Source organism: Streptomyces sp. NPDC001493 (genome assembly GCF_053597235.1).
Map to the genome: position 1 here is coordinate 113,716 of NZ_JBSFHV010000013.1, position 57,671 is coordinate 171,386.

44 protein-coding genes and 1 riboswitch (2 of these 45 only partly in view) are annotated in these 57,671 nt (G+C 71.9%); of the genes, 34 read left to right on the forward strand and 10 right to left on the reverse strand.

What is annotated here, in order from left to right:
• The 4 genes from ACWCWD_RS19920 to ACWCWD_RS19935 all read left to right on the forward strand — a co-directional run.
• Nucleotides 1-349, forward strand: partial view of an aldehyde dehydrogenase family protein gene (locus tag ACWCWD_RS19920; RefSeq protein WP_450774101.1) — the 3' portion only. Its footprint begins 1,109 nt before the window's first position; only the last 349 of its 1,458 coding nucleotides appear in the window; the start codon falls outside the window, past its left edge; the stop codon is at nucleotides 347-349.
• A gap of 116 nt (nucleotides 350-465) precedes the next feature.
• Nucleotides 466-924: an Lrp/AsnC family transcriptional regulator gene (locus ACWCWD_RS19925; protein ID WP_450774102.1), complete on the forward strand. Its 459-nt coding sequence runs from the start codon at nucleotides 466-468 to the stop codon at nucleotides 922-924.
• Between the two features lie 229 nt (nucleotides 925-1,153).
• Entirely contained in the window at nucleotides 1,154-1,960 is an 807-nt protein-coding gene (locus ACWCWD_RS19930) for a carbon-nitrogen hydrolase family protein (RefSeq protein WP_450774103.1), read from the forward strand.
• Nucleotides 1,961-2,015: 55 nt separating this feature from the next.
• Nucleotides 2,016-3,707: a flavin monoamine oxidase family protein gene (locus ACWCWD_RS19935; RefSeq protein ID WP_450774104.1), complete on the forward strand. Its 1,692-nt coding sequence runs from the start codon at nucleotides 2,016-2,018 to the stop codon at nucleotides 3,705-3,707.
• Nucleotides 3,708-3,762: 55 nt separating this feature from the next.
• On the opposite strand, the gene ACWCWD_RS19940 is transcribed toward ACWCWD_RS19935, so the two are convergent.
• Nucleotides 3,763-4,491 carry a DUF5995 family protein gene (locus tag ACWCWD_RS19940; protein WP_450774105.1) on the reverse strand — a complete coding sequence of 243 codons (729 nt, stop codon included), beginning with the start codon at nucleotides 4,489-4,491 and terminating at the stop codon, nucleotides 3,763-3,765.
• Between the two features lie 201 nt (nucleotides 4,492-4,692).
• On the opposite strand from ACWCWD_RS19940, the gene ACWCWD_RS19945 reads away from it, so the two are divergent.
• From ACWCWD_RS19945 to ACWCWD_RS19955, 3 genes are all read left to right on the forward strand, one after another.
• Complete coding sequence (locus ACWCWD_RS19945) at nucleotides 4,693-5,850, forward strand: glycoside hydrolase family 6 protein (RefSeq protein ID WP_450774189.1); 1,158 nt, start codon at nucleotides 4,693-4,695, stop codon at nucleotides 5,848-5,850.
• Nucleotides 5,851-6,092: 242 nt separating this feature from the next.
• Nucleotides 6,093-7,463, forward strand: a complete 1,371-nt coding sequence (locus ACWCWD_RS19950) for a uracil-xanthine permease family protein (RefSeq protein WP_450774106.1) — start codon at nucleotides 6,093-6,095, stop codon at nucleotides 7,461-7,463.
• 178 nt (nucleotides 7,464-7,641) lie between these two features.
• Nucleotides 7,642-8,784: a DNA glycosylase AlkZ-like family protein gene (locus tag ACWCWD_RS19955; protein WP_450774107.1), complete on the forward strand. Its 1,143-nt coding sequence runs from the start codon at nucleotides 7,642-7,644 to the stop codon at nucleotides 8,782-8,784.
• A 79-nt stretch (nucleotides 8,785-8,863) separates the two neighbouring features.
• On the opposite strand, the gene ACWCWD_RS19960 is transcribed toward ACWCWD_RS19955, so the two are convergent.
• A complete protein-coding gene (locus ACWCWD_RS19960) occupies nucleotides 8,864-10,099 on the reverse strand; it encodes an MFS transporter (protein ID WP_450774108.1) in 1,236 nt (411 codons plus the stop codon).
• Nucleotides 10,100-10,237: 138 nt separating this feature from the next.
• Here ACWCWD_RS19960 and ACWCWD_RS19965 point away from each other — a divergent pair, with 138 nt between their 5' ends.
• The 11 genes from ACWCWD_RS19965 to ACWCWD_RS20015 all read left to right on the forward strand — a co-directional run bounded on the left by ACWCWD_RS19965 (nucleotide 10,238) and on the right by ACWCWD_RS20015 (nucleotide 20,780).
• Entirely contained in the window at nucleotides 10,238-11,494 is a 1,257-nt protein-coding gene (locus tag ACWCWD_RS19965; protein ID WP_450774109.1) for an ROK family transcriptional regulator, read from the forward strand.
• 135 nt (nucleotides 11,495-11,629) lie between these two features.
• Nucleotides 11,630-11,760, forward strand: a riboswitch (FMN riboswitch).
• Between the two features lie 163 nt (nucleotides 11,761-11,923).
• On the forward strand, nucleotides 11,924-13,042 hold the full coding sequence (gene ribD / locus ACWCWD_RS19970) for a bifunctional diaminohydroxyphosphoribosylaminopyrimidine deaminase/5-amino-6-(5-phosphoribosylamino)uracil reductase RibD (protein WP_450774110.1): 1,119 nt from the start codon (nucleotides 11,924-11,926) through the stop codon (nucleotides 13,040-13,042).
• Nucleotides 13,042-13,719, forward strand: a complete 678-nt coding sequence (locus ACWCWD_RS19975; RefSeq protein ID WP_450774111.1) for a riboflavin synthase — start codon at nucleotides 13,042-13,044, stop codon at nucleotides 13,717-13,719. The genes ribD and ACWCWD_RS19975 overlap by 1 nt, the downstream gene beginning before the upstream one ends.
• Complete coding sequence (gene pnuC / locus ACWCWD_RS19980) at nucleotides 13,716-14,360, forward strand: nicotinamide riboside transporter PnuC (RefSeq protein WP_450774112.1); 645 nt, start codon at nucleotides 13,716-13,718, stop codon at nucleotides 14,358-14,360. Before ACWCWD_RS19975 ends, pnuC begins: the two co-directional genes overlap by 4 nt.
• A complete protein-coding gene (locus ACWCWD_RS19985) occupies nucleotides 14,357-15,643 on the forward strand; it encodes a bifunctional 3,4-dihydroxy-2-butanone-4-phosphate synthase/GTP cyclohydrolase II (RefSeq protein WP_450774113.1) in 1,287 nt (428 codons plus the stop codon). Before pnuC ends, ACWCWD_RS19985 begins: the two co-directional genes overlap by 4 nt.
• A 76-nt stretch (nucleotides 15,644-15,719) precedes the next feature.
• A complete protein-coding gene (ribH, locus tag ACWCWD_RS19990) occupies nucleotides 15,720-16,205 on the forward strand; it encodes a 6,7-dimethyl-8-ribityllumazine synthase (protein ID WP_450774114.1) in 486 nt (161 codons plus the stop codon).
• 34 nt (nucleotides 16,206-16,239) lie between these two features.
• Nucleotides 16,240-16,512, forward strand: a complete 273-nt coding sequence (locus ACWCWD_RS19995) for a phosphoribosyl-ATP diphosphatase (protein ID WP_266702246.1) — start codon at nucleotides 16,240-16,242, stop codon at nucleotides 16,510-16,512.
• 97 nt (nucleotides 16,513-16,609) lie between these two features.
• Entirely contained in the window at nucleotides 16,610-17,458 is an 849-nt protein-coding gene (gene hisG / locus ACWCWD_RS20000; RefSeq protein ID WP_450774115.1) for an ATP phosphoribosyltransferase, read from the forward strand.
• A 49-nt stretch (nucleotides 17,459-17,507) separates the two neighbouring features.
• Nucleotides 17,508-17,969, forward strand: a complete 462-nt coding sequence (locus tag ACWCWD_RS20005) for a PH domain-containing protein (protein ID WP_450774116.1) — start codon at nucleotides 17,508-17,510, stop codon at nucleotides 17,967-17,969.
• A gap of 292 nt (nucleotides 17,970-18,261) precedes the next feature.
• Nucleotides 18,262-19,671 (forward strand): hemolysin family protein, encoded by a 1,410-nt coding sequence (locus tag ACWCWD_RS20010; protein WP_450774117.1) that lies wholly within the window; start codon nucleotides 18,262-18,264, stop codon nucleotides 19,669-19,671.
• Nucleotides 19,668-20,780, forward strand: a complete 1,113-nt coding sequence (locus ACWCWD_RS20015; protein WP_450774118.1) for a hemolysin family protein — start codon at nucleotides 19,668-19,670, stop codon at nucleotides 20,778-20,780. Before ACWCWD_RS20010 ends, ACWCWD_RS20015 begins: the two co-directional genes overlap by 4 nt.
• 84 nt (nucleotides 20,781-20,864) lie before the next feature.
• On the opposite strand, the gene ACWCWD_RS20020 is transcribed toward ACWCWD_RS20015, so the two are convergent.
• Entirely contained in the window at nucleotides 20,865-22,772 is a 1,908-nt protein-coding gene (locus ACWCWD_RS20020; RefSeq protein WP_450774119.1) for an AAA family ATPase, read from the reverse strand.
• A gap of 348 nt (nucleotides 22,773-23,120) precedes the next feature.
• Nucleotides 23,121-23,750, reverse strand: a complete 630-nt coding sequence (locus ACWCWD_RS20025; protein WP_450774120.1) for a uridine kinase family protein — start codon at nucleotides 23,748-23,750, stop codon at nucleotides 23,121-23,123.
• Nucleotides 23,751-24,059: 309 nt separating this feature from the next.
• On the opposite strand from ACWCWD_RS20025, the gene ACWCWD_RS20030 reads away from it, so the two are divergent.
• Nucleotides 24,060-25,442 (forward strand): peptidase C39 family protein, encoded by a 1,383-nt coding sequence (locus ACWCWD_RS20030; protein WP_450774121.1) that lies wholly within the window; start codon nucleotides 24,060-24,062, stop codon nucleotides 25,440-25,442.
• A 662-nt stretch (nucleotides 25,443-26,104) separates the two neighbouring features.
• On the opposite strand, the gene ACWCWD_RS20035 is transcribed toward ACWCWD_RS20030, so the two are convergent.
• The 3 genes from ACWCWD_RS20035 to ACWCWD_RS20045 all read right to left on the reverse strand — a co-directional run bounded on the left by ACWCWD_RS20035 (nucleotide 26,105) and on the right by ACWCWD_RS20045 (nucleotide 33,295).
• A complete protein-coding gene (locus ACWCWD_RS20035; RefSeq protein ID WP_450774122.1) occupies nucleotides 26,105-28,522 on the reverse strand; it encodes a glycoside hydrolase family 6 protein in 2,418 nt (805 codons plus the stop codon).
• A 256-nt stretch (nucleotides 28,523-28,778) separates the two neighbouring features.
• The gene (locus ACWCWD_RS20040) at nucleotides 28,779-31,547 is read right to left on the reverse strand and encodes a glycoside hydrolase family 48 protein (RefSeq protein WP_450774190.1); all 2,769 of its coding nucleotides are present in this window, start codon (nucleotides 31,545-31,547) and stop codon (nucleotides 28,779-28,781) included.
• 203 nt (nucleotides 31,548-31,750) lie between these two features.
• Complete coding sequence (locus ACWCWD_RS20045; protein WP_450774123.1) at nucleotides 31,751-33,295, reverse strand: endo-1,4-beta-xylanase; 1,545 nt, start codon at nucleotides 33,293-33,295, stop codon at nucleotides 31,751-31,753.
• A gap of 971 nt (nucleotides 33,296-34,266) precedes the next feature.
• Here ACWCWD_RS20045 and ACWCWD_RS20050 point away from each other — a divergent pair.
• A complete protein-coding gene (locus ACWCWD_RS20050) occupies nucleotides 34,267-35,502 on the forward strand; it encodes a damage-control phosphatase ARMT1 family protein (protein ID WP_450774191.1) in 1,236 nt (411 codons plus the stop codon).
• 157 nt (nucleotides 35,503-35,659) lie between these two features.
• Here the strand turns inward: ACWCWD_RS20050 and ACWCWD_RS20055 are convergent, their stop codons facing one another.
• Together ACWCWD_RS20055 and ACWCWD_RS20060 are read right to left on the reverse strand one after the other, a co-directional pair.
• Nucleotides 35,660-36,451: a hypothetical protein gene (locus ACWCWD_RS20055; RefSeq protein WP_450774124.1), complete on the reverse strand. Its 792-nt coding sequence runs from the start codon at nucleotides 36,449-36,451 to the stop codon at nucleotides 35,660-35,662.
• 256 nt (nucleotides 36,452-36,707) lie between these two features.
• Nucleotides 36,708-38,615 (reverse strand): glycoside hydrolase family 35 protein, encoded by a 1,908-nt coding sequence (locus tag ACWCWD_RS20060; RefSeq protein ID WP_450774125.1) that lies wholly within the window; start codon nucleotides 38,613-38,615, stop codon nucleotides 36,708-36,710.
• A gap of 68 nt (nucleotides 38,616-38,683) precedes the next feature.
• On the opposite strand from ACWCWD_RS20060, the gene ACWCWD_RS20065 reads away from it, so the two are divergent.
• From ACWCWD_RS20065 to ACWCWD_RS20105, 9 genes are all read left to right on the forward strand, one after another.
• Complete coding sequence (locus tag ACWCWD_RS20065; RefSeq protein ID WP_450774126.1) at nucleotides 38,684-39,700, forward strand: LacI family DNA-binding transcriptional regulator; 1,017 nt, start codon at nucleotides 38,684-38,686, stop codon at nucleotides 39,698-39,700.
• A 650-nt stretch (nucleotides 39,701-40,350) separates the two neighbouring features.
• Nucleotides 40,351-41,676: a carbohydrate ABC transporter substrate-binding protein gene (locus ACWCWD_RS20070; protein ID WP_450774127.1), complete on the forward strand. Its 1,326-nt coding sequence runs from the start codon at nucleotides 40,351-40,353 to the stop codon at nucleotides 41,674-41,676.
• A 283-nt stretch (nucleotides 41,677-41,959) separates the two neighbouring features.
• Nucleotides 41,960-42,820, forward strand: a complete 861-nt coding sequence (locus tag ACWCWD_RS20075) for a carbohydrate ABC transporter permease (protein WP_327174643.1) — start codon at nucleotides 41,960-41,962, stop codon at nucleotides 42,818-42,820.
• Nucleotides 42,821-42,831: 11 nt separating this feature from the next.
• On the forward strand, nucleotides 42,832-43,725 hold the full coding sequence (locus ACWCWD_RS20080) for a carbohydrate ABC transporter permease (protein WP_327174642.1): 894 nt from the start codon (nucleotides 42,832-42,834) through the stop codon (nucleotides 43,723-43,725).
• 50 nt (nucleotides 43,726-43,775) lie between these two features.
• Complete coding sequence (locus ACWCWD_RS20085) at nucleotides 43,776-43,955, forward strand: DUF6903 family protein (RefSeq protein ID WP_327174641.1); 180 nt, start codon at nucleotides 43,776-43,778, stop codon at nucleotides 43,953-43,955.
• The gene (locus tag ACWCWD_RS20090) at nucleotides 43,952-45,379 is read left to right on the forward strand and encodes an alpha-L-fucosidase (RefSeq protein WP_450774128.1); all 1,428 of its coding nucleotides are present in this window, start codon (nucleotides 43,952-43,954) and stop codon (nucleotides 45,377-45,379) included. The genes ACWCWD_RS20085 and ACWCWD_RS20090 overlap by 4 nt, the downstream gene beginning before the upstream one ends.
• Before the next feature lie 179 nt (nucleotides 45,380-45,558).
• Nucleotides 45,559-46,578, forward strand: a complete 1,020-nt coding sequence (locus ACWCWD_RS20095) for a peptidyl-prolyl cis-trans isomerase (protein WP_450774129.1) — start codon at nucleotides 45,559-45,561, stop codon at nucleotides 46,576-46,578.
• Entirely contained in the window at nucleotides 46,575-48,941 is a 2,367-nt protein-coding gene (locus tag ACWCWD_RS20100) for a discoidin domain-containing protein (RefSeq protein ID WP_450774130.1), read from the forward strand. The genes ACWCWD_RS20095 and ACWCWD_RS20100 overlap by 4 nt, the downstream gene beginning before the upstream one ends.
• A gap of 443 nt (nucleotides 48,942-49,384) precedes the next feature.
• On the forward strand, nucleotides 49,385-50,458 hold the full coding sequence (locus ACWCWD_RS20105) for an LLM class flavin-dependent oxidoreductase (RefSeq protein WP_450774131.1): 1,074 nt from the start codon (nucleotides 49,385-49,387) through the stop codon (nucleotides 50,456-50,458).
• Nucleotides 50,459-50,570: 112 nt separating this feature from the next.
• Here ACWCWD_RS20105 and ACWCWD_RS20110 read toward each other — a convergent pair whose 3' ends face one another.
• The gene (locus ACWCWD_RS20110) at nucleotides 50,571-51,740 is read right to left on the reverse strand and encodes a prephenate dehydrogenase (RefSeq protein ID WP_450774132.1); all 1,170 of its coding nucleotides are present in this window, start codon (nucleotides 51,738-51,740) and stop codon (nucleotides 50,571-50,573) included.
• A 505-nt stretch (nucleotides 51,741-52,245) separates the two neighbouring features.
• Between ACWCWD_RS20110 and ACWCWD_RS20115 the strand changes: the two genes are divergently transcribed.
• The 5 genes from ACWCWD_RS20115 to ACWCWD_RS20135 all read left to right on the forward strand — a co-directional run.
• A complete protein-coding gene (locus tag ACWCWD_RS20115; protein ID WP_450774133.1) occupies nucleotides 52,246-52,749 on the forward strand; it encodes a flavin reductase family protein in 504 nt (167 codons plus the stop codon).
• 222 nt (nucleotides 52,750-52,971) lie between these two features.
• The gene (locus ACWCWD_RS20120; protein WP_450774134.1) at nucleotides 52,972-54,537 is read left to right on the forward strand and encodes an FAD-binding oxidoreductase; all 1,566 of its coding nucleotides are present in this window, start codon (nucleotides 52,972-52,974) and stop codon (nucleotides 54,535-54,537) included.
• A 40-nt stretch (nucleotides 54,538-54,577) separates the two neighbouring features.
• On the forward strand, nucleotides 54,578-55,795 hold the full coding sequence (locus tag ACWCWD_RS20125) for an acyl-CoA dehydrogenase family protein (protein WP_450774135.1): 1,218 nt from the start codon (nucleotides 54,578-54,580) through the stop codon (nucleotides 55,793-55,795).
• Nucleotides 55,792-57,381 (forward strand): AMP-binding protein, encoded by a 1,590-nt coding sequence (locus tag ACWCWD_RS20130; protein ID WP_450774136.1) that lies wholly within the window; start codon nucleotides 55,792-55,794, stop codon nucleotides 57,379-57,381. The genes ACWCWD_RS20125 and ACWCWD_RS20130 overlap by 4 nt, the downstream gene beginning before the upstream one ends.
• Before the next feature lie 62 nt (nucleotides 57,382-57,443).
• Nucleotides 57,444-57,671: the 5' end (the start) of a flavin reductase family protein gene (locus ACWCWD_RS20135; RefSeq protein WP_450774137.1), read on the forward strand. Its footprint extends 264 nt past the window's final position; the window shows 228 of its 492 coding nt (coding positions 1-228); it begins with the start codon at nucleotides 57,444-57,446; its stop codon lies beyond the right edge, outside the window.

Consider the following 57,671-nt stretch of genomic DNA (forward strand, 5'->3'; position numbering starts at 1 on the left):
CCTCTCCGCCGACTCGCCGGTGCTCCAGCAGGAGATCTTCGGCCCGGTCGCGCTGATCGTGCCCTTCGACGGCGAGGACGAGGCCGTCCGGATCGCCAACGACACCCCGTACGGCCTGAGCGGCGCCGTGCACACCGGGGACATCGAGCGCGGCGTACGCGTCGGGCAGCGCATCCACACCGGCATGATCCACATCAACGACGGCACCGTGAACGACGAGCCCATCGTCCCGTTCGGCGGCGTGAAGAACTCGGGCCTCGGCCGCCTCAACGGCGAGTCGACGATCGACTCCTTCACCACCCAGAAGTGGATCTCGATCCAGCGGGGCCGCACGCAGTTCCCCTTCTGACCGATCTTCCCCTTCTGACCGATCCGGACGAGAGACTCCAGGGGCGCCCGTGGTCTACTGCGGGGGCGGCGTCGCCGCCCCCGCAGCAGCCCTCGCAGAGAAGTGAACCGCCCGACGTGCGCCTGAACGACCTCGACGAACGCATCGTCCACGCCCTCGCCGAAGACGCCCGACGCTCCTACGCCGACATCGGCGCCCTCGTCGGCCTGTCCGCACCCGCCGTGAAGCGCCGTGTCGACCGGCTCCGCGACCAGGGGGCGATCACGGCGTTCACCGTGCGGGTCGACCCCTCCGCGCTGGGCTGGGAGACCGAGGGGTTCATCGAGATCTTCTGCAGCCGCAACACCTCTCCCGAGGCGATCAGGAGCGGGCTCTCGCGCTACCCCGAGATCGCCTCCGCCTCCACCGTCACCGGCGAGGCGGACGCCGTCGTCCAGGTCTTCGCGGCGGACATGCGCCACTTCGAGCAGGTACTCGAACGCATCGCGAGCGAGCCCTACGTGGAGCGCACGAAATCGGTCCTGGTGCTCTCCCCGCTGGTCCGCCGGTACGTGTCCGGACCGCCCGCCGGGTGAGCCCCGGCCCGGCCCGGTCCGGACGGCGGGCCCCCGGTCCGTACCGGCTCTGCGCTGAGACCTGGATCACCTTCCTGACCTGCGACGACGCCCTGCGCAACGAATCGCCGCACAAGGGCTCGCGGACGCAACGGATCGACGGTCGGTGCGCAACGCTCGTGCCTTGTCGGGGGTGTGGCGCGAAACGTACCTTCGGATACGTCCCCCGCCGCCCCGCCCGAGGTCAGCCATGCCGTCGTTGCGTACCGCCCTGTTCCAGAGCTCCGGCACACCCGGAGACGTGACGGCGAATCTCGAAGCCCTCGACGCCGCCGCCGCGCGCGCCGCCGCCGGAGGGGCCGGGCTGCTGGTGACCTCCGAGCTGTACCTCACCGGCTACGCCCTCGGCGACGCCGTGCCCCGCCTGGCCGAACCCTTCGACGGCCCCGGCGCCCGGGCCGTCGCCGCCCTCGCCGCCCGGCACCGGATCGCCGTCCTGTACGGCTACCCGGAGCGCGCGGGCGAGCTGATCCACAACGCCACCCAGCTCATCGGCCCCGACGGCACGCCGCTGGCCCACTACCGCAAGACCCACCTCTTCGGCGAGTTCGAGCACACCTGGTTCACTCCCGGGGAGCGGGCCGTCGTCCAGGCCGAACTCGGCGGCGTCCGCGTCGGGTTGCTGGTCTGCTACGACGTCGAGTTCCCGGAGAACGTACGGGCGCACGCCCTCGCCGGCACCGACCTGCTGCTCGTGCCCACCGCGCAGATGCACCCCTTCCAGTTCGTCGCGGAGGCCGTCGTGCCGGTGCGCGCCTTCGAGAGCCAGATGTACATCGCCTACGTCAACAGGACCGGCGAGGAGGGCGAGTTCGAGTTCGTCGGGCTGAGCTGCCTGGCCGGCCCCGACGGCGCGGTGCGCGCCCGGGCCGGACGCGGCGAGGAGCTCGTGACCGGCGACGTGGACCCCGTCCTCCTCGCCGCCTCGCGCGCCGCCAACCCGTACCTCGCCGACCGGCGCCCGGAGCTGTACGGCCCGCTCGCCCGCCGGGCCTGAAGGCCCTCCCGCCTCTTCGTCTCTCCCGCTCGCCCCCGCTAGGAGTCCGTACCCCATGACGTCCACGGTGCCCAACGCCGTCCCGCACGCCGACACCACCCCGCCGATCACCATGTTCGGCCCGGACTTCCCGTACGCGTACGACGACTTCCTCGCGCACCCCGCGGGCCTCGGCCAGATCCCCGCCACCGAGCACGGGCAGGAGGTCGCGGTCATCGGCGGCGGCCTCTCCGGCATCATCACCGCCTACGAGCTGATGAAGATGGGCCTGCGCCCCGTCGTCTACGAGGCCGACCGGATCGGCGGCCGGCTGCGCACCGTGGGCTTCGACGGCTGCGACCCGTCGCTCACCGCCGAGATGGGCGCGATGCGCTTCCCGCCCTCCTCCACCGCGCTCCAGCACTACATCGACCTGGTCGGCCTGGAGACCCGGCCGTTCCCCAACCCGCTCTCCCCGACGACCCCTTCGACCGTCGTGGACCTCAAGGGCGAGTCGCACTACGCGCGCACCGTCGACGACCTGCCCCAGGTCTACCGCGACGTGATGGACGCCTGGAACACCTGTCTGGAGGAGGGCGCCGACTTCTCCGACATGAACCGGGCCCTGCGCGAACGGGACGTCCCGCGCATCCGCGAGATCTGGGCCCGGCTGGTCGAACAGCTCGACAACCAGACCTTCTACGGCTTCCTGTGCGCCTCGGACGCCTTCAAGTCCTTCCGCCACCGCGAGATCTTCGGCCAGGTCGGCTTCGGTACCGGTGGCTGGGACACCGACTTCCCCAACTCCATCCTGGAGATCCTGCGGGTCGTCTACACCGAGGCCGACGACCACCACCGGGGGATCGTCGGAGGCAGCCAGCAGCTGCCGCTGCGCCTGTGGGACCGCGAACCGGTGAAGATGGTCCACTGGCCGCCCGGCACCTCGCTCTCCTCCCTGCACGGCGGCGACCCCCGGCCCGCCGTCACCCGGCTCGACCGCACCGCGGGCAACCGCGTCACGGTCACCGACGCGGACGGCGACATCCGCACCTACCGCGCCGTCGTCTTCACCGGGCAGTCCTGGCTGCTGCTCTCCAAGATCGCCTGCGACGACGAGCTCTTCCCGATCGACCACTGGACGGCGATGGAGCGCACCCACTACATGGAGTCGTCCAAGCTGTTCGTCCCGGTCGACCGCCCGTTCTGGCTGGACAAGGACGAGACCACCGGCCGCGACACCATGTCGATGACGCTGACCGACCGGATGACCCGGGGCACGTACCTGCTGGACGACGGGCCCGACAGGCCGGCCGTCATCTGTCTCTCGTACACCTGGTGCGACGACAGCCTGAAGTGGCTGCCGCTCTCCCCGAACGAGCGCATGGACGTCATGCTGAAGTCGCTCGGCGAGATCTACCCGAACGTCGACATCCGCAAGCACGTCATCGGCAACCCGGTGACCGTCTCCTGGGAGAACGAGCCCTATTTCATGGGCGCGTTCAAGGCGAACCTGCCGGGCCACTACCGCTACCAGCGGCGGCTGTTCACCCACTTCATGCAGGACCGGCTGCCCGCCGGGAAGCGGGGGATCTTCCTGGCCGGCGACGACATCTCCTGGACGGCCGGCTGGGCGGAGGGCGCGGTGCAGACCGCCCTGAACGCCGTCTGGGGCGTGATGACCCAGTTCGGCGGCTCCACCGACCCGGCCAACCCGGGCCCCGGCGACCTCTTCGACGAGATCGCCCCGGTGGAACTGCCGGAGGACTGACCCCGTACCCGCCTCCTGGAGCGGACCGGACCGGGAGGCGGGTACGGGCCGCGGCTCAGCCGCAGGGCGTCAGCAGGAAGCGGCCCACCAGGCCGACCGTCGCGTCCGTACGCCGGCGGAACTCCTCGGCGAGCGGCGGGACCGCCCGCAGCCGCCAGAGCACCTTCGCCGACGACCAGGCGCCGTCCCGGGCCCGCTGGAGGCTCCAGGACGTCAGCAGATGCGTCAGCGGGTCGGCGATCTCCAGCAGATCCGGTCCGGGCATCAGATCCTCACGGATGCGCTCCTCCAGAGTTACGAGGAGGTCGCCCACGCGCTCGAACTCATCCTCCAGGTCCGGCGGAGCGCAGCCGAGCGTACGGCAACTGTCCACCACCGCCAGCGCGAGGTCGTGGCCGATGTGCGCGTTGATGCCCGCCAGGGCGAACTGAATCGGGCGTACGCCCGGATGACGCCGGAACTGGAGGAGCGGACGCCAGCACTCCGGTGCGAGGCCGCCCCGGTCGGCGGTGCCGATCGCGGTCAGATAGTGCTCGGCGAACCGGACGTCCAGCACCGAGGTGGCGGTGCGGTCGGGGAAGCCGCCCGTGCCGAGCTCCCCGCCGATGGCCTCGGTGACCGCCAGGTACACCTCGTTGAAGACCCCTACGCCGTCCCCCTCGGGGCACAGCGCCCCCAGGGCGCGCATGCGTTCGATCACGTCCGCGATGCTGGTGGGTGCCGTCTCCACGGCCGGGGCCGGGCCGGGTGGGGCCGTGTCCGCGATCTGTTCCAACTGCGCCATGGCAGCAGCGTCCCAGCCGTACTCTCGACGCGGCGCCGACCGGGCCGGAGTTCATCGGATCGGACGAACCCCGGTGCCCCGGAAGGATGGTGTGGAGTGCCGGACCGTGTCCGCGAAGTCCCGGAGCCCGCAGGGAGGTTCGCCGGGCGCGGCAGGGGCGCCGCGCGTACGGGGCGCCGTGCCGCCCACGGCCACGCGCTCATGAGCGCCGCCTCCGCCCTCGTCGTGGCCGCCGCGGTGACCGCCTCCGTGCTGACCACCGGGGCGGGCGGTGACGACCGCGCCACGGCCCGCCCCGGCCCGTCCGTACTCCGCGTCCCCGCGCCCCTCCCCGGCGGCCCCACCTCCGCCCCGGCACCCTCGCCGTCGCCGTCGTCGTCCCCGACGCCGCGCGGGCCGGTGCCCGGCGCGGCGGGCCCGTCCGCGTCGGCGGCCCCCCGGTCGCCGTCGCCGTCGGGGACCCCGGCGCCGGTGGTCGCGACCGCCGGCGCGGCCCGGCTGCCGGAGCTCTACCGCTACCCCGACTCCCAGCTCCTGGAGTGGATATCCGGCCACCGGGACGACCCGCTCCGCCCGGTCGTGGAGTCCAGGATCGGGAGCAGGCCGGCCGCCGTCTGGTTCACCTCGTACGACCCCGCCACGATCACCGGCCGGGTGGCGGCCGTGACCCGGGCCGCCTCGGCGGCGGGCCGCACCCCCGTCCTGGTGCCGTACGCCATCGCCGACCGCGACTGCGGCGGGGCCTCCGGCGGCGGGGCGCCGGACCTCGGTGCGTACGACACCTGGATGCGGGGGTTCGCGGCCGGGCTCGGCGGCGGACCGGTGATCGTCGTCCTGGAACCGGACGCCGTGGCGGACTCCGACTGCCTCACCGCCGACGCCCGCACCGCCCGCTTCGCCTCGCTGGCGCGGGCGGCCCGGGCCCTGCACGCCGCGAACCCGCGGGCCAGGGTCTACTTCGACGGCGGCCACTCCGCCTGGAACGGCGCGGCGCGGCAGGCGGCGCTGCTCCGGGCGGCGGGGGCCGCCGCGTACGGCGACGGGATCTTCACCAACGTCTCGAACTTCCGCCGCACCGCCGACGAGGCCGCCTACGCGCGACGGGTGCTGGACGCCCTCGGCGGCCCGCCGGGCATGGGCGCCGTCATCGACACCAGCCGCAACGGCAACGGCGCCCCGGCGGACGACGCCTGGTGCGACCCGCCCGGGCGGGCACTGGGCAGCGCCCCGACGACCCGTACGGGCGCGGCCCGGATCGACGCGTACCTGTGGGTGAAGTCGCCGGGGGAGTCCGACGGCTGCTCGGCACAGGCGGGGGAGTTCAGCCCGGAGTACGCGTACGCCCTCGCGACGGGCTGAAGCCGTCCGGCGCGGCTCCTCCGGCGCCCTGTCGGACATGAGTTCCCGCAGGTCGATCACCCGTACGCGAGGATGAACGTTTTGGCCACTAGGCCGGAATTGGGCTACAAAGGATCTTTTCCGGTCATGGTTCCGCGGGGTGCGTTCGTGCTGCCCCGACCGGGAACGCCGGCGGGCGAAGGGTGTGCGGCACTGCCCGCGCCGGTGCCTTCCGGGGGTGTGACACGAGCTGAGGGGTGATCATGGCGGGCTTCGGCTGGAAGCTGCACGGTGACGGGAAGCATCTGCTGCCGGGAGAGGTCGTCAAACCCGACGAGCGGCTGACCTGGGGCCGGACCGTCGGGCTCGGAGCCCAGCACGTGGTCTCCATGATCGGCGCGTGCTTCGTCGCGCCGGTCCTGATGGGCCTGGACGCCAATCTCGCCGTCATGGCGTCCGGTGTCGCCACCATCCTGTTCCTGCTCGTCACACGGGGCCGCATCCCCAGCTATCTGGGGAGCAGCCTCTCGTTCGTCGGCGTGGCCGCCGTGATCGCGACGCAGGGCGGCGACGCCTCGACCCTCACCGGCGCACTGCTGGTCGTCGGAGCCGTGCTCTTCCTCTGCGGGGCGGTGGTGCGCGCTCTCGGCGCGCGGATCATCCACATGGTGCTGCCGCCGGTGGTCACCGGCGCGGTCGTCATGCTCATCGGCTTCAACCTCGCCCCGGTGACGGCCGGCACCTACTGGCCGCAGGACCAGTGGTCCGCGCTGGCCACCATGGCCTTCACCGGGTTCGCCCTGGTCGTCCTGCGCGGCTTCTGGTCCCGCATCGCGATCTTCCTCGGGCTGGCCTTCGGCTACCTCCTCTCCTGGGTGCTCGACCGGATCTTCGGCCGCATCCACTCCCCGGCGGGCGGTACCGAGGCCGTCGACCACTGGCGTCTCGACCTGTCCGGGGTCGGCCACGCGAGCTGGATCGGCCTGCCGGACTTCCACGCCCCGAGCTTCTCCGGATCGGCGATCCTCGTCGCCCTGCCCGTGGTCATCGCCCTCATCGCGGAGAACGCGGGACACGTCAAGGCCGTCGGTGAGATGACCGGCGACCCGCTGGACGACCAGCTCGGCACGGCGATCATGGCGGACGGTGCGGCCACCATGGTCGCGACCTCCGTGGGCGGTCCCGCCACCACCACGTACGCGGAGAACATCGGGGTGATGGCCGCCACCCGCGTCTACTCCACCGCCGCCTACTGGTGCGCGGCCGGGTTCGCGATCCTCTTCGGGCTCTGCCCCAAGTTCGGCGCCTTCGTCGCGGCGATCCCCGGCGGGGTCCTCGGCGGCATCACCGTCATCCTCTACGGCATGATCGGCCTGCTGGGCGCCCAGATCTGGGTCCGCTCCGGCGTCGACCTCACCAACCCGCTGCACCTCGTGCCGGTGGCGGCGGGCGTCATCATCGGGATCGGCGGCGTCAGCCTCACCTTCACCGACAACTTCGAGCTGAGCGGCATCGCGCTGGGGACCCTGGTCGTGGTCCTCGGCTACCACGCCCTGCGGGTCCTGGCACCGGCCCACATGATCGGCGAACCGCCCATCAGCGAGTCCGAGAACCCGGGGTACGACCGGGGCTGAGCCCCTGGCCGACATCCGTCGGTGGTACGGGCGCGGGGCCGGACCCCGCGGGGCGAACGTCGTGCGCCGACGGACACCCCGCCCTGATCCAGCCCTGATCCAGCCCCGATCCGGTCCCGAGGCCTTAGCGTTGACCGTTGTGCCGATGTTCACCGGGACCGGACAGGACGGCGGGGCCATGACGGAGACGAGCGGATCCTCGGCCACCGGGCGGCCCGCGCCCGCCCTCAGGACGGACCGGGCGCAGGTCCTCGCCCGCCGCTTCGCGGCCCACGGCCTCGACCGGTCCTCCGACGCGACGGATCCCGGTGCGCTCGGTGCGCTCGGGGTGCTCGGGGTGCAGGACACCCCGGCCGGTTCGGCGCGGCTCGCGCTTGCCGCGCGCGGGGTCCCGCCCGAGGGGCTGGAGCGGGTCTGGACGTTCCGGGGCGCCCCGCACCTGCACCGGCCGGACGCGCTCCCCGCGCTGGCCGAGGCGCTCTGGCCGGTGGACGACGCCGACGCCGAGGCCCGTATCCGTACGACGGTCATCAAGGAGGGCGCGAAGCTCGGGCTGCGCGCCTTCCGGACCACGGCCGAGGCCTTCCGGTCCGTGGTGACCGGGCCGATGCCCAAAGGGGTGGTCAGCGCGGAGGTGAGCGCGCTGGTGGACCCCTCGCTCACCTTCGACTGCGCCACCTGCGGGGCCCGGCACATCTCCGGGCTCCTCTTCCAGCAGGCCGGCATCTTCGGCGCGGTACGCGTCACCTCCGGGGGCGGCACGACGCTCTCGCCGCTGGAGCCCGGGTTCGCGCTCCCGGAGGCCGCGCACGGTACCGACGCCCTGGTCCGCGCCTATCTGCACCTGCACGGTCCGGCGGGCCCCGCCGAGGTCGCGAAGTACCTCGGTGTACGCACCCCGGTCGTCCGGGCCGTCTGGCCCGAAGGTCTGGTGGAGGTCGAGGTGACCGGCGTGGGGAGCGGGGAGCGCACTGCCTGGCTCCCCGGCCCGGACGCCGGACCGGCCGTGCCGGACGTGGGGCGGACGGTACGGCTGCTGCCGCCGGGCGACCCGTTCCTCCAGGGCCGCGACCGGGAGCTCCTCGTCCCCGACGCGGCCCGTCGCAAGGAGATCTGGCGGGCGATCGGTGGGGCGGGCGTGCTCCTCGTCGGTGCCGAACCCGCCGGTACCTGGCGGGCGAGGGCGGCCGGACGCGCGGTCGGGATCACCGTCACGCCGTTCGCCCCGCTCACCGCCCCGGTCCGCCGGGCCCTGGAGGAGGAGGCCGCGGTGGTGGCCGCCGCGCGGGGCGTCGACGAGGCCCGCCTGCACCTCGTCTGACGTACCCCGCGGTTCAGCCGGCGGCTCAGCTCCCCGCGGTTCAGCCCGCGGTTCAGCTCGCGGTCCAGCTCCCCGCGGTTCAGCCCTCGGACGGGCTCTTCGCCACCACGACGGCCGGTGCGGGCGCCCCGTCGGCGACCTTGCGGTCCGCGCCCCGCAGGACCCCGGCCCCGAGCACCAGGCCGAAGGCGAGCACCGTCACCAGGCCGAACGAGACGACCAGTGAGGTCGCCTCCGCCAGCGAACCGATCGCGGACGGTGCCACCAGCCCGGAGGTGTAGGTGATGGTGGCGACGCCCGCGATGGCCTGGCTCGGGTTCGGGCCGCTGCGCCCGGCCGCCGCGAAGGCCAGCGGGACGACGACCGCCACCCCGAGGCCGATCAGTCCGAAGCCGCACAGGACGCCCACCGCACCGCCGGGGGAGAAGACCACCAGGGCCCCGCCCACCGTGGCGAGCGCTCCGCCGGCCCGGACCGAACGGACCGCCCCGAACCGGTCCACGAGTTTGTCGCCGGCGAGCCGCGCCACCGTCATCGTCAGTGCGAACGCGGTGGTGGACGCCGCGGCGAGACCCGCGGAGGTGTCGATGACGTCCCGCAGGTAGACGGCCGACCAGTCCATGCTGGCGCCCTCGGCGAAGACGGCGCAGAAACCGATCGCGCCGATCACCAGCGCCGACTTGGGCGGCAGGGTGAAGCGCGGCGGCGGCTCCTCGTCCGCCTCGCTGCGCAGGTCGAGCACCCCCTGGCAGGCCAGGAGGCCCAGCACGGTCAGGGTGAGCGCGGCCAGGGTGTGGTGGAGACGCGCGTCGGCGCCGATGTGGGCCGCCACCGTGCCCGCCGCCGAGCCGATCAGCGCGCCGGCGCTCCACATGCCGTGCAGGCCGGACATGATCGACCGGTTCAGGCGGTTCTCCACCTCCACGCCCAGCGCGTTCATGGCCACGTCGGACATGCCGGCCGAGGCGCCGTAGACGAAGAGGGCCGCGCAGAGCGTCACCAGGTTGGGGGCGAGCGCGGGCAGGATCAGCGCCAGCGTCCACAGGGCGAGCAGTCCGCGCAGGGCGTTCCGGGCGCCGAACCGGTGGCTGATCCGGCCGGCCAGCGGCATCGCCAGCGAGGCGCCGATCGCCGGGAAAGCCAGGGCGAGGCCCAGCTGTCCCGCGCTGGCTCCGGCGTGGTCCTGGATCCAGGGGACCCGGGTGGCGAAGCTGCCGGTGACCGCGCCGTGCACGGTGAACACCGCGGCGATCGCGTACCTGGCGCGTTTCACCTGCGCGGTGCCGAAGGCTGTGGTGGTCGAGTCCGATGACATCGCGAGGTTCCCTCCCCGATTGGCGCCCGCAGAGCGACTGGTGCTCCTCTGCCAGGATCGAGCCGTAAACTATCAGGAACCTTGCCTGATAAAAAGCCCGCGTCCAGGTGCGCGGAGGTGATCTGGAAGGATTCCGGCATGCCCGCCTCACCGAGCACCGCCCGGGCCATCAACGACCGGCTCGCCCTGCGTCTCCTCCAGCAGGACGGCCCCTTGACGGCCACCCAGCTCAAGTCGTCGACCGGGCTCTCCCGTCCGACCGTCGCCGACCTGGTCGAACGGCTGCAGGAAGCCGGTCTCATCGAGGTCGTCGGCGAAGCCGGCGCCGAACGCCGGGGCCCGAACGCCCGGTTGTACGGGATCGTCGCGGACCGCGCCCATCTCGCCGCGCTCGACATCCGCACCGGCAGCGTCTCCGTGATCGTCGCCGACCTCCTCGGCCGGACCCTCGCCGAGGCCAGCGTGCCCATCGGCAGCGACACCGGTACCGGGCCCGCCGTCGAGCGGGCCGTCGCCCTGCTGGAACGCACCGCCCGCGCGGCGGGCGACGCCCCGCTGCACAGCGTCGGCATCGGGGCCCCCGGGCTGATCGACCCCGCCACCGGCGAACTCCGGGTCACCATCGGACTGCCCGCCTGGCACCGCGAGCTGGTGACCTCCCTCCAGCAGCGGCTGCCCGCCAAGGTCCTCGTGGAGAACGAGACCAACCTCGCCGCCGTCGCCGAACACCGCGTCGGAGCCGCCCGCGACCGGCCGACCTTCGCCCTCTTCTGGCTCGGCCACGCCATCGGCGCCGCGCTCATGCTCGACGGCACCCTGCGCCGGGGGGCCTCCGGCGGTGCGGGGGAGATCGGCTTCATGCCCGTCCCCGGCGCGGTCGGCACCCTCTCGGCCGCCACCTGCGAAGGCGGGTTCCACTCGCTCGTGGGCTCGGAGGCCATCTGCGACCTCGCCGCCTCCCACGGCATGGAGCCCCCGCGGACCCGCCCGGACGCGGAAGGAGCGGAAGGCACGGAAGAAGAGGAAGGCGCGGAACCCCGGTGCGCGGCGTCCGGCCCCGAGCAGGGGTACGCCGCCGCCGCGTACGTCCGCGACGCGCTCGCCGGGGCGGCGGGCGGCGAGGCGTTCCTCGGCGCCCTCGCCCACCGGATCGCCCTCGGTGCCGCCTCCGTCGTCTCGGTCCTCGACCCCGGCTGCCTGGTGCTCGCCGGAGAGGTGGGCCACGCCGGGGGTGCCGGACTCGCGGCCCTCGTCGAGCAGCGGCTGGCCCAGCTGTCACCCCTGCGCACCGAGGTCCGGGCGGGCGAACTGGGCGGCACGGCGATCCTGCGCGGCGCGCTCTTCACCGCCCGGGAAGCGGCCCAGGACGCGCTCTTCGCCCCGGCGGGCGCCTGACCCGCGCCCTCGGGCGGCACCACTCCCTCGTACGGGTTGGCCGCGCCCCTCACGGAACGTTCACTGTGAGCCACCGCACAGCTACCCCCCTGCTGGCCGAACGCAAGTCGTGGCAGACTGTGGGGGTACCAGCAGCAGCGCACTCCGGGGTCGGTGTAATTCCGAACCGGCGGTTATAGTCCGCGACCCGTCCGCATCCAGCGGCCGGTTGACCAGGTGAGATTCCTGGACCGACGGTGAAAGTCCGGATGGGAGGCAGTGCGCGGCGGTCCGTCATCGGGTACGCCGCCGTGGGCGGACGCGGGTTCCGGAGCATTCCGGGCAACGCGTTCGGCTTTCGCGGTCCAGGCGCCATCCCCGTTGCGTACCGCTTCATCTGTCGTCATCGACAGGCCCCGGAGTCCGTGCCCGAAGAGGCAGGAGGACCCGGTGGCAACCGCAGCCGACATCACCGCCATGCGCCGAGCGATCGAGCTTGCCGCTCGCGGCCTCGGCTCCACCAGCCCGAATCCGGTCGTCGGTTGTGTGATCACCGACGCCGCCGGAGCGCCGGCCGGTGAAGGCTTCCACCAGCGCGCGGGCGGACCGCACGCCGAGATCCACGCCCTGCGCGAGGCGGGGGAGCGGGCCCGCGGCGGCACCGCGTACGTCACCCTCGAACCCTGCAACCACACCGGACGCACCGGCCCCTGCGCGCAGGCGCTGATCGAGGCAGGCGTCGCCCGCGTCGTCCACGCCGTGGGCGACCCGAACCCTCAGGCCACCGGAGGCGCCGACACCCTGCGCGCCGCCGGGATCGAAGTCGAGCGGGGACTCCTCGCCGCCGAGGCCGAGGCCGGCAACACCGCCTGGCTCACCTCGGTCCGCCTCGGACGCCCGTACGTCCTCTGGAAGTACGCCGCCACCCTCGACGGCCGGATCGCGGCCGCCGACGGCACCAGCCGCTGGATCACCTCGCCGGAGTCCCGTGCCGACGTGCACCGGCTGCGCGCCGAGGCCGACGCCGTGATCGTCGGTTCCGGCACGGCCCGCACCGACGACCCGCAGCTCGGCGCCCGGGGCATCGAGGGCGCCACCCAGCCGCTGCGCGTCGTCGTGGACACCACCGCCACCGCCGTACGGCCCGGCGCCCGGGTCCTCGACGCCACCGCACCGACCCTGGTCGCGGTCGCCGAGGACGCCGACGCCCGCCACCTGCCCGAGGAGAACGTGCTCCGGCTGCCGCGCGCCGCCGGCGGCACCGGACTGGACGTCACCGCCCTCCTCGCCGCGCTCCACGAGCGGTCCGTCCGCTCCGTACTCCTCGAAGGCGGCCCCACCCTGGCGGGCGCCTTCGTCGCCGCCGGGGCCGTCGACCGGGTCGTCGGCTACCTCGCCCCCGTCCTCCTCGGCGCGGGCCCCGCCGCCCTCGCCGACGCCGGAATCACCACCATCGCCCGGGCGTTGCGGCTCGATGTGACCGAGACCGTACGCATCGGCCCCGATCTCCGTATCACCGCCGTCCCCGCCACCGTCGCCGCGGACTCAACCGCTCGGAAGGGAAACTAGTGTTCACCGGAATTGTCGAAGAACTGGGTGAGGTCACCGCCGTCGAGGAACTCGACGACGCCTCCCGCTTCCGGCTGCGCGGCCCCGTCGTCACCGAGGGCGCCAAGCACGGCGATTCGATCGCCGTCAACGGTGTCTGCCTGACGGTCGTCGAGACAGGCGAGCACGAGTTCACCGCCGACGTCATGGCCGAGACGCTGAAGCGCTCCAGCCTCGGCGCGCTCACCGCCGGCTCCCGCGTCAACCTGGAGCGCCCCATGGCGCTCGGCGGCCGGCTCGGCGGCCACATCGTGCAGGGGCACGTGGACGGCACCGGCCGCATCCTCGCCCGTACCCCCTCGGAGAACTGGGAGATCGTCAAGGTCTCGCTGCCCGCCGAACTGACCCGGTACGTGGTCGAGAAGGGCTCGATCACCGTCGACGGCGTGAGCCTCACCGTCGTCGACGCCGGGCCCGACTACTTCACCATCAGCCTCATCCCCACCACCCTCGCGCTGACCACGCTCGGCCTCAAGCAGCCCGGCGACCCGGTCAACCTGGAGGTGGACGTCATCGCGAAGTACGTCGAGCGCCTGCTCGGCGACCGTTCCACCGATCAGGGCGACACCGACCTCCGCAAGCTGACCGACACCGACTCCGGCGACCGGAGCGACACCGACGAGGAGACCGCGAAGTGAACGCCGCCGACTGGCTCAACTCCGAGGCGTTCACCGTCCTCGACCAGCACATCAAGTGGTCGGACATGATCGGCAACACGATCGGTCTGATAGCCCTGGCCCTCGGCTGGAAGCGGTCCGTGCTGACCTGGCCCGCCCAGCTCCTGTCCGGCGCGATCCTGCTCTTCGCGTTCGCCTCCGCCCACCTCTCCGGCAGCGCGGGCAAGCAGATCGTGGTCATCGTCGTCTCGCTGCTCGGCTGGTACTCCTGGACCCGCGGCAAGAAGCAGGCGCAGGACGGCTCCATAGCCGTACGGTTCGCCACCTGGCGCGAACGCGGCGTGCTGCTCGCGGGCGCGGTCGTCGGCACCCTCGCCGTCGGCGGCCTGTTCACCGCCTTCCCCGAGCTGTCCTGGGACCCGTGGCCGGACGCGTACGTCTTCGTCGGCACCATCGTCGCGATGTACGCCCAGGCGCGCGGCATGGTCGAGTTCTGGTTCGCCTGGCTGCTGGTCGACCTGGTCGGCGTCCCGCTGAACTTCGCCAACGGCTTCGCCTTCTCCGGATTCGTCTACGTCATCTACGGCGCCCTGGTCCTGTGGGGCATGCGCGACTGGTGGCTGCGTACGCGCACCGCCGGTCTGGAAGGAGCCACGGCATGACAGCCCAGCCCGCCACCCCTTCGCACCACGACCGCGAACTCGCCCTCGACCCCGTCGAACAGGCGATCCGTGACATCGCCGCCGGCCGCCCGGTGGTGGTCGTCGACGACGAGGACCGCGAGAACGAGGGCGACCTCGTCATCGCCGCCGAGAAGGCCACGCCCGAAGTCATCGCGTTCATGATGAGCGAGTGCCGCGGCCTGATCTGCGCCCCCATGGAGGCCGACGAGCTCGACCGGCTCGAACTCCCGCAGATGGTCCAGCACAACACCGAGTCGATGAAGACCGCCTTCACCGTCTCGGTGGACGCCTCCGCCGAGTACGGCGTCACCACCGGCATCTCCGCCGCCGACCGCGCCACCACCCTGCGGATGCTCGCGGGCGGCACGGCCGGACCCGGCGACTTCGTCCGGCCCGGCCACGTCTTCCCGCTGCGCGCCCGCGACGGCGGCGTGCTCGTCCGCAACGGCCACACCGAGGCCGCCGTCGACCTCGCCCGGCTCGCCGGACTGCGTCCGGTCGGCGCGATCGTCGAGATCGCGGGCGAGGACGGCGTCATGCTGCGGCTCCCCGAACTCGTGCCGTTCGCCCGCAAGCACGGCCTCACGATCATCTCCATCGAGGACCTGATCGCCTACCGCCGCAGCGCCGAACCCACCGTCCGGCGCGAGGCCGAGGTACGGCTGCCGACCGCCTTCGGCGACTTCACCGGCTACGGCTACCGCTCGGTGACCGACGGCGTCGAACACGTCGCCCTGGTCCACGGCGACATCGGCGACGGCGAGGACGTCCTCGTCCGCATCCACTCCGAATGCCTGACCGGCGACATCTTCCAGTCCCAGCGCTGCGACTGCGGACCCCAGCTGCGGGCCTCCATGGAGCGGATCACCGGCGAGGGCCGGGGCGTCGTCGTCTACCTCCGGGGCCACGAGGGCCGGGGCATCGGCCTGCTCCAGAAGCTGCGCGCCTACGAACTCCAGGAGCGCGGCTCCGACACCCTCGACGCCAACCTGGAACTCGGCCTGCCCGCCGACGCCCGCGACTACGCGGCCGGCGCCCAGATCCTCCAGGACCTCGGGGTGCGCAGCCTCCGGCTGATGACCAACAACCCCGACAAGACGGCCGCCGTGGTCCGCCACGGCCTCGTCGTCAACGGCCGCGAGTCCATGCCCGTGCAGGCCGGCGAGCACAACCTGCGCTACCTGCGCACCAAGCGGGACCGGATGGGGCACGACCTGCCGTGGCTCGACGGCGTGCCCGCCTCCACCTGCGGCAACCAGTAGTCCCTCAGCCAGTAGGCCCTCAGCCAGTAGTCCCGCAGACAGACCCACAGAACCCGAAGAACGGTAGGAGAAGAACATGAGCGGCAAGGGCGCACCCGAACTGTCCGTGAGCAACTGCGAGGACCTCCGCGTGGCGGTCGTCGCCGCCCAGTGGCACGAGAAGGTCATGGACGGCCTCGTCGACGGCGCCCTGCGCGCGCTGGGCGAACTCGGCATCCAGGAACCCACCCTGCTGCGCGTCCCGGGCAGCTTCGAACTGCCGGTCGTCGCCAAGGTCCTCGCCGGCCGCGGCTACGACGCGGTCGTCGCCCTCGGCGTGATCATCCGCGGCGGCACCCCGCACTTCGAGTACGTCTCCCAGGGCGTCACCGTCGGCCTCACCCAGGTCACCGTCGACACCGGCGTCCCCGTCGGATTCGGCGTCCTCACCTGCGACACCGAGGAGCAGGCGCTGGACCGGGCCGGTCTGGAAGGCTCGTCCGAGGACAAGGGCCACGAAGCGGTCACCGCCGCCGTCGCCACCGCCACCACGCTGCGCACCGTCAGCGAACCCTGGCGCTGAGGGCGGGCGGGGACCCCGTATTCTAGGGACCATCATGGCCAACAAAACCTTCGAAGAACTCTTCGCCGAGCTGACGCTCAAGGCCGCGGACGGCGACCCCTCCACCTCGCGCACCGCCGAACTGGTGGGCAAGGGGGTCCATGCCATCGGCAAGAAGGTCGTCGAGGAGGCCGCCGAGGTCTGGATGGCCGCCGAGTACGAGGGCAAGGAAGCGGCCGCCGAGGAGATCTCGCAGCTGCTCTACCACGTCCAGGTGATGATGGTCGCGCGCGGGATCTCCCTCGACGACGTCTACGCCCACCTCTGAGCAACGCCTCTCTCCACCGCACGCCCCGCACCGCCGGAACTCCCGCACGTCCGCAGAACCGTCCGCACACTCCTTCGTACAAAGGAAACCCGAGCTCATGCTGCGCATCGCCGTCCCCAACAAGGGTTCACTCTCCGGGCCTGCGATGGCGATGCTCCATGAGGCCGGCTACCAGCAGCGCAAGGAGTCGAAGGAGCTCGTCCTCGTCGACCCCGTCAACGAGGTCGAGTTCTTCTACCTGCGGCCCCGGGACATCGCGATCTACGTGAGCTCCGGCCGCCTCGACATCGGCATCACCGGCCGCGACCTGCTGCTCGACTCCGGAGCCGACGCCGAGGAGATCCTCCAGCTCGGCTTCGCCCGCTCGACCTTCCGGTACGCCACCAAGCCCGGCACCGCCGAGGGCCCGCAGGACTTCGACGGCATGACGATCGCCACCTCCTACGAGGGCATCGTCGCCCAGCACCTCGCGGACAACGGCGTCAAGGCCTCCGTCGTCCACCTCGACGGCGCGGTCGAGACCGCCATCGAGCTCGGCGTGGCCCAGGTCATCGCCGACGTGGTCGAGACCGGCACCAGCATGCGCAACGCCGGACTCGAAGTGATCGGCGAGCCGATCATGAAGTCCGAGGCCGTCGTCATCCGCCGTACCGGAGCAGGCACCGACGAGCCCAAGGTCCAGCAGTTCCTCCGCCGCCTCCAGGGCGTCCTCGTCGCCCGGACGTACGTGATGATGGACTACGACTGCCGCGTCGAGCACCTGGAGCGCGCGGTCGCCCTCACCCCGGGCCTGGAGTCGCCGACCGTCTCCCCGCTGCACCACGAGGGCTGGGTCGCCGTCCGCTCCATGGTCGCCTCCCGCGAAGCGCAGCGGATCATGGACGACCTGTACGAGCTCGGCGCCCGCGCCATCCTCACCACGGCGATCCACGCCTGCCGGCTCTGACCGGAGCCCGTCCCTCGTACCCAGCACACCGAGCAGAGGACAGAACCTGATGTCCGCCCCCACCCCCCGGACCGGACAGCCGGCCCTCCCGGTGACGTTCCGGCCGGGACTCACCCGGCTGGTCCTGCTCACCATCGCGCTGGCGTTCCTCGTCGTCCTGACCGTCGTGGCGCTGATGCTGGAGAGCCTCGGTCCGGGGGACCGGGTGACCTTCATCGCCTTCGCTGTCCTCGTCGCCGGGGTGCTGGTGCTGCTCGCCCGGCCCAAGATCGTCGCCGACGAGGACGGGGTGACCGTCGTCAACCTCACCCGGACCCGGCGGCTCGCCTGGGCGCAGATCCTCCAGGTCAACCTGAGGGCCGGCGACCCCTGGCTCTACCTCGGCCTCAGCGACGGCACCAGCCTGCCCGCCCTCGGCATCCAGCCCGGCCTCTCCAAGCAGCAGGCCGTACGGGACGCCGGAGAGCTGCGCCGGCTCGTCGCGGCCCACGGCAGCGGCGTCCAAGCCTGAGCCCGCCCCCGGGCCGACGGGAATCAAGCCTGAGCCCGCCCCCGGGCCGACGGGAATTCAGGCCCGCGTGCACGGGCGGGCGCGGGGGCGCCCGGCCGATGGCCGTGAGCCCCTGCCCGGACACACCGATTCTTGACTACTCTGGGGTTCGGCGGCGCCGAGTGGCGCCCCGCCCCGCCCAGACGGTCCGCAGACCGGCGGGGCTTTTCCTGCGACCCGAGGAGTGACTCCTTCCAGCAATGGACGGATCGTCCGGTAGTACCTGCGCCGCCCCTTCCCCGGAGGCGGCGGCATGACCACCCCCCTGCTGCTGCTCATCGCGGCATTCCTTCTCATCCTGGCCAACGGCTTCTTCGTGGCGGCCGAGTTCGGTCTCGTCACCGTCGAGAAGCCCGAGGCGGAACGCGCGGCCGCGGAAGGCGACCGGCGCGCGCGCACGGTCGTCGACGCGCTGCGCGAACTCTCCTTCCAGCTCTCCGGCACCCAGCTCGGCATCACCATCACCTCGCTGGTCGTCGGCATGCTCGCCGAACCCGCGCTCGCCCAGCTCATCAACGGACCGCTCACCGCCACCGGACTGCCCGCCGGAGCCGTACCCACCATCAGCGTGGTGACCGGCATGCTGCTCGCCTCCGCGGTGCAGATGGTCATCGGCGAGCTGGTGCCCAAGAACTGGGCCGTCTCCAAGCCCCTCCAGGTCGCCCGGTTCGTCGCCGGCCCCCAGCACCGCTTCGCCACCGCGCTCCGCCCGGTGATCACGGCGCTGAACACGCTCGCCAACCGGCTGGTCCGGCTGCTGGGCGTCGAGCCCACCGACGAACTGGCCTCCGCCCGCACCCCGGGCGAGCTGGTCTCGCTGGCCCGGCACTCCGCGGAGGCCGGCACCCTGGAACAGGACACCGCCGACCTCTTCGTACGGACCCTGTCGCTCGGCGGTCTCACCGCCCAGCACGTCATGACCCCCCGGGTCCGGGTCAGCGCCCTCCAGTCGACCGCCACCGCGGCCGACGTGCTCAACCTGACCCGCGCCACCGGCCTCTCCCGCTTCCCCGTCTACCGGGAACGCATCGACGAGGTCGTCGGCATGGTCCACCTCAAGGACGCCCTCGCGGTCCCGGCCGCCGAGCGGCTGCGCACCCCGGCCGGCCGGATCGCCGTCCCGCCGCTGCTGGTCCCCGAGTCCCTGCCCGTCGAACAACTGCTCCAGCGGCTCCGCAACGAGCAGCCGATAGCCGTCGTCGTCGACGAGTACGGCGGCACCGCCGGTGTCGTCACGCTGGAGGACATCATCGAGGAGCTCGTCGGCGAAGTCCGCGACGAGCACGACGCCGAGGGCGCCGACCGGCCCGAGCTGGTCTCCGTCACCGGCGAGGACGGCCGCCCCGCCTGGGACGCCGACGGCAGCTGCCGAGTCCTCAGCCTCCGCCGGATAGGCCTCGACGTACCCGACGGACCGTACGAGACCGTCGCCGGTCTCGTCGCCGACCTCCTCGGACGGATCCCCGCCCCCGGCGACCGTACCGAACTGCCCGGCTGGCGGATCTCCGTCCGCCAGGTGGGCCACTACCGGGCCGAGCAGGTCCGCTTCGTCCGCACCGCGGACGTGTCCGGGCAGCCGGACGGCACGGACCTTCCCGACGGCGCCCTTCCCGCGGCCCCCGGCCGGACCATGGGCCGGACCTTGCAGGAGGCCACCCGATGAGCCTGGTCCAACTGCTCTTCGCCGGACTCCTCGTCCTCGCGAACGGCTTCTTCGTCGGCGCCGAGTTCGCGCTCGTCTCGGTCCGCCGCAGCCAGGTCGAACCGCTCGCCGCGAGCGGATCGGCCCGCGCCCGCAAGGTGCTGTACGGCCTGGAGAACCTCCCGCAGATGATGGCCGCCGCACAGTTCGGCATCACCGTCTGCTCGCTCACCCTGGGCGCCGTCGCCGAACCGACCGTCGCCCACCTCCTGGAACCCGTCTTCCACGCGGCACACGTGCCCGAGGGGTTCGTCCACCCGCTCGGGTACGTCCTCGCCCTCGTCTTCGTGGTCGTCCTCCACCTCGTCGTCGGAGAGATGGTCCCGAAGAACCTGGCGATGGCCGCCCCGGAGAGGACGGCCCTCTGGCTCAGCCCCGCCCTGGTGGGCTTCGCCCGGCTCTGCCGCCCGGTCACCGCGGCGCTCGGCGCCTGCGCCCGGCTCGTGCTGAAGCTCTTCCGGGTCGAGCCCAAGGACGAGGTCGAAGCCGTCTTCACCAGCGAGCAGCTGAACCGGCTGGTGGAGGACTCCGGCCAGGCCGGGCTCCTGGAGCCCGAAGCGCAGGAACGGCTGGAGGACGCCCTGGAACTCGGCAGCAGGCCCGTCACGGACGTCCTCCTGGAGAACGGTTCGCTGGTGACGGTCGACCCGTCCGTCACCCCGCGCCGGGTCGAGGAGCTCACCGTACGGACCGGGTTCTCGCGCTTCCCGGTCCGCGCCGAGCGCGGCGGCCCGTTCATGGGGTACCTGCACGTCAAGGACGTCCTCGACCTGGAGGACGGCGAGCGCGCCGTGCCCCAGCACGTCTGGCGCCCGATGGCGACCGTACGGGCCGAGCTCCCGCTGGACGACGCCCTGACCGTGATGCGCCGGGCCGCGACCCACCTGGCGCAGGTCGCCGACGCGCAGGGCAAGGTCCTCGGACTCGTCGCCCTGGAGGACGTACTGGAAATGCTGGTCGGCGAGGTCCGCGACCCCGCCCACCGCGTCTCCGTACCGCGCCGGACGGTCGACGTCGTCCCGGAGCACCGGGCGCACGACGAGCCGAAGGCCATGGCCGACATCGGCTGACGGGCGGTCGCGCCTTCTTCACCACCGTCACGTATCGGGGGCCCGTTCGGCGAGTGCCGGGCGGGCCCCCGTCACGTGCCGGGCCTACGCGCCGGGCGCCTCCGTCTGTCCCCGGCCCACCGGGCCACGGCCGGAGAGCACCTCGCCGTACGCCTGCATCAGGTCCGGAAGCCGCAGCGTCGCCAGGTCGGCGCGGCCCGGCGCCGTGGCGTACCCCGAGAGCCGCAGGTCGCGGTAGGCGCAGCTCTTCTCGTACAGGGTGCGCAGGAAGCGGCCGTTGCCCAGCTCGTCGATCCAGCCCTGCTCGACCACATGGCCGCTGATGCTGCGCAGCTCGTCCAGGGCCTCCTCGTCCCAGAGGTCGCCGTTGGCGGCGGCCAGCACCCCGCCGATCGCGGTGAGTTCGAGCGGGCGGTAGCTCGGGAAGTCGACCCGGCTGGTGAACCGCGAGGAGAGCCCCGGGTTGGTGGCCAGCAGCCGGTCCATGCCCTCCGGGTAGCCGGCGAGGATGACCACCAGATGGTCCCGGTTGTCCTCGGCCCGCTTCAGCAGGACCTGGAGCGCCTCGTCGCCGTACGCGTCGCCCTTGCTGTAACCGGAGTTGGCCAGGCTGTACGCCTCGTCGACGAAGAGCACCCCGCCCAGCGCCGAGTCGATCAGCTCATTGGCCTTGACCGCCGTCTGGCCGAGGAACTCGCCCACCAGATCGGACCGTTGGGCCTCCACCAGGTGATCGCCGCCGAGGAGGCCCAGGGCGTAGAAGACCCGGCCCAGGATGCGGGCGACCGTCGTCTTCCCCGTGCCCGAGGGGCCGGAGAAGACGAAGTGCCGCTTGGGCGGCTGGACCGGCAGACCCTGCTCGGCCCGGAGCCGCGCCATGTTCAGCTGCGCCGAGAGCGCCTTGACCTGCCGCTTGACCGGATCGAGCCCGACCATCCGCTCCAGCTCGGCGAGCGCGTCGGCCAGCAGCGCGGGGTCGCTCGGCCCGGCCGGCAGCACCGGACGCCCCGCACGGCCGGACCCGGACCGTTTGGCGCGCGCACCCTCCGGGGCGGTCGTGACCACCGGGGCGACGGGGCCGAGCGGATCGCCGCCCAGCCACGGCTCACGGCCGTCCACCAGGTCCGTACCGAGCAGCGCGTCGCCGTCCGGCTGGGAATCGGAGCCCAACTCGTCCGCGCCGTAACCGCTCAGGGCGGCCGGCGCGAGGCCGGCCGGCTCGTCGAACCCGTCGTGATCGGTGATGGCCGCGAGCCGGGCCGAGGTGTCCATGAACGAGGGATCGACCCGGTGCACCGCCCGGTAGAGGGGGAGCGCGGCGGCGCTGCGCCCCGTCCCCTCGTGCGCCCGCGCCAGCCAGTACCGGAGCTCCTTGCGCTGCGGCTGCTCGCTGCGACAGCGCATCAGCGCCGCGGAGAGCAGCGGCTCGGCCTGCCCGTACATCTCCAGCCGGACCCGGGCCATCCCGCCGAAGAGCCGTGCCTCGATCCCGAGCAACGGGTCGTCGACCAGCCGTTCGGTGTAACGGACCAACTGTTCCCAGTCCTTGGCGAGATAGGCCCGGCACGCGTGCAGGAAGCGCACCTGTGCGTCGGTGTCGACCGGCGGGAGCCCGGCCAACGCCCGGTCCAGCTCGGGCACATGGCGGCCGTCCAGCCAGTGCGAGGCGTGTGCCAGCAGCAGATCGCGCGGCGACTCCAGCACCGGCTGCACCCACCAGCCGAGCCAGTACCAGGAGTTGAGCGTGCGTTTGTGCCGGGTGCGCTGCTCGCCGAAGCGGTCGCGGTGCCGGTACATGCTCAACAGGGCGGTGGTGGTGTCGATCCGCAGCGCGTGGAGGCCCAGCCAGGCGTCCGCCATGCCGGGATCGAGTCCCACCGCCGTCCGGAATTCCTCCTCGGCATGCGGGTAGGCGCCCACCGTGTAGGCGTCCACGCCCCGCAGCCAGGCCAGTTCGGCAGGGGCGTGCGCGCCCTGCGTGCCGATGTCCATCAGGTCCCCCACACGACTGTGCCCCAGGATGTCCCGCCCGCACAGCATGCCCACGGAAGCGTTCCGAATCACCGTTTCGCGGGCGGGAATTGACCGAGCCGCCGAGTATCGTACCGAGCCCGGAAAAACCACCGGAACGGCGTCTCTCGTGACGGACGGTGAAGGAGAGGGCCCGTGTGGTGCGGATGAGGGGGGCCTGCGGGCAGAACGAAGCCCCCGATCACGGGGGAACAATCGGGGGCTTCGCGTCCTGGATGGGCTCCGAAAAGCCGCACATTGAGAACGTAAGACCTGTAAGCCCCGCCGGTCAAGCCGAGTTGGAACATGCGCCTGGCGATTTCCGGGCGCTCAACCGGATGACCAGCCGCCTTCACCCTCCGTAGCAATCCGGCCCCCGGTCGCAGTCGCCCGAGGCACCGTCAGCCACTCGTAACCGTCGGACAACTGGCGTACCAGCGAATCCGCGTACGGTCGTGAAGGGTCCGCGGCGAAATGTTCCTCCTCCGCGACCGTCCAGCCGTCCCAGAACTCGTCGAGCGCCGGTCCGTCCCGCCGCCGGCCCCGCTCCCAGGAGGCCTCGCGGTCCAGCTCCATCCACCACAGCGCCGCCAACCGGGGCCGCAGGAACCGGCGTCCGGCCCCCACCCCCTCGATCAGCACCACCGGCGCGGGGTCCAGCGTCCGCTCGGGTCCGAAGCGGCGGGCGGTCCAGTCGTACGGGGCGTAGCGCGCCCGCTCCCCGCGCGACAGCGGCAGCAGCACCTGCTCGTGCAGCCGGCCGGTCCAGGCGAACAGCTCCTCGTGAGTGGCCAGATCGTCCAGCCGGAGCAGGGGAGCGCCTCCCAGGGCGGCGGCGAGCCGGGTGGCCAGGGTGCTCTTTCCCGAGCCCGCGTGCCCGTCGACCGCCACGAGCCGCACCGGGCCCAGGGACGCGGGGAGGGCCAGGAGGCCGCGGGCGTGTCCGGCCAGGTCGTTCATGGCTCCAGGGTACGGTCCGGGGCCGGGCTCCGGCCTCCCCGGTCCGTCGCAGGTCACGGCGGTGGCGGCGGCTCGTCCCGGGGCGGTGCCGGCCATCGGGCGGCGCCGGTGGCATGCCAGTGGACCAGTCCAATGTTGCTCCGTCCGCGCGGGGTGAATCACTGGCCCGCCGGGGCCGGGACCCGCGATAGTTGGCGCACTGATCGACGTCGAACACGCACGCCGTACACATGCGCCGCATCGCCCGCACGCGCGCCCCGCACCGCGCTGTACACCCTCGTCCGCCAACGACTCGGGAGTCCCCCCCCCATGACCGGACCGCACAACCGCAGGAACGTTCTCGCCGCCCTCGCGGCCGTCGCCGCCGCCTCCACGGTGGCCGCCTCCGCCGGACCCGCGTCCGCCGCCGCGCGCTCCGCCTCCCGCCCCGCTCCCTTCCGCTCCAAGGCCCCGGACACCGCCGTGGACAACCACTTCTGGACGACGTACACGGACTGGCGCTCCGGCTCCGCCGCCGGAACCCGCGCCGTCGCCGGCCGCAGGCCCGGCCTGGTGATCGGCACCCCCACCGGGACCACCGACCACACCGACCCGCACACCGGGACGACCGCCGCGTGGGAGTACGCCACCTGGACCTCCCCGTCGCACCGCAGCGCCGTACCGGCCACCGAGGTGATCGCCTCCTGGAACGCCGACACCCCCGCCGGCACCTGGATCCAGATCGAACTGCTCGGCCGCTACTCGGACGGCACGGACACCCCCTGGTACGTGATGGGCCGCTGGGCGGCCGGGGACGAGGACATCCGCCGCACCTCGGTGGACGACCAGACGGACGGGAAGAGCTCCATCTGGACCGACACCTTCTCCGTCGACGACGCCGCGAGCGGCCTGCGCCTGACGCACTACCGGCTCCGCCTCACCCTCCACCGCAGGCCCGGCACCCGCCTCACCCCGACGGTCTGGCGCGTCGGCGCGATGGCCTCGGACGTCCCGGACCGCTTCACCGTCCCGGCGAGCACCCCCGGCACCGGCCGCGGCCACGAACTCGCCGTGCCGCGCTACTCGCAGAACCTCCACGCGGGGCAGTACCCCGAGTACGACAACGGCGGCGAGGCCTGGTGCAGCCCCACCTCCTCGCAGATGATCATCGAGTACTGGGGCCGCAAGCCCACCGCCGAACAGCTCGCCTGGGTCAAGCCGGGCCTCCCCGACCCCCAGATCTGCCACGCGGCGCGCTACACGTTCGACTACCAGTACGACGGCTGCGGCAACTGGCCCTTCAACGCCGCCTACGCCGCCACCTACCCGGACATGTCCTCCGCCGTCACCCGCCTCGGCTCGCTCGCCGACGTGGAGACCCTCGTCCGGGCCGGCATCCCCGTCATCACCTCGCAGTCCTTCCTCAAGGAGGAGCTGACGGGCGCCGGTTACGGCACGTCGGGCCATCTGATGACGGTGATCGGCTTCACCGAGGACGGCGATGTCATCGCCAACGACCCCGCCTCGAAGGACGACGACGCGGTGCGCCGGATCTACGCACGGGCCGAGTGGGAGCAGATCTGGCTCCGGACGAAGCGGTACGACGCGAACGGCAACGTGCGCAGCGGCACGGGCGGGGTCTGCTACCTCTACTGGCCGACCGCCCCGGCACCGGGTCAGCGCCGCGTCCTGGAGTCACTCGGACTGGCCTGAGCATGTGAGGTGCCACGGCCGCCTCCACGACACGACGGCAGCGTTCGCGCCCGTCGTGCGTGGGGCGGCCGTCGTGCGTGGGGTGGCCCGACTCGAGGGGCAGGCTGCCGGTGGTGCTGTGGGACTCCGGTGGTGCGCTTTCCTGCCCGTGACTACGAGCCCATGAATGGCTGGAAATGCTTGCCGCCGCGAGCGGCCTTTCCGGAGAGTGTGTTTATTTGGCCGATCGAATGGCCGCCGAGGCTCCAACGTGTGCACGAGACGGGATTCGGGCGTTCCGTCCGGCGCGTTCCGCGGAGCGGGGAGGCCGGGAAAAGAGGTATCGACTCCGGTGCCAACTCCGGGCGCAAGGACGTCAAATGCGGGCGCGCTCCTGCATATCGCGGAGTCTGAGGCTTCTCCTGCGGAATGTTGATGATCCCCGCGAGGCGTGATCTCCTGCCTGAGGAATCCAGGGAACACCTGAAGCGGCCTCGCCCCCCGCCACGAGAGGCGGGCGTGACCAGCACCGCGTCAGACGACCCTGACGGCGTGATCCGGCTGGGCGGAGCTCCGCACGACACCGCCCCCCGCCGGAAGTCCGGCGGGGGGCGGTGTCACAGGGGGACCCGGCCCGGGCCCGTCACCGCGTCAGTTCGGCGGCGGGCCTGTGGGCGGCCGGGTCAGGGAGCGGTGCCCCAGGAGAGCGTGCCGCCCACGTAGGCGCCGATCTTCGACGCGTCGGCGAAGGCGGTGTTGGTGCCGCGGCTGTAGTCGTCCGCCTCGCTGAAGTTGGACCAGTCGCTCTTGTTGATCCGGACCTGGATCTCACCGGTGGAGGCGCCGGCGGCCAGGGTGCCGCTGCCGAAGCCGACCTCCAGGTAGTGGCTGGCGCCGGTCGCCGAACCGCCGCCCGTCACGCCGAGGGTCACGGTTCCGCAGCCGACGACCGCGTAGTCGCACGCGGTGCCGAAGGTGGAGGCTCCCCCGTCCGGGGTGAACCAGTAGCGCAGCTTCACGGTGGAGAGGTTCACCGCGCTGCTGCCGGTGTTGACCAGCTGGAGGGACATCCGGATCTGGTTGTCGGTGGCGGAGGAGTCGGTGCTCTTGTACTGGACCTTGACCGTGCCCGTACCGGTGCCGCCGCCGCTGGTCGCGGAGGTGGTGACGGAGAGGGCGCTGGAGGCGGCCGAGACGTTGCCTGCGGCGTCCTTGGCCTTGACCGTGTAGCTGTAGGCGGTCGAGGCGGTCAGGCCGGTGTCGGTGTACGAGGTGGTGGTGGAGGAGCCCACCTTCACCCCGGCGCGGAAGATGTCGTAGCCGGTCACGGCGGTGTTGTCGGTGGACGCGGTCCAGGAGAGCGAGACGCTGCTGCTGGTCTTCGCCGTCGACGTCAGGCCGGTCGGGGCCGTCGGAGCGGTGGTGTCGGTGGTGCCGCCGCTGGTCGCGGAGGTGGTGACGGAGAGGGCGCTGGAGGCGGCCGAGACGTTGCCGGCGGCGTCCTTGGCCTTGACCGTGTAGCTGTAGGCGGTCGAGGCGGTCAGGCCGGTGTCGGTGTACGAGGTGGTGGTGGAGGAGCCCACCTTCACCCCGGCGCGGAAGATGTCGTAGCCGGTCACGGCGGTGTTGTCGGTGGACGCGGTCCAGGAGAGCGAGACGCTGCTGCTGGTCTTCGCCGTCGACGTCAGGCCGCTCGGGGCGGTCGGAGCGGTGGTGTCGGTGCCGGTGCCGCCGCCGGTGATCGGCGGGTAGGCGTTGCGCACGAGCTCCTGGAACTGCGCGGAGAACCAGTGGCCCGCGAGCGGGGAGTTCGGCAGTGCGCCGGTCATGCTGTTGCCGTTGCGGCCGTTACCGGTGTACGTGGGGTCGCACATCCGGTCGAAGCCCTTGCCCTCGTCGTTGGCGACGGGGGCGCTGTTGCCGTCCGACTCCCCCGGGGGCTTGGCCCAGACGTAGGCGTCGATCCCGGACTCCGGGGCGGCGGTGGGACGCTCGCCGATGCCGGCGCCGCTCTGGTTGCACCAGTTGCCCGCGTGGATGCGCCGGTCGACCCGGCCACCGTCCACGTAGGCGTCCACGCTGGTCGTCGGACCGGCGGCGGTGGGCCGCGCGGAGCCGCCCCAGCCGTTGCGGGCCGTGTCGATCAGCATGCCGATGTTGGAGTTGAAGCCCTGGCTCACCAGCAGGGTGCGCAGCGCCTGGGCGAACGACAGCTCGTCGACGTAGTAGTTCCAGTCGACCCACTTGGACTGGCGCACCGTGGTGCCGTTCACCGAGTCGGTGACTTTGAAGTTCGGCTCCTTGAGAGCCGAGTAGTTGGCCGTGTTCACGATGAAGCCGGTGACGTCGTTGACCGTGGCGCCCTCGGACGTGGCGGCCTTCTTGAACTCCGCCGCGGCGGGGCTCATGTTGCTGTCCCAGCCCAGCCAGCCGTGGTGGGCGGCGTCGATGTAGTTGTAGACGTTGGGGATGGCACCCAGGGTGTGCAGCGCGTAGCCGACACCCTTCTCGTAGTTGCCGTTCGCCTTCATCGTCGCGCAGGCGTCGGTCGAACCGGCCGTGCCGCCCGCGTTGGTGACGATGTTGGGCAGCGAGTCGGGCTCGATGATCGTGACGATGCGCAGGTTCGCGTACGCCGGGTCCGCCAGGATGGCGGCGATCGGGTCGATGTACTCGCTCTCGTACCGGCCGAGCTCGGTGGGGCCGAGCTCACCGTTGGACGCCAGCGCGGCACAGTCGCGTCCCGGCAGGTCGTAGATGACGACCTGGAACAGGTTCGCGCCCTGGGCCAGCGCCGTGTCGAGGTGCGCCCGCAGGCCCCTCGCCTCGGAGGAGCCCGTGATGGCCGCGATGCGGTCCATCCAGACGAAGGCGGGCGTGTTGGCGATGGCGGCGCCGCCCGGCTCGGCCGCGGCCTTGGCGGACCAGTCCGGGTTCACGTATGCCGTCGCGCCCACGTAGGGGTTGTCGACCCGCGCCGTGGCGGCCGCCGAAGCGGGGCTGGCGGGAACGGCGACGGCGAGCGCCGCGCCCAAGGCCAGGGCGGAGACTGCGGCCAGTCTCCGGCGCAAGCCGTTCGTGATGGTGCCTCTGGTACTCATTGCGGCTCCGTGCTCCTCTCGTACGCCCGCGGGTGCTCGCCGCGGACGGGTCATGGGGTGCCGACCGGGAGCGGGTGGCCGGGTCGGGGCTCACCGCTCCCGTCAGGCCGCCGTCGCTTCGGACGGGGACCTGCGGTGCGTCGTCGGGACTGGGGGTGTTGCCCCGATGGCGGGTACGGCGGGGCGGTGGGTGTCCCGCCATCGGGAGTGGGTGGGGTGGCCCGGCGCGGTCATCGGCCGGTCACGGTGCGAGGGGTCAGGGGGCGGTGCCCCACGCGAGGGTGCCGGCGACGTAGGCCGCGACCTTGGAGGAGTCCGCGTACGCCGTGTTGGTGCCGCGGCTGTAGTCGTCGGACTCGCTGAAGTTGGACCAGTCGCTCTTGTTGAGCCGCAACTGGAGCTCACCGGTGGACGCGCCGGCCGCCAGGGTGCCCGCGCCGCCCGTGAACCCGACCTCCAGATAGCGGTCGGCGCCCGTCTTCGGACTGGAGACCGCGACCACGGAGTGGGTGATGTTGGACGAGCCGAGCGCGGCGTAGTCGCAGTACGTGCCGAAGGTGCTCGCGCCGCCGTCGGAGGTGAACCAGTACCGCAGCTTCACCGTCGACAGGTCGATCGGAGCGCTGCCGGTGTTGACCACCTGGAGGCCCATCCTGATCTGGTTGTCGGTGGCGGCGGAGTCGGTGTTCTTGTACTGGACCTTCACCGCGCCGGTGCCGGTCGAGCTGCCCGACTTCGTGGTGGCGGCGAGCGCGGCCGACAGCGCCGAGGTGTTGCCGGCCGCGTCCCGGGCCGCGACCGCGTAGCTGTACGCGGTGGCCGCGGCGAGACCCGAGTCGGTGAACGCCGTGGTGGTGGCGTTCCCCGCCAGCACCCCGTTGCGGTACACGTCGTAGCCGGTCACGGCGGTGTTGTCGGTGGCTGCCGACCAGGAGAGCGACACGCTGTTCGCGGTCGTCGCCGTCACGGCGAGACCCGCCGGGACCGTCGGAGCCTGGGTGTCCCCGCTCGGCTGGCCGCCGCCCTCCACCAGCAGCTCCGCGTAGATCGCGAAGGCCAGCGCGAGCGCCGCCTGCGCCCAGAACCGGTGGTAGGTGAACGTCGGCGCCGCGCCGCCGTCCAGGTAGGCCTGCACCTTCGGCCAGTCCGGGTCGTTCTTGTACCAGCTGCGGATGGAGATGAAGGTGGACCCGGACTTGACGGGGTCGCCGTTCGGCATCTTGCCCGACCAGCCGGCGGGGATGTACACCTCGTCGTCGAACCGGTTGTAGTCGCGCCGGACCTCCGGCACCGAGATGCCCTTGGTGGTGGTGTTCAGCGCGATCGCGTCCAGCAGCGCCTTGGCGAGCGCCGCCGCGTTCTGGTCACCCGACTTGGCGGCGTAGTAGGTGAGCGTCTTGACGTACGCGGCGCCCACGCCGACGTCGTTGGAGTAGTCCACCACCGTGACGTGCAGGCCCGCGTTGGTGCCGGGGGACGCCGCGTTCCAGGTGTCGGGCTGGCCCGACCAGTTGAGCGTCGAGGGGAAGCGGAAGCTGCCGTCGGCGCCCACCGTCGTCTCGGACGAGGCCCAGGCGACCCACTTGGAGAGCACGGCCTTCGCGGAGGCGTTGCCCGTCTCGTGGTAGTACGCCGCGAGGCGCTCCATGCCCCATGCCTGGAAACCGAACCAGTTGTTGCTCGCCGGGTCGTGGTAGACCGGCTGCCAGTCGTACGCCATGCCGTAGAAGGTCGACGTACCGGCCGGCGGCTTGCTGTAGCTGCCCTCCCAGCTGTTGGTGCAGCCGCCCGCGAACGCGCCCTCGCTCGACTGCAGCCAGGTCAGGAACTCCAGCTGCCGGGTCAGGCTCTTTGACCAGTCGCTTCTGGCCGTGGCCGACTTGGGGGTCAGCGACGGTACGTTGGACAGTGCCCAGGCCGCCAGCGGGTTCTGGTAGCCCTGGTGGGAGGCGCTGTCACCGATGCGCCAGGCCCAACCGCCGCCGCTTCCGGCCGCGGCGCCGCCCCAGGCGTAGTACCAGGACAGCAGGTAGTGCTGGGAGTCACGGCCGGAACCGGCCGGGCAGGAGGCCGGGTCGGTGCAGTCGCCGACCCGCTTGAAGTACTTGTCGAACATGGCGTAGCGGAGGTAGTCGCCCATCTTGGCGGCCTTCGCGACCGAGCTCGCGACGTCGCTCGCCTTGCCCTGGGCGGTGGCCCAGCGGTTCGCCCAGTAGGCGGCCTGCACCGCGCGGGCGTCGGCGTCCGGCGCGTTGGTGTACTTCCACTGCTTGGCGTAACTGGAATCGCCGACGAACAGATCGAGGTAACCGTTGGGGCCGCCGTACTTGAACAGGTCCGTGGTGGGCTGGGGGACCGTCTCCCACACCGATTCCTGCGCACCGCGCTGGTAGGTGTTGATGAAGGAGGCGCCGGCGCCCGGCCCGGCCTCGCCACCGGTGCCCGGCTTGTTGCCGTAGCCGTAGACGTTGTCCAGGTCCATCAGCCAGTGCATGCCGTAGACGTCCATCGTCCCGTAGGACGCGGCGAGTTCCGTGGCGAGCGGGTCCGCGCCGGACTTGACCGTGCCGTCCAGGGCGGAGGGGTAGGCGCTCGGCAGCGGGTGCTCCGGGGCGTAGGTCGCGGGGGACGACGGGTTGTAGGAGTCGGCGGTCGACTGGTCCGCGTGCTGCGGAATGATCGTCTTCTCGGCCACCGTCCAGGCCGCGTTGAAGGGCGCCCAGTTCCCGGTCACCCTGCCGTACGCGGCCTCCAGCCACATCCAGAAGCTGACCGCCTCCGAGGTCGTCTGGTGGCCGTGGTCGGGGGCCTCGACCATCAGGGTCTCGACGGAGTGGTACGGCAGGCCGTCCGGGCTGAAGTAACCGTTGGCGGCCGCCTTGATCTTGCCGTACTGGGTCAGGAAGGCCTGGGTGTACGGGTCGTTGGACGCGGCCGTGGCCGACGCGGCGCCGGCCCCGGTGTCGGCCGCCTGGGAGGCGGGCTTGGCGACGGCGATGCCCTGCGCCATACCGGCGGCGAGGATGCTGCCACCCAGGGCGCTGCTGAATGTTCTACGTGATATCGACACAAATCCTCCGCTGGGGGGTGTCGTCGGGGGACGAGGGGGTGAGCGAGGGGGTGAGCGAGGGGGTGGAGAAGGGGGTGGTCGTCTGGAGGGTGGAGATGGGGGTGGGTCGTCGGGGGGGAGCGGGGTGGTGCGGCCGGTGGGCCCGGTGGGCCCGGGGATCAGGGCTCGATGCCCCAGACCAGTTCGCCGCCCACGTACACGGCGATCCTGGGGGCGTCCGCGTACGAGGTGCCGCTGCCGTAGCTGTAGTCGTCCGACTCGTCGAAGGTGGACCAGTCCGTCTTGTTCAGCCGCAGCTGGATCTCGCCCGTCGTGGCGCCCGGGGCGAGGCTGACGCTGCCGAAGCCCACTTCGAGGTAGTGGTCGGCGCCGGCCTTCGGGGTGTCCGTCGCGACCACCCGGTGGGTCACCGCGGAGCAGCCGATCGGCGACCAGTCGCACCAAGTGTTGTACGTGGCAGCCCCGTTGCCGGCGGTGAACCAGTACCGGACCTTCACGTCCGACAGGCCGACCGCCGTCGCGCCGGTGTTCACCAGCTGGAGACCGGGCTTGATCTGGTTGTCGCCCGCCGATGAATCGCTGTTCCGGTACTGCGCCTTGAGCGCCGCCGGTCCGCCGCCGTCACCGCCGTCACCGTCGTCCCCGCCGCCCAGCGCGGTGCGCACGGCGGAGTAGGCGGGCTTGGGCTGCAGGTTCTCGTCGTACAGGTTGGCCGCGCCCTGACCCGGGAACGTGCTCGGGACCCAGGAGTACTTGTCCGTGTAGTCCCAGACCGTGATGCCGACGCAGCGCTCGACCGCGAGGCAGGCCTCGGTCACCTGCTGGTAGTACGACGACTGCGTGGCCGACTTGGCGGCATCGGCGGGCAGTTGCATACGGACGTCGAGTTCCGTGACCGCCACGTCGAGGCCGAGGTCGGCGAACCGCTGCATGTTCGCCTGCATCTGGTACGGGAAGCCGTACTGAACGGCCAGATGGGCCTGCATGCCCACTCCGTCGAGCGGTACACCCTCGTCGAGCAGTTCGGTGACCAGGGCGTACATGGCGTCGCTCTTCGCGCCGAGCCCCTCGATGTTGTAGTCGTTGAGGTACAGCTTGGCGTCCGGGTCCGCTTCGTGGGCGGCGCGCAGGGCGGTGGCGATGTAGCCGGTGCCCATCGCGTTGTAGAAGGGACTCGTGCGGTAGGTCCCGTCCTCGTTGAACGGCTCGTTCACCACGTCCCACGCGGCGACCGCGCCTCGGTAGTGGGTCGCCTCCTCGGTGATGTGCCGGGTCATCGCCGCCTCGACCTGCGCCGACGGCAGAGCGCCGACCCAACTCGGCAGTTGGCTGTGCCAGACGAGGGTGTGGCCTCGCACGGTCTGGTCGTGCTGCGCCGCGAAGTCGGTGATCACATCGCCCTTGGCGAAGTTGAACTGGCCCTGGACGGGCTCGGTGGTGTCCCACTTCATGGAGTTGCCGGGGGTGATCTGTCCGAACTCCGAGCCCAGGAGGGCCGTGTACGCGGCGTCGGTCAGCTCGGGGTTGTCCGTGGCGGAGCCGAAGTACTTGCCCTGGGCAGCGGCAAGTTCATGCAGCGTGCCCTGCTGGGCCGCTGTCGCCGGCCCACTCGCGAGGGCGGCGAGGGCGAGGGTGAGCGCTCCGGCCAGAAGGGCCGGGATCCCTCTGGCGCGGTCGTGTCCGCAGCGCTTCATCGAGCTCATGACGAACGCCTTCCTCTGCCGGGCAGCGTGGAGCGTGGCGGGGCGCGTCCGTGCCTCGCCACGCCCCTTTCACCACCTGGTGCTGATGGTGAAAGGGTGAGTGGACTGTGCGGGTTACTGGTGTGGGAGCGCTCCCAAGGTGGCCTGGTGTCGAGCACCTGTCAAGACTTGAATCACAACTGTCTTACGGGCGCGTTAACGCGACCACACCTTGAACGGGCGTTGCCGCAGGTGGGGTTGTGGCCCGTCGAATAAATTCGACACAGGTTGTCGCCGTCGAATGAATTCGACACCCGCTGTTACTCGTCGAAAATTCGACGCGCGCTGTCGCCGTCGAATGAATTCGACGCGCACTGCAACCCGTCGAATGAATTCGACGCGCAGCAAGGAGTGGCGCCTTTCCGGTCGCGGGGTGAACACCTGAGGAGATGTGCGGCCCCGGTGCGGGACCGTTCGCATCCGCGTAACGGAAGGCCGCTCCGGGCCTGGCCGGCGGTAAGGGGAGCGAGTCCGTCCGGTGGCGCCGGGCGGGCAGCCTGCGGCGGTCCGTGCGCGTCGCGCGGGGCGCCGGGGGAGCCGGTGGCCATGGCGCGGTCATGACCTCCCGCTGGCCACCCGGGTGGCGCGGCACCTCCGGGCCGGCCGTAGCCGCCGGCCCGCCGGAGCCTCGCCCCGGGCGCGGGCGCCGGTGTTCGGGGCGTGGCCTGGTCGCGGCGATCGGCCGCTTGCGGCCCGTTCGGCCTCCGCACCTGCAAACGTCCCCCGACCGGCACGCGCTCGTCGTTCACCTCCCCGGCCCCCGGCCCCCCGGCCCCCCGGCTCCCCGGCTCCCCGGACCCCCGGCCCCCGGGACCTACGGCCGGCCGCCGCCCTCCTCGCCCCGCCGGAGTCTCGGCGGGCCGGGCCGACGGCGGACGGCTCCTTGCGATCATGGTCGGGTGAGCGACCGACGCGCGAAGGGCCTGGGCACCATGACAGAGAAGAACTCCCGCACTCCGGGCGAAGGGGCTGTCGGCGGCAGTGCCCCGCAGGCTGCCCCCGTCGTCCGTGCTCCCGTCGTCCTGAGCGACGAGCCCGGCTCGTTCCCCCGGGGTGTACTGGCCGAGCGCCACCCCGCTCTCATCCGGCAGGTACGGGACGCCTTCCCGTACGGCCGCGAGGAGCACGAGGCCCTCGACGCGCTGCTGGACGAGATCGCCGAGGATGTCGTCCGGCCGCTCCCCGACGCGGACCACGACCACGAGCTCTGGGCGGCCTGGGGGCAGGAGTACGTCGGGGGCTCCTGGTACGAGGCCCCGTTCCTGTGGGCGGAGAACTACTTCTACCGCAGGCTCCTCGGCGCCGTCGGGTACTTCGGTACGGGGCCGTGGCGCGGAGTCGACCCCTTCGCGCCGTTCAAGCGGGCCGAACTGCGGGGCGAGGCGGTCGAGGAGGAGCTGCGGGCCCTGGACGAGCTCGCCGGTGCTCCGGCCCCCCAGCGGGGTGCGGCGCTGCTCACCGCCTCGCTCTGGGGCAATCGCGCGGACCTCGGCTTCCGTGTCTCGGCGGGGGAGCCGGCAGCGGACGGCGCCGTGGACCCGGCGCTGGTCGCCGACGACAGCGCCGCGCTGTGGCAGCTCCTGCCCGTCGGCGCCCCGGCCACCGTGGCCGTGGTGGCCGACAACGCGGGACGCGAGCTGATCCCCGATCTCGTCCTCGTCGACCACCTCCTCGGACACGCGCATGCCGAGCGGGTCGTGCTGTACGTCAAGCCGTCCCCGTACTTCGTCTCCGACGCGATGACCGCCGACGTGGTCGATTGCCTGCGCCGCCTCGTCGAGGCACCCGGCGAGGCAGGCCGTACCGGCGGCCGGCTCTGGAAGGCCATGGCCTCGGGCGAGCTGGAGGTCCGTACCCACCCGTTCTTCTGCGCCCCGTTCGGGTACGAGGAGATGCCCGAGGACCTGCGGCAGGAGTTCACGGGCGCCGCGCTCACCCTCCTGAAGGGGGACCTCAACTACCGTCGCCTGGTGGGCGACCGGCGGTGGGAGGCGACTGTGCCCTTCGCCGATCTCACCGCGTACTTCCCGGGGGCCGTCGCGGCGCTGCGGACGCTGAAGTCCGACGTCGTCGTGGGCCTGGAGCAGGACATGCTGGACGCCCTCGAAGCGTCCGGGACCGCTTGGCGTACGAGCGGCACGCACGCGCTGGTCCAGGTGCGGGCGTAAAGGCTGTCCCGCGACCTCTGGTGGATGGGCGTGCGGCGTCAGACGCGGTGCATCGCACGGCGGAGGGTCGACCCGATGATCACGGCGGTGGAAGAGGAGGGCTCGTCGCCGGTAGCCGTGAGGCAGCCGGCGACGACGCCCCTGCCGGGCGCGGGGCTCAGCCTGCGCGACGCGTCTTGACTCCGTCAACCTCGAAGTCGTAGATGGCCCTGTTGATCCGCAAGCCGTCGACAGCGCCGATCCACATGTAGTCGCGGCCCTTGCCCACCGCGGCGGTGAGGATGGTCGGCTGTGTGCCGCCGTCGTCGAGCGCGGTCTTCAGCTGCGAGAAGGTGCACGGGGTCGCCAGAACGCAGCCGGTCACGGTGCCCGCGTTGCCCGTGAGGATCCATGTACCGGTCGTGGTGGCGTCCAGGTAGCCGCTCCAACGGTTCGTCACCGGGGAGGCCGGCGGCATCCACACCATCGACGAGAAGGTGGTGGCCGGGGCGGCGGTGAGGTTTGGATTGATCTCGAACGTGATGTCCGGCATGTTCGTCGGGCCGCCGTAGGAGACGTTCTCGCCGGTCTGGAAGACGTGGAAGCCGACCTTGTCGAGGCCCTGGGCGCCGAGGACCGGCTTGCCGTAGAAGTCGACCTCGTTGCCGAAGCTGACCTTCTCACTGGGCGGAGTCAGGGAAGTGGAGCGATCCGCCACCTCGATTCCGAGGCTGCCGCGTCCGTACGGCGGCCTCGCGGCGGTCCCCGTCACACCGAACGATCCGTACGGGCCGTTCCTCGGAGCAGCGACGGGAGAGCCGATCGTGTTGCGGGTGATGACGCCCCAGTGATCCGTGCTTCCCTTACCACCGCCGGCCGGGGCGGAGACCGGGACGGTCCCGGCGCCGATTGCGGCCAGCGCCGTAACCCCAAGCGCGATCTTCCACTTCATGGTGAAGCGAGCGCTCACGCTCACTCCTTTCGTGGGTGGTACATGGAGGGCAGGACAGGCGCCTTGGCCAGGCCTGCGTTTCGCACGACACGGTAAGGATCGTCAGCGGTGGAACCGGTCACGACGCCTCACGTTCGCGGCATTTAATCCCCATGGCGGAGCGGCCCCGTAGCCGTTCCGCGAGCGCTTGGGTGTCCTCGGTCTTCCTCGGGGCCGGGGCCACGCCGGGCGGCGGATCGCGCACGATCCGCCGCCCGGCCGGTCGCCGTCCCGGTCAGTCGAACTCCTCGATGTACTCCTCCGGCGGACCGAGTTCGGGGTGGTCCCGCAACTCGATTTCCTCGCCGAGCTGTTCCAGTTCGAGGATCGTGACGGTGTTCTCGCCGGACCGCAGCAGCGGTGCCGGGCAGTACAGGGTCACCTGGGGCCCGATCTCCCAGTAGCGGCCGAGCAGGAACCCGTTGACCCAGACGAAGCCGCGGCGCGAACCCGGCAGCGCTAGGAAGGTGTCCGCCGGAGTGTCGACGTGGAACCGGGCGGCGGCGAACCCGGTGGCCGGCGTACCGGGGCCGGAGGCGGACGCGGAGCCGAAGGCGGGAGCTGGGCCGGAGGCGAGGGCCTGGACGAGCTCCGCGTCGGACCACTCCTGGAGCGCGACCGGCGCGCTCTCCCAGCCCTGTACCGTGCGCCGGTCGACCAGGACCGGGCCGAGCAGGCCCTTGTGCCCGCCGACGGTCGGTCCGTAGTTGATCCGGCCGAGGTTCTCGACGAGGATCTCCAGCTTCACGGTCTCGCCGGTTCCCGCCACGGGCAGTTCCCGTGAATCGGCGTCGGCGATGCCGAGGAAGGTGCCGTCGACGAAGACGAGGGCGCGGTCGCGCACGTCGGTGAGGGTCAGCTGGTGCGTGCCCGCCGGGATGCGCGGGTGCGCGGTGTACAGGACCATGCCCGCGTCCAGGCCGAGTTGCTCGAACGTGGCGGGGCGCGGTGCGGTGCTGGTGGTCGTCGGCGGTACGGCGCGCAGCCCGGGGAGAAGGCCGGCCCGGTGCGTGAGCGGGACGCGGGCGGGCGGGAGCTTCGGCAGCCGCTCGGGCGAACGGAGGGGGCCCTCGGCGCCGAGCGCCTCGCGCATGGCGAAGAACTTGGGGGTGAACGAGCCGTCTTCGGCGATCGGCGCGTCGGAGTCGTAGCTGGTCACCACGGGCTCCAGACGGCCGTCCGTCTCGTTGGCACCCGCCCAGAGGCCGAAGTTGGTGCCGCCGTGCGCCATGTAGATGCTGACGCTGCCGCTGTCCGCGACGATGCCGCGCAGGGTGTGCACCGCGCTCTCCACGCCGCGTACGTGGTGCCGCTTGCCCCAGTGGTCGAACCAGCCGTTCCAGAACTCGGCGACCAGGAAGGGTTCTTCGGGGCGACGGCCGGCGAGGAGTGCGCGGGCGGCCTCGGGCTTGGAGCCCAGGGTGGCGGCCATCAGGGTGCCCGGAAGGGAACCGCCGTCCAGCATGAGCTCGGTGGGGCCGTCCGCCGTGAACAGCAGCTCGCTGATGCCCCGTTCGGTCAGGGCCTCGCGGCTCCAGCGCATGTAGGCGTGGTCGTCGCCGTAGCTGCCGAACTCGTTCTCCACCTGCACCGCGACGACCGGCCCGCCCTCGGACGCCTGGAGCGCCGCGATGCGGGGGATCAGTTCGTCGAACCACGTGCCGACCGCCGAGGTGAACACCGGGTCCGAACTGCGCAGGGCGAGGTCGCGGCCGGTGATCCAGCCGGGCAGACCGCCGTTGGACCACTCCGCGCAGATGTAGGGTCCGGGTCTGACGATGACGTCGAGGCCCTCCTCTCCCACCGTGCGGATGAAGCGTTCGAGGTCCTGCCAGCCGTCGAAGCCCGGCGCCCGGTCCTCGCGCGGCTGGTGGAAGTTCCAAGCCACATACGTATCGATGGTGTTGAGACCGAGATCGGCGATCCGGCGGATGCGGTCCCGCCAGAGATCGGGATGAACCCGGAAGTAGTGCAGCGCTCCCGACAGAATGCGGTGTGGAACGCCGTTGCGGTACAAGCGGCCTTCGCGCCAGGACAGAGCGGCGGTGGCGGGGCTCGCCGTCGCATCGTCCGTGGGGCGTGCCGAGGGGATGTGTGTCGTGGGCGACTCAGTCACGGCGCGAGCGTATGTTATCGATGACATGTATAACAAGCTTGGTAGAGTCCAGCAGCCGATCCCGGAGGATGGAGCGTCTTGAGCGAGGACATCTCTTGAACGAGGACATCGCGAGGCCGAGGCAGCCGAGCATGGCCGACGTGGCCCGGATCGCCGGAGTGTCGGCGCAGACGGTGTCACGTGCTCTGCGCGGTTCGCCGAACGTCACCCCGGATACCAACCGGCGGGTGCTCGCGGCGGTGGAGCAGGTCGGCTACCGCTTCAACAGCGCTGCCAGGGCGCTCTCTTCGGGCCGCAGCCACACCATCGGGCTGGTGCTGCTGGAGTCCGGCGGGTACTACTCGCGCTCGGCGGTCACCGCCGGTGTCGAGTCGGCCGCCGGTGCGGCGGGGTACGCGGTGAGCATCGCCACCATCGCCGGGCTCGACGCCGGCCTGATGGAGCGGTCCCTGGCCAAACTCGCCGACCAGGGCGTCGACGGTCTGGTGATCGCCGTGCCACTGCTGTCGGTGACCCAGAAGATAGAGGACCTCACCCGCGAGATCCCGACCGTCACCCTCGACGGGTCGCGGACGCAAGGGGCCCGGGTGCTCGGGATCGACCAGGCGGAAGCGGGCCGGCTGGCCACGCAACACCTCCTCGACCTTGGACATCGCCAGATCTGGCACGTTGCCGGGCCGGACGAGTGGATCGAGGCGCGTCAGCGCCGCCAGGGGTGGCAGGAGTGCCTGGACGCGGCCGGGATCGAGCCGCCGACCCCCCTGGAGGGGGACTGGTCGCCCGACTCCGGGTACCGGCAGGGGCAGATCATCGCGATGATCCCGGAGGTCACCGCGGTCTTCGTCGCGAGCGACGAGATGGCGTTCGGGGTGATCAGGGCCCTGCGTGAACGCGGCCGGTCGGTGCCCGGCGACGTCTCCATCGTGAGCGTCGACGACATCGCGCTCGCGGCCTACTGCGCGCCGCCCCTGACGACCGTCCGGCAGGACTTCTACGGGTACGGCGCGGCGGCCGTCAGGCTGCTGCTCCAGGGGGAGGCCGACGTCGAGGACTCGGCCGTCACCGCGTCCCTGTCCGTACGCGGCTCCACCGCGGCGCCGCGCCGGAGGTGAGACCGGGGCGCGCCGACCCCGGTTCCATCCGGTCGCCCGGTTCGCCCCTTGACGTCATCTTTCGTCACCGGACGACCTGTTGGTCAACAGTCGTCGTGGGAGGCGCGGTTCGCCACCAGTTGTCGTCAGTGGTCCCGTTCGCCCTGACTTCATGAGGTTCGGTGTTCGCCGGGCCGTGCCCTTTCGTCCCGCTCGCGCGCGGTTCGCGAGGTTCCGGCGCCGGTTCCGGGCCGCCCCGGCAAAAAAGTTCACGGGCGCCGCTGTGGCGCCCCGTGCGTGCGCGGCCGGGTCCGCGCGTACCGGCGCGTCGTCGGAACTCCCTTGTGCGTACAGGGGTGCTGACGCCTGATCGCGCCGTCGTGCGCCCGCGTCCGAGGCTCCGGGCGGGCCATGCGCGGCGGGCCCACATGGTCTCGATGTGAGGCGTTCGGCGAATCGACCTCATCTGACCCCTTGCGCCGTCATGTGATCGATGCCATCGTACGCACCATGTTATCGGTGCCACCGTAACAACGCCGGATCAACGAAGATCCAAGTCCGGCCCTGCGGTGGCGCGGCGCCGGGCGACGCGGCCCCCGAAAGGGGCCCCGCCCGGCCCGCTCTGCCACTCGCAGTCAGGTGGGCAGTTGTCCACGGGAAGGACCCCCAGAATGAGGAAGTCGCTCGCCTTTGCGGGCACCGCTGTGACGGTGCTCGGGCTGCTCGCCACCGGATGTTCGGGAGGCGGGGACAGCGCGGACTCGGGCAAGACGACCCTCAAGGTCGCAGCCCTCGAGGGCGGCTACGGCCGGGACATGTACACGCAGGTCATCAAGGCCTACGAGGCGTCGCACCCGGACGTCGACGTCCAGCTCCAGATCTCGAAGAGCATCGAGGACGAGATCACCCCGAACATGAAGGCCGGCAAGTACCCGGACGTCGTGGTGCTCGGCCAGGGCCGCAAGGCCGCGCTCACCGAGACCCTGGTCAAGGACAAGGCCGTGGAGGACCTCACCTCGGTCCTCAAGGCGAAGGTCCCCGGCGAGACCAAGACGGTCGGCGACAAGCTCACCCCGGGCATCGTCGGCAACCTGAACACCAACCCGTACGGCACGGACAAGACGTACCTGATGCCGATGTACTACGCGCCGACGGGCCTGTTCTACAACCAGGGCCTCTTCGAGAAGAACGGCTGGAAGACCCCGGCCACCTGGGACGAGATGTTCGCGCTCGGCGACAAGGCGAAGAAGGCGGGCATACCCCTCTTCACCTACCCGACCGCCGGTTACCTCGACTCGTACTTCTTCGCGCTGCTCGCCGACGTCGGCGGGGAGCAGTTCTACACCGACGTCATGACGTACAAGAAGGACGTCTGGAAGACGCCGAACGCGAAGAAGGCGCTCGACATCACCACCAAGCTGCTCGGCTACGCCGCGCCGACCACCGTCGGCTACGCCAACGAGCAGGACTTCACCAAGAACCAGCAGTCGATCCTGGACAACAAGGCGCTGTTCATGCCGAACGGCACCTGGATCACCGGTGAGATGGCGGACGCCCCGCGCGCCGACGGCTTCACCTGGGGCCTGACCCCGCTGCCGGCCGTCACCGCCGGGGCCAAGCGCTACCTGACGACCTCGGTCGAGTCGGTCTGGGTCCCCAGCGCCGCCCAGCACAAGGACGCGGCGAAGGAATTCGTCGCCTACCTGTACTCCGACGAGGCCGCGAAGATCTTCGCCAAGTCGAACGCGATCCAGCCGATCCAGGGCATCGCCGACAGTCTGACCGGCGAGAGCGCCTCGTTCTACAAGCTCTACGAGGACCCGTCGGTCTCCGCGCTCGTCGGCGGCTTCGCGAGCACCTCCCCGGTCGAGGGCGTCGACATCAAGTCCACGCTCTTCGACACCGCCAACAGCATCATCAGCGGCGACACCACCGAAGCGAAGTGGCAGTCCGCGCTGAACGAGGCCAGCGAGAAGCTGCGCCAGGCGGGCAACTGATGTGCCCGGCGGCGACCCGGCAGACCCGGGTCGCCGCCGGCGCCTCCACCAGGGCGTGTGTCGAAAGTCCCGCCTGCCCGGCGACGCCTGGCACGCACGCCCGCCGGGAGATCTTCCCGGCCCACTCAGGACCGCCTCGTACGACCGAAGGACCGGCACGGTGACGACCCTCTCCACCCCACCCCAAGACTCAGCGGATCCCGTAGCGAAAACACGGACGTCCGCCGGTGAATCCCGGCGCGGCAAGGCGTCCCCGGCACGCCGGTCCGGCCACACCCGCTTCGTGCTGGCCTGCCTGCTCCCGGCGCTGGTGCTCTTCGCGGTGTTCATGGTCTACCCGACCGTGAACGTGTTCCGGATGTCGCTCTACACCTGGAGCGGCTTCTCCCCGGACATGAAGTTCGTGGGGCTGGACAACTTCCGCCACCTCATCGACGACGAGCAGTTCGTGCGGGCGTTCCAGAACACGGTGACGCTGCTGGTCGTGGTCACCGCGGTGACGATGGGGATGGGCCTGTTCCTCGCCGCGATCATGACGCGGCAGAAGCTGCGCAGCCGCAACTTCCTCCGGTTCGTGCTCTACATCCCGAACGTGCTCTCCGTGGTCGTGATCGCGGCGGTCTTCTCCGCCATCTACGACCAGAACAACGGTCTGCTCAACAGCATGCTGCGGCTGGTCTCCCTCGACAGCTGGCAGCAGGTCTGGCTCGGCGACCAGAAGGTCGTGCTCTACTCCGTCGGCATCGCGATGGTCTGGCAGTCCCTCGGCTACTACATGGTCCTCTACATGTCGAGCATGTCGAGCATCCCCGAGGAGCTGTACGAGGCCAGCGGCCTCGACGGAGCCTCCGCCACCCGGCAGTTCTTCTCCATCACGATGCCGCTCATCTGGCAGAACCTGCGGACCTCGCTGACCTTCTTCATCATGAGCGCGGTCAACCTCAGCTTCGTGCTGGTCCGCGCGATGACCGGCGGCGGCCCCGACAGCTCCTCCGAGGTCCTGCTGAGCTACATGTACAAGCAGGCGTACACGAACTCCTCGTACGGCTACGGCATGGCCATCGGTGTCGTCATCTTCGCGTTCTCCTTCCTCGTGTCGCTCCTGATGAGCCGGGCGACCAAGCGCGAGCCCCTTCAGTTCTGAGGACAGACACCATGACCGTGATCAACACACCCCGCCCTCCCGCCGCCCGCTCGCGGATCGGCCGCGTACTCACGTACGTGCTCGTCATCGCCCTCGCCCTCGCCATCGCGGTGCCGGTCGCCTGGGTGCTGCTCGCCTCGCTGAAGAAGAAGAGCGAGTTCTTCGGCAGCCCCTGGACGCTGCCCGAGGGGCTGCGCCTGCAGAACTACGTCGACGCGTTCACCGACGCGCACATGGGCCAGTACTTCGCGACCTCGGTGTTCGTCACCGTGCTCGGCCTGGTCCTGGTCCTCGCGGTCTCCGTGCCGGCCGCGTACGTCATCGCCCGGTACGAGTTCAAGGGCAAGGGATTCGTCGAACTCCTCCTGCTCGGCGGCCTCTTCGTCAACGTCAACTACATCGTCGTCCCGATCTTCCTGATGCTGGTCGACTGGGACAAGGCGCTCGTCGACGTCTTCCCCGGCGGGTTCTTCCTCGACAACCCCTCGGTGCTCTCGCTCGTCTACGCGGCCACGTCGATCCCGTTCACGATCTACCTGCTCACCGCGTACTTCCGGTCCATCCCGGTCGCCTACGAGGAGGCCGCGTCGATCGACGGGGCGTCCCGGTTCCGGATCATGACCCGGATCATGCTGCCGATGGCCCGGCCCGCGATCACCACCGTGATCCTCTTCAACTTCCTCGCCTACTGGAACGACTTCATCATCTCGCTGACCCTGCTTCCCGGCGAGGGAAAGACCGTCCAGGTCGGCCTGCTCAACCTGTTCACGGCACAGAAGGCGGCGGCGGACTACGGACGTCTGTACGCCGGCATGGTCATCGTCATCGTCCCCGTCCTGATCGTCTACGCCTTCATCCAGAAGCGGCTCATCGAGGGCATGGCATCCGGCGGCGTCAAGGGCTGACGGGCCCACAGCGACCGGGCCCGAGCGGCCCCGGTGGAAGGAAAACCGACATGAAGGACTCGACGCGTACGGCGCTGCTCGTCGGCGTGCGCACGCTCGTCGCGGCGGCCTGCGTGGCGCTCGTCGTGGTGGAGCGCAAGACGATCGGCTGGGGACACCTCGGCATCATGCTCCTCGCGCTGGCCGGGCTGATGGCCCTGCTCGCCTCGTACAACCGGAGGTACCAGTGACCACCGCGGCCGCGTCCGCACGGGCGCTCGCCGAGGTCCGGCCGAGTGAGCGGCAGCTCGCCTGGCAGGAGATGGAGTTCTACGGCTTCATCCACTTCGGCATGAACACGATGACTGACCGGGAGTGGGGCGAGGGGCACGACGCCCCGGCCCTCTTCGACCCGGCCGACCTCGACGCCGACCAGTGGGTGGCCTCGCTCAAGAGCGCGGGGATGACCGGCGTCATCCTCACCTGCAAGCACCACGACGGCTTCTGCATGTGGCCGAGCGACGCCACCGACTACTCGGTCGCCTCTTCGCCGTGGCGCGGCGGCACGGGCGACGTGGTCGCCGAGGTCGCCGAGGCGGCCCGCCGGCACGGCCTGAAGTTCGGTGTCTACCTCTCCCCGTGGGACCGCACCGAGGCGTCCTACGGCTCCGGGAGCGCGTACGACGACTTCTACGTCGCCCAGCTCACCGAGCTGCTCACCCGCTACGGCCCGGTGTTCTCCGTGTGGCTGGACGGCGCCAACGGCGAGGGCCCCAACGGCAAGCGCCAGGTCTACGACTGGGAGCGCTACTACGCGGTGGTCCGCGAGCTCCAGCCCGACGCGGTGATCAACGTGTGCGGCCCCGACGTCCGCTGGTGCGGCAACGAGGCCGGCGAGACCCGCCCCGACGAGTGGAGCGTGGTGCCGCGCGCCCTCCAGGACGCCGAGCGGACCGCCTCCGTCTCGCAGCAGGCGGACGACGGCGAGTTCTCCCGCCTCGTCCGCAGCGACGACCGCGACCTGGGCAGCCGGGCCGCGCTCGCCGGCCACGAGTCGGACCTGGTCTGGTACCCGGCCGAGGTCAACACCTCGATCCGTCCCGGCTGGTTCCACCACACGGCCGAGGACACCGAAGTCCGCTCGGTGGACGAGCTGTTCACCATCTACCAGCGTGCCGTCGGCGGCAACTCCTGCTTCCTGCTGAACGTCCCCCCGGCCGCGGACGGACGTCTGCGGGACGCCGACGTGGCAGCCCTGGGCGGACTCGGCCGGCGCATCGAGGAGTTCCGCTCCCGCCGCATCGGGGCGACCGCGACGGTCACCTCCGGCACCCCCGGGGACGTCGCCACCGCCTGGCCCGGCAAGGCGGAGACGCCCTGGCGCCCGGACGGCACCGACACCAGCCCCACCGTGACCCTCATCTTCGACGGGCCCCGCCGGATCGACGCGGTCGTACTCGGCGAGGACATCACCCAGGGCCAGCGCGTCGAGCACGTCGTCGTCCGGGGCTCCCTGGGAGGCGAGTGGACCACGCTCGCCGAGACGAGCGCGGTGGGCTACCAGCGCATCCTCACCTTCCCGGCCGCCGAGGTCGACACGGTCGAGTTCGCGGTCACCGCCGCCCGGGACACCCCCGTCGTCGCCCGGGTGGCGGCGATCGGGGCGGGTTCGTGAAAGGCGCGGCGCCCGGCACACGGGCGCCGCGCCCCCCGGCGGGCACCCGCAAGCCCGGTTCCGGCAGGCCCGGTTCCGGCAGGCCCGGCTCCCGTAAGCCGGCCGCCGCGCGCGGCACCGGTGCCGCGACCCGTACGGCACCGGCACCGCGGCGCCCGTCGCGGCGGACCCTCGCCGCGGTGACCGGAGCCGTACTCGCCGTCGTCGCGGTGGTCGTCGCGACGGTGGGGATGTCCGGCGGCCACCGGGGGGACGACGTCGCCACCCTGGGCGGGCGCCCGGTCACCCGCGAGGAACTCCTCTTCCACATGGGACGGCTCGCGCCCACCGTGCAGAACGAGCTGACCACCACCTACCACCTGGCCACCCCGTTCAGCTGGGACGCGAAGGCGGGGGCGAAGACCGCGCTCCAGCGCCTGGAGAGCAGCGCGTTCGACGAGATCCGCCAGGACCGGGCCACCCTCGTCCTCGCACAGCAGCAGGGTCTCGTCGACTCCGTGGACTTCGCGGACATCTCCGCGGAGCGCACGGCGGAGAACGGGGCCCGCGCCCAGGCGGTCCGGGCCGGCCAGACGGTCTACGGGGTCACCGACTTCTCCCCCGAGGAGTACTGGACCCACCGGCTGACCGAACTGTCCACCAGCCTCAAGGACTTGCTCAGCAAGGACGCCGCAGGGCCGCTCCACGTCACCGACGCCGAGGTCCGCAAGGCCTTCGACGCGGACCCGGACTCCTGGAGCGCCAACGCGACCACGTACGCGTACACGCAACTCGTGGTCCAGGTGCCGGACGGCGCCCCCGCGGACTTCGCCGCAGGCCTCCAGCGCCGGGTGAAGGCCGCCGGGCACCTCGCGGACGTCACCGGGGTGCCGGACGCCGAGCTCACCACCGGCACCTACGGCGGCAGCGGCACGACCGGGCTGAGCACCCACGACCAGGACCTCGTCTCCGTACTCGGGGACCTCCACCGGGGCCAGGTCTCCGGGCCCGTCAAGGGCACCGGCCAGATCACGTACTACCAGCTCGACAGCGTGAAGACCGACAAGGACAAGGCGTTCACCGAGTACTCCCAGCGGATCCGCCAGTCGCTCGTCGAGAAGAAGTACGCCACCTACCTCCAGCGCCGGGCCGACGACGCCTCGATGCACGTCGACAGCTCGGCGGTGGCCGCCATCAACGCGAAGGACGTGCAGCAATGAGACCTGCCGACATCGGCCCGCCCGCCGACGAGACGTCGGTGAAGCGCCCGTGGCTCACCACGCGGACGGTTCGCACCGGCCTCGCCTCCGTGCTCGCCGCGCTGCTCGTGGGTTCGCTCGCCCCGGCCGCGCACGCGGCAGCCGGACCGCAGAGCCCCGCCGCCCCCGCCTCCGCCTCCGCCGGTAAGACCTGGCCCGGCAACAAGCACAACGCCACGGGTGGCAAGGACTACTACATCGACGCCACGCTCGGCCACGACACCGCGGCCGGCACCTCGCCGAAGAACGCCTGGCGCAGCCTGGCCAAGGCGAACGCGACGACCTTCAAGCCCGGCGACCGCATCCTGCTCAAGGCCGGCGAGCAGTGGCAGAACGAGCAGCTGTGGCCGAAGGGCTCCGGCAGCGCGGGCAAGCCGATCACCATCTCGGCGTACGGCGACAAGCACGCCGGCCGGCCCTACATCGCGGCCAACGGCAACGTGCCCAGCCCGTTCAACGCCGACGGCACGAAGAACCCGCAGACCGTCGGTCTGACCGGCGCCATCGTGCTGCGCAACCAGCAGTACTGGGACATCGACAACGTCGAGCTGTCCAACGACGACGACTTCGCCACGGACATCACCAAGGGCAGTTACGTCCGCGACGGCATCATGGTCTCGATCAACGCCGACCTGTTCCCGGACGGCGCGGACACGGTCATGGACCACTTCCGCATATCGGACATCTACGTCCACAACCTCGACGGCCCGAGCAGCTGGCAGAAGATCCACTACGGTGCGGTCGACTTCCAGGTCTTCGGCAGCAAGAGCTACAAGGCGTACCCGGCCGGCGGATACCACTTCCAGGACGTCCGGATCGAGAACAACACCTTCGAGAACGTCGAACTGCACGCCGTGCAGTTCGCGTTCAACTGGTTCGCCGCCGACAGCGCCGACTCCGGCCAGTACGACGAGGCCGGCAAGTGGCACGAGGGCTGGGAGCAGCTCTGGGTGCGCACCCGCGACCTGTACAGCCGTGACGTCTACATCGGCCACAACTACGCCAAGAGCATCGGCCAGGGAGCCTTCCAGCTCGCCGACTCGCAGCGGATGACGGTCGAGTACAACGAGGTCAACGGCTTCCTGGAGCGCTACAACGCGGTCTCCTGCGGGCTCTACCTGTGGGCCGGCGCCGACTCGACCATGCAGTACAACGAGGTCTACGGCGGCCCGGACAACGAGTACGACGGCACCCCCTGGGACCTGGAGTACACCAACTTCAACGTCACGTACCAGTACAACTACTCGCACGACAACGCCGCGGGCTGGATGGCCTACATGGGCAACAGCTCCAACTCGGTGGCGCGCTACAACCTCAGCGTCAACGACAACGGCGTGCTCGTGAAGAACATGCTGTCGACGAACTACGCCCCGACGTACTTCACGAACAACACCTTCGTCTACGACGGCGCCGACCTGAACACCGTCCACGACGAGACGTTCCTCAGCCGCGTCTACTTCCTGAACAACATCTTCTACAACACGTCCGAGACCACCCCGACGCCGTGGTACCGCCGTACCGGCGCCCTGCGGCAGGCCGTGTTCTCGAACAACGACTACTACGAGGCGTCCGGCACCCACTCCGCGCAGGAGCCGGCCGACCCCGACGGGCTGCGGGCCGACCCGAAGTTCGTCGGTGACCCCGCCCACTACGTCACCGGTGCGGGCGTCGACAAGATCCGCAAGGCCGCCGCGCCCTTCGCGCTGCGCAAGGACTCGCCCCTGATCGACGCGGGCCGCTACAACGCGCACCTGGGCACCGAGGACTTCCTCGGTACGCACCTCTACTACGGCGACGCCCCGGATATCGGTATCGCCGAGTACAAGCACGGCCGCAAGGTGGCCGACCCGGTCGACACCGACCCGATCGAGGACGAGACGGACAACAGGGTCAACCTCGCCCTCGGCAAGTCCGTGACCGCCAGCTCGACCCACCCCGGGGCGAACGGCTCGCTCGGCGCGGAGAAGCTGACCGACGGCAACCTGTCGACCCGCTGGGCCGCCGCCGACGACGCGACCTACCCGATCACGCTCGACGTCGACTTCGGCGCGGACACCACCTTCGACCAGGTCTACCTGGACGAGTACACCGACTCGGGCACCAACCCCCGGGTGCAGTCCTTCGAGCTCCAGCGCTGGGACGCGGCCACCGGTTCCTGGGTCACCTTCGCCACCCGTGACGCGGGTGTCGGGCACGACCTCACGGTGACGGGCTTCGGTACGGTCACCAGCTCCAAGCTGCGGGTGGCCCTCACCAGCCAGATCGCCACGGAGCAGTACACCCCGAGCCTGACCGAGATCTCGGTCTACCGCGCGGGCGCGTAACAGGGCGGAGCCCGCGCGGACCACGGTGAAGGGGCCGGGGCCGCGCGGGTGACGCACCGACGGCGGGTGGATGCCACGGCAGCCACCCGCCGTCGGCGTACCCGGGGGCAGGCGGCGGGACACCACACCCGAGGGCGAGGACTGCACACCCGGGGACGGGGGGCGGCTCCGCCCCGCTCTGTTTCCGCCCGATTTCCCGGTGGCCGGGGTGCACTTGTTCGTACGGCCGTCATACTCCCGCAACACTAGGACCTGGCACGGGAGTCGAGGCCGGCGAGGCGCTGGGGCCGAGACGCCCCGCGGACCTGCGCCGATGGCCCACCGGGGCGGTGCCGGAGCCCGGCCGGGCGGATCGTGCCCCGCCCGGGGAGGCCCCCGCGCACCCTGTCCGGAAACGACAGCGCGGTCTCACGCACGCCGTCCGGATGGGTTTTGCTCGCCCCATGACTGACGAGAACACCATTCCCCTTCCGGCCGGGGCCCAGGGAACGGCCCCCGTCCCGTTGTCCGTGCTGGACCTGGTGGCCGTGGGACAGGGCTACACGGCCGAGACGGCGCTGCGTACCTCCGTGAGCCTGGCGAGACTGGCGGACGCGCGCGGCTTCTCCCGCTACTGGGTCGCCGAGCACCACTCCATGCCGGGCATTTCGAGCAGCAGCCCCGCCGTGGTGCTGTCCCATCTCGCGGCCCACACCCAGCGGTTGAGGCTCGGCTCCGGCGGAGTGATGCTGCCCAACCACGCCCCGCTGGTGATCGCCGAGCAGTTCGGCACCCTGGAGGCGCTGGCACCGGGCCGGGTGGATCTCGGGCTGGGACGGGCCCCGGGAACCGACGGCGCCACCGCCTCCGCGCTGCGGCGCGGCGGATCCGACGACTTCCCCGCCGAGGTGCGGGAGCTGCTGGCGTTCCTCGCCGACGACTTCCCGGAAGGACACCCCTACCGGCGCATCCACGCGGTGCCCGGACCCGTGCAGGGGAGCACCGGACAGCCCCAGGTGTGGCTGCTGGGCTCCTCGGGCTTCTCCGCCCGGCTCGCCGGCGAACTGGGACTGCCGTTCGCGTTCGCCCACCACTTCGCGGCCCAGAACACCCTGCCCGCACTCGATCTCTACCGCAGCAGCTTCCGGCCCTCCGCCTTCCTGAGCCGGCCCTACGTGCTGGTCGGCGTGTTCGCGTTCGCCGCCGAGGACCCCGAGGAGGCGCGCCGCCAGGCGCTGACCGGAGCGCTGGCGACGGTCCGGCTGCGCAGCGGGCGGCCCGGCCTCGTGCCGACGGCCGACGAAGCGGCCGCCCACGAGTTCACCGGCCAGGAGCGTGCGGTGCTGGGCGGCTGGCTGGACAACGCCCTGTACGGCACCGGGGACGAGGTGCGGTCGGGTATCGACCAGCTGTACAAGCGGACCGGGGCCGACGAGATCATGCTCGCGACCAACTCCCACGGCACCGCCGAGCGCCTGCGCTCCGTCGAGCTGATCGCGGACGCCTACGGCCTGCCGGGCGGCGGGGCCTCGGTCTGACGACAGCCCCGTGCCGCCCGCCGGGGCGGGGGCGGCACGGGGCCGACGGCCATGGGGTGGCGCGGGGCCGACGGGTCGGGCCGGGCCCACCGTCGGGCCGGGGCGGCGGCCTCTACACCGCCGGGGAGACGGCCACCCGGGGGAGAGCGTCGTCGGGGAGGTGGCCGTCGGGGGGACGGCCCTCGGGCAGACGGACGAGCCAGCCCGTCTCGGACAGCCGCCGCCGCAGCGCCTCCGCCTCGGCGTACGGGGCGGTGATCCGGGCCGTCAGACCTCCGGGGCCCTCGTCCGGCAGCAGCCGGAGCGCGTCCTCGGCGAGACCCAGCTCCGCCGTCTCCAGGAGCAGCCGGCCCAGTTCCCCCGTACGGCCCGTCAGCTCGACCCACACGGTCGACGAGTGCGAAGGAGCCCCCGCATCCCTCCGGTCGTGCAGGATCCGCCGCCCTTCCCGGCCCCGCGCCAGCAGTTCGCGCACCACGGCACGGCTCTCCTCCCTCGCGGCCGGCGAGGCACCGGCGTCGCCGACGCCCTCCAGCGCGTCCAGCGCCGTCAGCAGGTCCTTCGCCAGGGCCCCCAGCGCGTCCGTGACCGCGGCGGCGTTGGACCCGAGGATGTCCGCCCACAGATCGGGGTCGCCGCCCGCCACCCGCGTGACGTCCCGTACCCCCTGCCCCGCCAGCCGCAGCACCTCGTGCGGGGCGTCCCGCAGGCGCCCCGCGAGCAGCGCCGAGACCAGATGGGGCAGGTGCGAGACGAGAGCCACCGTCTCGTCGTGCGCCTCGGGTTCCATGACCACGGGGACCGCGCCGCACAGCGCCACGACGGCGAGCGTGTGGTTGAGCACCGTCCGCGAGGTGTCCTCGGCCGGGGTCAGCACCCAGGAACGGCCCTCGAACAGGTCGGCGCGGGCGGCGAGCGGACCGGACCGCTCACTGCCCGCCATGGGATGGCCGCCGACGAAGCCGGTGCTGTCGGCGCCGCTGCGCAGCACCGCCAGGGCCGTGGCCGACTTGACGCTCGCCACGTCCGTGTAGCCGTGCGCGAGCCCGCGCCGCTGCTGCTGGACCAGGACCTCCGCCACCCGGGTGGGCGGCACGGCGAGCACCGCGAGGTCGACCGGCGCGGTCGGCGCCTGGGTGGTTCCGGCGCCCAGGGCCGCGGCGACCCTGGCGGCCGCCGGATCGGAGTCGACGAGGTGCACCCGCACGCCGTGCCTGCTCAGTGCCAGGCCGACCGACGTGCCGATCATCCCGGTGCCCACCACCGCGACCGTGCGGATCACCGGGTCCCCCTCCGCGTACGGCCGAGGAGGGCCAGGGGGCGCCGGGACCGCGACGGCCGGGGGTGCCCCGGTCGCGGCCCGGCGTCGGAACCAGGCTCCCGGCAGGAGCCGCAGCACGTGCCTACCGCCGCCGGTTCGCTGACTGTCATCTGTGCCCTCCGTGGTCGCGGTGGTCGCGGAATGTTCCGGCCGTCCGCCGCAGTGTGGCCACGAACCCTGCTCCGGTTGCGGCCCGCGGGCGCACCGGAACTGCCACAAACGCGCACACCGGTCTCCGGTCCCCAGTCCCTGCGGGCGGCGGCGCCGCCGTTACGCGAACGCGGCAGAGGGCGTGCGCCCGGACGCAACAGCCGGCCCGGACGGCCCCCTAGCGTGAGCTCGCCGGCCGGAACCGCTCCGGCCGCACCGGGGCTCGCACCGCTTGGGCCCGCACCCGGCCGGTGAACCCGGCGGCACGTCAAGCACCCACTCCCACCCACTCGCACCCACTCGTCCAGGAGGAGCCGTGGAACCCGATCTGCGTACGGTGATGCGGCATTTCGCCACCGGTGTCGGCGTGGTCAGCGTGTGGACGCCCGACCCGTCGGCCGGGGGCGGACGGCGGTACGACGCCGTGACCGTCAACTCCCTCGCGCCCGTCTCCTGGGACCCGCCCCTGGTCTCGCTCTGCCTGCGTCACGACTCGGCTTTCCTCGCCGACCTGCTGAAGGCGGGGGAGTGGGCCGTATCCATCCTGGGGGCGGACGGAGCGGCGACCGCCGGCCGGCTGGCCCGTCCCCGGGAGAAGCGGAGCGAGGCGCTCGCCGAACTTCCTTCCGTGCCGGGCGAACACACCGGGGCGCTCGTGTTCGAGGGGGCCGGCTGGCTGGAGTGCTCCCTTACGGAATCCTTCACCGCCGGCGACCACCTGATGGTGATCGGGAGGGTGCTCGCCACCGGAGTCACCCCGTCCCGCAGCCGTCTGGTCTTCCTGAACGGCGTCATGAGCCCCGCCCCGGCGGCCGGTTAGCGGCCCGGCCCGCCCCGCCCCCGACCCGGCCCCGTCGGCCGACGCGACCCCCACCGCGCCGGCCGGCCCCGACCCGCGACCCCGCCGGCCGGCCCGACCCCCACCGCGCCGACCGCCCCGACCCCCAGTCCCGTACGGCAGTCGTCACCGCACCGGACACCGCCCGCCGATCCGACACACATGGTCAGACACGGCCCATCCGAAACCGCAGGGGAGTTCACCATGTCCGACCACCCGACCGAGGCGGCCCCGCCCCGGCCGCCCGCCCTCCACAAGGCGCTCGACGAGGCCGAGCGCCTGCTCGGCGCCGACCGCGTGCTGCGTACGGCTCCGGACGCCGGCCGGCCCGGCCAACTCGGCCCCAACACCAGCCTCTTCCGGGAGCGGCGCGTCGCCGCCGTGATCCGTCCCGCCACCGCGGACCAGGTGCCGGAGCTCGTGGCCCTCTTCGGCCGGGACCCGGACTCGGGCAGCCTCCACGTCATCAGCACCGGCCGCAACTGGGGACTGGGGTCCGGCGAACCCGCCCAGGACGACACGGTCGTGCTCGACCTGGGCGGACTCGACCGGGTCAGGGCGTTCGACCTGGAGGCCGGCTGGGCCGTCGTCGAACCCGGGGTCACCCAGGGGCAGCTCTCCGAACTCCTGGACGGTACGTCCCGCATGGTCAACGTGACCTCCTCGGCGGCGGCCACCAGCATCGTGGGCAACGCGCTCGACCGGGGCGTCGGGCTGCGCCGCCAGCGGACCGAGGACCTCGCGGGGCTCGAAGTCGCCCTGCCCGACGGGTCGTCGGTCCGGGTGGGCTGGTGGCCCACCGAGAACCGCACCGCCCCCGTCTACGCGCCCGGCCTCGGGCCCTCGACGCTGCCACTGTTCGTCCAGTCCAACCTGGGGGCGGTCACCGCCGCCGTGGTGCGTCTCCCGGTCCGCCCCGAGGCGCTGCGCGTGGTGCGCCTGACGTTCACCCACGACGTGCTGGCCGACGCCACCACCGCGATACGCCGCTGGGTCGCCCAGGGCCTCGTCGCCGGAGTCCCGCGGATCTTCGACCCGCTCGCCGGACGTGCCTATGGCGCCCCCGACGGCGAGTTCCTGGTGCACCTGCCCGTGGACGGCACCGCGGAGTCGGTGGCCGCACTGACCGGCATCCTGGTCGCCGAGGCGGGCCGCACCGGACTGTTCACCGGCGTCTCGGACACCGGAACCGAAGGCGCGGCCGGAGCAGAAGGCGCCGCGGCCGGAGCAGAAGGAGCCGAAACCGCAGCCGAGGGAGCCGAAGCCGAAGGCGCCGCCGCCCGGGAGCTGGCCCGGCTCGTGGAGCGGGGCTACACCGGCGACCCGGACGTCTCCGACGCCATCTTCCGGGCCAAGATGGGCGTCACCGCCGACCACGTGGACGACGGCGCGGGGTTCCTGTTCTTCCTCCCCCTGCTGCCCTTCACCGGCGAGGCCGTCGCGCACGCCGACGCGCTGCTGCGGCGCGCGGGGGCCGAGACGGGCGTGCGTCCCTCGGCGACCCTGCACATCCTCGGCCCGGACCTGGTGGACTGCGTGGTCGCCGTCAAGTTCCCCCGGGACACCGAGTCGGCCGGGCGGGCACACCGCGCTCTGGACCTGCTCCACACATCCTTCGCCGAGGCCGGCTACGCGCCCTACCGGCTCGACATCGACCACGCCGAGTGGCGCGAGGTCTTCGCCTCCGACCCCGGCGAAGTGGCTCTGACCAGGCGCCTCAAGACGCTGATCGACCCCAACAACGCGATAGCCGACGGCCGTTACCGCTGATCAGCGACACCCACCGCATCCTAGGAGACAGGGGAACACCATGGCCATTTCCCAGGCAGCACCCGCCCCGCGCCCCCCGGGCGTTCAGCGCGCGGTCAGCGCCGACGAACTGTTCCGGTCGGCCCGTGAGCTCATCCCGGTCCTGCGGGCCGCCTCCGACGAGATCGAGCAGGCGCGCCGGCTGCCGCCCACCGTGGTGGAGCGCCTTCGGGAGGCGGGCGTCTTCCGGATGGCGGTGCCCGTCGAACGGGGCGGCCCCGAGCTGGACTCGGTGCAGCAGACGGAGGTGGTGGAACTCCTGGCGCGGGGCGACGCGTCCGCCGCCTGGTGCGCCATGATCGGCATGGACACACCGCTGTACGCCCAGTTCCTGCCGGAGTCCGTGGCCCGGGACGAACTCGGCGACCCCGACACCGTCACCGCCGGGCTGATCCTTCCGGTGGGCCGCGCGGAGCGCGTCCCCGGCGGCTACCGGGTCACCGGGCGCTGGCAGTTCGCCAGTGGCATCAACCACGCGGACTGGGTCGTCGCCGGGTGCTTCGTGTACAAGGAGGGCGAACCCGAGCCGGGCCCCGACGGGTCGCCCGCCCACTGGCGGATCGTGCTGGCGCCGCGCGGGGACTTCGAGGTGATCGACACCTGGCGCACCACCGGGCTGGCCGGAAGCGGCAGTTGCGACTACCGGGCCGACGATCTGTTCGTCCCCGAGGAGCATTCGTTCAGCTTCAACGCACCCCGCGCCAAGGGCTCTTCGGCGACACCGGAGGCGATCCTGCGCAATATGCCGGGCGTTCCGCTCGGTGTCGCCCGCGCCGCCCTCGACTACGTCAGGGAGCTCGCCGCGAACCGCGTCGACCGGGCCGCCGCGACCCCCTGGGCCGAGACCTACCGCGTGCAGATGGCCATCGCCGAGGCCGAGATGGAGCTGGGAGCGGCCCGGCACGCCGTCTACGGAAGCCTGCGCCACCAGGCCGAACTCCTGGCTGACGGGAGCGAGTTGGGGCGTGACGACCGAGTGGACACCGTGCTGGCCCGGGTCAACGCGTTCCGGGCCGCCCGCTCGGTGGTGACCCGGCTCTACGACCTGGTCGCCACCACGGCCATCTACCGCGCCACCTCACCGATGGACCGGTGGCTGCGCGACCTGACGACGATGCGCCAGCACGTGATCGCCCAGGACCAGGTGCTCCAGTCGGCGGGCGCGCACATCCTCGGCGGAACCCCGCACAACAGCTTCAGCCTGGGCATCGTGGCATGACCGGAGCCCCGCCGCCGCCCGCCCTGCTGGACGGCGGCCCGCTGCCGCCCCACCCGGTCACCACCCTCGGGGAGGCCCTGGTCCGTGCGGCCCGAGGACCGCACGGGGTCACCCTGATCGACGGCACGGGCGGCGCCACCCACCTCCCGTACACGCGGCTGTACGGGAACGCGCTGCGGGCGGCGGCGGGGCTGCGGGCGGCCGGCGCGGATCCGGGTGCCGCCGTCGTCGTGTCGACGGCACGCCCGGCCGAGCTGCTGACCGGATTCTGGGCCTGCGTGCTCGCCGGAGCCGTACCGCTGCCCGTACCCCCGGGCGGTCGCGAGGAGACGGCCCTGGCCGCCTCGGCGGCGGGCGCCCGCCTGTTCCTCGGCGACGAGCCGTCCGGCGGACTGCCGTCCGGCCTGCGCCCGCTGGGGCCGGTGGACGGCCTGCACGGCGGGGCCGGGGCGCCGGAGTCCGGTGCCCTGCCCGAGGACACCGCGCTGCTCACCCTCACCTCGGGGAGCGGGGGCGCCCCCAAGGCGGTCCCGCTGACGCACCGCAACGTCCTCGGCCGGGCCCGGGCCACCGCACTCGCCCGGGGGCTGGACGCGACCAGCAGGACCCTCAACTGGATGCCGCTGGACCATGTGAGCGGCATCGTGATGTTCCACGTACGGGACGTCTTCCTCGGTTGCCGGCAGACGCACGCCGACACCGCGTGGGTCCGCGAGGACCCGTTGCGCTGGATGGACCTGGCGTCCACCGGCCGCGTCGACACCACCTGGGCCCCGAACCACGCCTTCGCCCGGGTCGCCGAGCGGCTGGAGGACGAACCGGGGGACCGGGGCTGGGACTTGACCCGGCTGCGGTACGTCATGAACGGCGGGGAGGCCGTCAAGGACCGGGTGGCCCGGCGCTTCCTCGAAGCCCTCGCCCCGTACGGTCTGCCGCCCGGCGCCCTCCACCCCGGCTGGGGCATGCCGGAGACCTCCTCGGGGGTGGTGGACTCCGTCTACACCCCCCACGACGGACCGCCCCGCCGCTACGTATCCGTCGGCGTGCCCCACCCCGGAGTGGCCGTGCGCGTGGTGGACGAGGAAGGCGAGCTGCTCGGACGCGGGGACCTGGGGCGGGTCCAGGTCCGCGGAGTGCCGGTGGCACAGCACCTCATGACCGGCGGACGCCTGCGGTCCGCTCCGCTCACCCACGACGGATGGCTGGTCACCGACGACCTGGGCTACGTCGCGGACGGCGAACTGACCGTCACCGGCCGGGCCGACGACCTCATCGAGGCCGGAGGCCGCCGCTACCACGGACACGAGATCGAGGAGGCCGTGGACCGCCTCGGCTGCGTCCACCCGTCGTTCACCGTGGTGCGCGGCTACGGCCCCGCACCCGGCGGGACCGCCGCGCTCGCCGTCTTCTTCCGCCCCCGGGCCGGGACCGATCCGGAGGAAGCCGGACGCCGGGTGCGCGAACACCTGCGGCAGCGCTTCGGGGCCACCGTCGACCACCTGGAAGCACTGGCCGAGGACGACCTGCCGCGCACCCCCACCGGCAAACTGCGCCGCTCGGCCCTGACCGCCCGGCTGCCCGGCTGACACCCCGTCCGCTCCCGCTCAACCCGCTCCCCATCCGCCCGCGCCGACAAGGAGTTCCGCACGTGTCCCTGGACCTGCGCACCACGATGCGCACCTTCGCCACCGGAGTGTGCGTGGTCACCACCTTCGCCGAGGAGGCCGGACGGACCCGGCACGACGCGGTGACCGCCGGCTCCCTGGTCTCCGTCTCGCTGGACCCGCCGCTGATCTCCCTGACGCTGCCCGACGACTGCGACGCCCTCGCGGACCTGCTCGCCACCGGAGTGTGGGCCGTCTCCATCCTCGACGTG

Bases quoted from the DNA above. Each gene is read 5' to 3' on its own strand.
- ACWCWD_RS20015 (WP_450774118.1), top strand. From the start codon at position 19,668: ATGAGCCTGGTCCAACTGCTCTTCGCCGGACTCCTCGTCCTCGCGAAC.
- ACWCWD_RS19930 (WP_450774103.1), top strand. From the start codon at position 1,154: ATGCCGTCGTTGCGTACCGCCCTGTTCCAGAGCTCCGGCACACCCGGA.
- ACWCWD_RS20035 (WP_450774122.1), bottom strand. From the start codon at position 28,522: ATGAGTACCAGAGGCACCATCACGAACGGCTTGCGCCGGAGACTGGCC.
- ACWCWD_RS20105 (WP_450774131.1), top strand. From the start codon at position 49,385: ATGACTGACGAGAACACCATTCCCCTTCCGGCCGGGGCCCAGGGAACG.
- ACWCWD_RS20080 (WP_327174642.1), top strand. From the start codon at position 42,832: ATGACCGTGATCAACACACCCCGCCCTCCCGCCGCCCGCTCGCGGATC.
- hisG (WP_450774115.1), top strand. From the start codon at position 16,610: ATGCTGCGCATCGCCGTCCCCAACAAGGGTTCACTCTCCGGGCCTGCG.
- ACWCWD_RS20030 (WP_450774121.1), top strand. From the start codon at position 24,060: ATGACCGGACCGCACAACCGCAGGAACGTTCTCGCCGCCCTCGCGGCC.
- ACWCWD_RS20100 (WP_450774130.1), top strand. From the start codon at position 46,575: ATGAGACCTGCCGACATCGGCCCGCCCGCCGACGAGACGTCGGTGAAG.
- ACWCWD_RS19940 (WP_450774105.1), bottom strand. From the start codon at position 4,491: ATGGCGCAGTTGGAACAGATCGCGGACACGGCCCCACCCGGCCCGGCC.
- ACWCWD_RS19995 (WP_266702246.1), top strand. From the start codon at position 16,240: ATGGCCAACAAAACCTTCGAAGAACTCTTCGCCGAGCTGACGCTCAAG.
- ACWCWD_RS19950 (WP_450774106.1), top strand. From the start codon at position 6,093: ATGGCGGGCTTCGGCTGGAAGCTGCACGGTGACGGGAAGCATCTGCTG.
- ACWCWD_RS19935 (WP_450774104.1), top strand. From the start codon at position 2,016: ATGACGTCCACGGTGCCCAACGCCGTCCCGCACGCCGACACCACCCCG.
- ACWCWD_RS20085 (WP_327174641.1), top strand. From the start codon at position 43,776: ATGAAGGACTCGACGCGTACGGCGCTGCTCGTCGGCGTGCGCACGCTC.
- ACWCWD_RS20125 (WP_450774135.1), top strand. From the start codon at position 54,578: ATGGCCATTTCCCAGGCAGCACCCGCCCCGCGCCCCCCGGGCGTTCAG.
- ACWCWD_RS20005 (WP_450774116.1), top strand. From the start codon at position 17,508: ATGTCCGCCCCCACCCCCCGGACCGGACAGCCGGCCCTCCCGGTGACG.
- ACWCWD_RS20025 (WP_450774120.1), bottom strand. From the start codon at position 23,750: ATGAACGACCTGGCCGGACACGCCCGCGGCCTCCTGGCCCTCCCCGCG.
- ACWCWD_RS20070 (WP_450774127.1), top strand. From the start codon at position 40,351: ATGAGGAAGTCGCTCGCCTTTGCGGGCACCGCTGTGACGGTGCTCGGG.
- ACWCWD_RS20120 (WP_450774134.1), top strand. From the start codon at position 52,972: ATGTCCGACCACCCGACCGAGGCGGCCCCGCCCCGGCCGCCCGCCCTC.
- ribH (WP_450774114.1), top strand. From the start codon at position 15,720: ATGAGCGGCAAGGGCGCACCCGAACTGTCCGTGAGCAACTGCGAGGAC.
- ACWCWD_RS20060 (WP_450774125.1), bottom strand. From the start codon at position 38,615: ATGTCATCGATAACATACGCTCGCGCCGTGACTGAGTCGCCCACGACA.
- ACWCWD_RS20010 (WP_450774117.1), top strand. From the start codon at position 18,262: ATGACCACCCCCCTGCTGCTGCTCATCGCGGCATTCCTTCTCATCCTG.
- ACWCWD_RS19955 (WP_450774107.1), top strand. From the start codon at position 7,642: ATGACGGAGACGAGCGGATCCTCGGCCACCGGGCGGCCCGCGCCCGCC.
- ACWCWD_RS20020 (WP_450774119.1), bottom strand. From the start codon at position 22,772: ATGGACATCGGCACGCAGGGCGCGCACGCCCCTGCCGAACTGGCCTGG.
- ACWCWD_RS19945 (WP_450774189.1), top strand. From the start codon at position 4,693: ATGAGCGCCGCCTCCGCCCTCGTCGTGGCCGCCGCGGTGACCGCCTCC.
- ACWCWD_RS20045 (WP_450774123.1), bottom strand. From the start codon at position 33,295: ATGAGCTCGATGAAGCGCTGCGGACACGACCGCGCCAGAGGGATCCCG.
- ACWCWD_RS19965 (WP_450774109.1), top strand. From the start codon at position 10,238: ATGCCCGCCTCACCGAGCACCGCCCGGGCCATCAACGACCGGCTCGCC.
- ACWCWD_RS20050 (WP_450774191.1), top strand. From the start codon at position 34,267: ATGACAGAGAAGAACTCCCGCACTCCGGGCGAAGGGGCTGTCGGCGGC.
- ACWCWD_RS19985 (WP_450774113.1), top strand. From the start codon at position 14,357: ATGACAGCCCAGCCCGCCACCCCTTCGCACCACGACCGCGAACTCGCC.
- ACWCWD_RS20130 (WP_450774136.1), top strand. From the start codon at position 55,792: ATGACCGGAGCCCCGCCGCCGCCCGCCCTGCTGGACGGCGGCCCGCTG.
- ACWCWD_RS19960 (WP_450774108.1), bottom strand. From the start codon at position 10,099: ATGTCATCGGACTCGACCACCACAGCCTTCGGCACCGCGCAGGTGAAA.